This window comes from Citrobacter sp. wls615, from assembly GCF_005281355.1.
GTDB lineage: Bacteria > Pseudomonadota > Gammaproteobacteria > Enterobacterales > Enterobacteriaceae > Citrobacter > Citrobacter werkmanii.
Window position 1 is genome coordinate 57,672 of the sequence record NZ_SZXM01000026.1, and the last position, 56,774, is coordinate 114,445.

Annotated in this window: 65 protein-coding genes and 1 pseudogene (2 of these 66 cut by a window edge); 49 read left to right on the plus strand and 17 right to left on the minus strand. The window is 42.4% G+C overall.

The window, feature by feature from the left end; translation table 11 throughout:
* The 8 genes from FDX04_RS08510 to FDX04_RS08545 all read left to right on the plus strand — a co-directional run.
* Positions 1–255 carry the 3' portion of an ABC transporter permease gene (locus tag FDX04_RS08510; RefSeq protein ID WP_137359966.1) on the plus strand. Its footprint begins 558 nt before the window's first position, so 255 of the gene's 813 nt are visible here — the last part of the coding sequence; its start codon lies off the left edge, out of view; it ends in the stop codon at positions 253–255.
* Entirely contained in the window at positions 249–1,043 is a 795-nt protein-coding gene (locus FDX04_RS08515; RefSeq protein ID WP_079224531.1) for an ATP-binding cassette domain-containing protein, read from the plus strand. The genes FDX04_RS08510 and FDX04_RS08515 overlap by 7 nt, the downstream gene beginning before the upstream one ends.
* Positions 1,027–1,617, plus strand: a complete 591-nt coding sequence (locus tag FDX04_RS08520) for an ATP-binding cassette domain-containing protein (protein WP_137359967.1) — start codon at positions 1,027–1,029, stop codon at positions 1,615–1,617. Before FDX04_RS08515 ends, FDX04_RS08520 begins: the two co-directional genes overlap by 17 nt.
* Positions 1,618–1,705: 88 nt before the next feature.
* Positions 1,706–2,356: a metal-binding protein ZinT gene (zinT, locus tag FDX04_RS08525; RefSeq protein WP_137359968.1), complete on the plus strand. Its 651-nt coding sequence runs from the start codon at positions 1,706–1,708 to the stop codon at positions 2,354–2,356.
* A gap of 139 nt (positions 2,357–2,495) precedes the next feature.
* Positions 2,496–3,134, plus strand: a complete 639-nt coding sequence (leuE, locus tag FDX04_RS08530; protein WP_032940118.1) for a leucine efflux protein LeuE — start codon at positions 2,496–2,498, stop codon at positions 3,132–3,134.
* Between the two features lie 173 nt (positions 3,135–3,307).
* Positions 3,308–3,670 (plus strand): DUF1971 domain-containing protein YeaR, encoded by a 363-nt coding sequence (yeaR, locus tag FDX04_RS08535; RefSeq protein WP_137370773.1) that lies wholly within the window; start codon positions 3,308–3,310, stop codon positions 3,668–3,670.
* 3 nt (positions 3,671–3,673) lie between these two features.
* A complete protein-coding gene (locus FDX04_RS08540) occupies positions 3,674–3,856 on the plus strand; it encodes a DUF1869 domain-containing protein (protein ID WP_003832433.1) in 183 nt (60 codons plus the stop codon).
* A 219-nt stretch (positions 3,857–4,075) separates the two neighbouring features.
* A complete protein-coding gene (locus FDX04_RS08545) occupies positions 4,076–4,720 on the plus strand; it encodes a hypothetical protein (protein ID WP_042308932.1) in 645 nt (214 codons plus the stop codon).
* A gap of 52 nt (positions 4,721–4,772) precedes the next feature.
* Here the strand turns inward: FDX04_RS08545 and fdhF are convergent, their stop codons facing one another.
* Positions 4,773–6,920, minus strand: a complete 2,148-nt coding sequence (gene fdhF, locus FDX04_RS08550) for a formate dehydrogenase subunit alpha (protein ID WP_061381492.1) — start codon at positions 6,918–6,920, stop codon at positions 4,773–4,775.
* 361 nt (positions 6,921–7,281) lie between these two features.
* Here fdhF and FDX04_RS08555 point away from each other — a divergent pair, with 361 nt between their 5' ends.
* On the plus strand, positions 7,282–7,530 hold the full coding sequence (locus FDX04_RS08555) for a GlsB/YeaQ/YmgE family stress response membrane protein (protein WP_042308928.1): 249 nt from the start codon (positions 7,282–7,284) through the stop codon (positions 7,528–7,530).
* 48 nt (positions 7,531–7,578) lie between these two features.
* Here the strand turns inward: FDX04_RS08555 and yoaJ are convergent, their stop codons facing one another.
* Genes yoaJ through FDX04_RS08570 form a run of 3 tightly spaced genes read right to left on the minus strand, consistent with a single transcriptional unit; the run spans position 7,579 to position 8,827 of the window.
* A complete protein-coding gene (yoaJ, locus tag FDX04_RS08560; RefSeq protein ID WP_137349652.1) occupies positions 7,579–7,653 on the minus strand; it encodes a protein YoaJ in 75 nt (24 codons plus the stop codon).
* Between the two features lie 2 nt (positions 7,654–7,655).
* On the minus strand, positions 7,656–7,754 hold the full coding sequence (locus FDX04_RS08565; protein ID WP_038640017.1) for a YoaK family small membrane protein: 99 nt from the start codon (positions 7,752–7,754) through the stop codon (positions 7,656–7,658).
* Between the two features lie 47 nt (positions 7,755–7,801).
* On the minus strand, positions 7,802–8,827 hold the full coding sequence (locus FDX04_RS08570; protein ID WP_137359970.1) for a sensor domain-containing diguanylate cyclase: 1,026 nt from the start codon (positions 8,825–8,827) through the stop codon (positions 7,802–7,804).
* Between the two features lie 186 nt (positions 8,828–9,013).
* Here FDX04_RS08570 and FDX04_RS08575 point away from each other — a divergent pair, with 186 nt between their 5' ends.
* The gene (locus FDX04_RS08575) at positions 9,014–9,265 is read left to right on the plus strand and encodes a DUF333 domain-containing protein (protein WP_137359971.1); all 252 of its coding nucleotides are present in this window, start codon (positions 9,014–9,016) and stop codon (positions 9,263–9,265) included.
* A 7-nt stretch (positions 9,266–9,272) separates the two neighbouring features.
* Here FDX04_RS08575 and FDX04_RS08580 read toward each other — a convergent pair whose 3' ends face one another.
* The gene (locus FDX04_RS08580) at positions 9,273–9,620 is read right to left on the minus strand and encodes a DUF488 domain-containing protein (protein ID WP_042308923.1); all 348 of its coding nucleotides are present in this window, start codon (positions 9,618–9,620) and stop codon (positions 9,273–9,275) included.
* Positions 9,621–9,818: 198 nt separating this feature from the next.
* Here FDX04_RS08580 and FDX04_RS08585 point away from each other — a divergent pair, with 198 nt between their 5' ends.
* Entirely contained in the window at positions 9,819–10,526 is a 708-nt protein-coding gene (locus FDX04_RS08585; RefSeq protein ID WP_042308921.1) for a CTP synthase, read from the plus strand.
* 37 nt (positions 10,527–10,563) lie between these two features.
* Here the strand turns inward: FDX04_RS08585 and FDX04_RS08590 are convergent, their stop codons facing one another.
* Positions 10,564–11,751 carry a CynX/NimT family MFS transporter gene (locus FDX04_RS08590; RefSeq protein ID WP_137359972.1) on the minus strand — a complete coding sequence of 396 codons (1,188 nt, stop codon included), beginning with the start codon at positions 11,749–11,751 and terminating at the stop codon, positions 10,564–10,566.
* 99 nt (positions 11,752–11,850) lie between these two features.
* Between FDX04_RS08590 and FDX04_RS08595 the strand changes: the two are divergent.
* Positions 11,851–12,649: pseudogene (locus FDX04_RS08595) on the plus strand (helix-turn-helix transcriptional regulator).
* Here FDX04_RS08595 and FDX04_RS08600 read toward each other — a convergent pair.
* The 5 genes from FDX04_RS08600 to yeaG form a co-directional block, all read right to left on the minus strand.
* Positions 12,626–13,072 (minus strand): DUF441 domain-containing protein, encoded by a 447-nt coding sequence (locus tag FDX04_RS08600; protein WP_085049524.1) that lies wholly within the window; start codon positions 13,070–13,072, stop codon positions 12,626–12,628. The pseudogene FDX04_RS08595 and the gene FDX04_RS08600 overlap by 24 nt on opposite strands.
* Positions 13,073–13,208: 136 nt before the next feature.
* On the minus strand, positions 13,209–13,712 hold the full coding sequence (locus FDX04_RS08605) for a YbaK/prolyl-tRNA synthetase associated domain-containing protein (RefSeq protein ID WP_038640035.1): 504 nt from the start codon (positions 13,710–13,712) through the stop codon (positions 13,209–13,211).
* A 44-nt stretch (positions 13,713–13,756) separates the two neighbouring features.
* A complete protein-coding gene (dgcJ, locus tag FDX04_RS08610; protein WP_137370774.1) occupies positions 13,757–15,247 on the minus strand; it encodes a diguanylate cyclase DgcJ in 1,491 nt (496 codons plus the stop codon).
* Between the two features lie 154 nt (positions 15,248–15,401).
* Positions 15,402–16,685, minus strand: a complete 1,284-nt coding sequence (locus FDX04_RS08615; RefSeq protein ID WP_137370775.1) for a YeaH/YhbH family protein — start codon at positions 16,683–16,685, stop codon at positions 15,402–15,404.
* Positions 16,686–16,807: 122 nt separating this feature from the next.
* Entirely contained in the window at positions 16,808–18,742 is a 1,935-nt protein-coding gene (gene yeaG / locus FDX04_RS08620) for a protein kinase YeaG (protein WP_042308906.1), read from the minus strand.
* Positions 18,743–18,820: 78 nt separating this feature from the next.
* Between yeaG and FDX04_RS08625 the strand changes: the two genes are divergently transcribed.
* The 5 genes from FDX04_RS08625 (at position 18,821) to FDX04_RS08640 (ending at position 23,514) form a co-directional block, all read left to right on the plus strand.
* On the plus strand, positions 18,821–20,767 hold the full coding sequence (locus FDX04_RS08625; RefSeq protein ID WP_137370776.1) for a recombinase family protein: 1,947 nt from the start codon (positions 18,821–18,823) through the stop codon (positions 20,765–20,767).
* Positions 20,768–21,183: 416 nt separating this feature from the next.
* Positions 21,184–21,336, plus strand: coding sequence for a hypothetical protein (locus FDX04_RS24155; protein WP_170975151.1), 153 nt, complete (start codon positions 21,184–21,186; stop codon positions 21,334–21,336).
* 84 nt (positions 21,337–21,420) lie between these two features.
* Positions 21,421–21,966 (plus strand): hypothetical protein, encoded by a 546-nt coding sequence (locus FDX04_RS08630; RefSeq protein ID WP_137370777.1) that lies wholly within the window; start codon positions 21,421–21,423, stop codon positions 21,964–21,966.
* A 70-nt stretch (positions 21,967–22,036) separates the two neighbouring features.
* On the plus strand, positions 22,037–22,516 hold the full coding sequence (locus FDX04_RS08635; protein WP_137370778.1) for a hypothetical protein: 480 nt from the start codon (positions 22,037–22,039) through the stop codon (positions 22,514–22,516).
* 506 nt (positions 22,517–23,022) lie between these two features.
* The gene (locus FDX04_RS08640; RefSeq protein WP_137370779.1) at positions 23,023–23,514 is read left to right on the plus strand and encodes a hypothetical protein; all 492 of its coding nucleotides are present in this window, start codon (positions 23,023–23,025) and stop codon (positions 23,512–23,514) included.
* 152 nt (positions 23,515–23,666) lie between these two features.
* On the opposite strand, the gene FDX04_RS08645 is transcribed toward FDX04_RS08640, so the two are convergent.
* Together FDX04_RS08645 and FDX04_RS08650 are read right to left on the minus strand one after the other, a co-directional pair.
* The gene (locus tag FDX04_RS08645) at positions 23,667–24,404 is read right to left on the minus strand and encodes a hypothetical protein (protein ID WP_137370780.1); all 738 of its coding nucleotides are present in this window, start codon (positions 24,402–24,404) and stop codon (positions 23,667–23,669) included.
* A 157-nt stretch (positions 24,405–24,561) separates the two neighbouring features.
* Positions 24,562–25,476 carry a hypothetical protein gene (locus tag FDX04_RS08650; RefSeq protein WP_137370781.1) on the minus strand — a complete coding sequence of 305 codons (915 nt, stop codon included), beginning with the start codon at positions 25,474–25,476 and terminating at the stop codon, positions 24,562–24,564.
* 344 nt (positions 25,477–25,820) lie between these two features.
* Between FDX04_RS08650 and FDX04_RS08655 the strand changes: the two genes are divergently transcribed.
* The 21 genes from FDX04_RS08655 (at position 25,821) to FDX04_RS08755 (ending at position 46,663) form a co-directional block, all read left to right on the plus strand.
* A complete protein-coding gene (locus FDX04_RS08655) occupies positions 25,821–26,546 on the plus strand; it encodes an HNH endonuclease (RefSeq protein ID WP_137370782.1) in 726 nt (241 codons plus the stop codon).
* Positions 26,547–26,580: 34 nt separating this feature from the next.
* Positions 26,581–26,970, plus strand: coding sequence for a hypothetical protein (locus FDX04_RS08660; protein ID WP_137370852.1), 390 nt, complete (start codon positions 26,581–26,583; stop codon positions 26,968–26,970).
* A 235-nt stretch (positions 26,971–27,205) separates the two neighbouring features.
* Complete coding sequence (locus FDX04_RS08665; RefSeq protein WP_137370783.1) at positions 27,206–27,499, plus strand: hypothetical protein; 294 nt, start codon at positions 27,206–27,208, stop codon at positions 27,497–27,499.
* Between the two features lie 12 nt (positions 27,500–27,511).
* Entirely contained in the window at positions 27,512–27,781 is a 270-nt protein-coding gene (locus FDX04_RS08670; RefSeq protein ID WP_137370784.1) for a hypothetical protein, read from the plus strand.
* 635 nt (positions 27,782–28,416) lie between these two features.
* Complete coding sequence (locus FDX04_RS08675) at positions 28,417–28,992, plus strand: terminase small subunit (RefSeq protein ID WP_249935520.1); 576 nt, start codon at positions 28,417–28,419, stop codon at positions 28,990–28,992.
* A complete protein-coding gene (locus tag FDX04_RS08680; RefSeq protein ID WP_170975152.1) occupies positions 28,937–30,775 on the plus strand; it encodes a terminase gpA endonuclease subunit in 1,839 nt (612 codons plus the stop codon). Before FDX04_RS08675 ends, FDX04_RS08680 begins: the two co-directional genes overlap by 56 nt.
* Positions 30,776–30,786: 11 nt before the next feature.
* A complete protein-coding gene (locus FDX04_RS08685; protein WP_137370786.1) occupies positions 30,787–31,272 on the plus strand; it encodes a hypothetical protein in 486 nt (161 codons plus the stop codon).
* 2 nt (positions 31,273–31,274) lie between these two features.
* Entirely contained in the window at positions 31,275–32,771 is a 1,497-nt protein-coding gene (locus tag FDX04_RS08690; RefSeq protein ID WP_137370787.1) for a phage portal protein, read from the plus strand.
* Complete coding sequence (locus tag FDX04_RS08695; RefSeq protein WP_137370788.1) at positions 32,716–34,548, plus strand: phage major capsid protein; 1,833 nt, start codon at positions 32,716–32,718, stop codon at positions 34,546–34,548. The genes FDX04_RS08690 and FDX04_RS08695 overlap by 56 nt, the downstream gene beginning before the upstream one ends.
* 10 nt (positions 34,549–34,558) lie before the next feature.
* Positions 34,559–34,885 carry a hypothetical protein gene (locus tag FDX04_RS08700; RefSeq protein WP_137370789.1) on the plus strand — a complete coding sequence of 109 codons (327 nt, stop codon included), beginning with the start codon at positions 34,559–34,561 and terminating at the stop codon, positions 34,883–34,885.
* Positions 34,885–35,280, plus strand: coding sequence for a hypothetical protein (locus FDX04_RS08705; protein ID WP_137370790.1), 396 nt, complete (start codon positions 34,885–34,887; stop codon positions 35,278–35,280). Before FDX04_RS08700 ends, FDX04_RS08705 begins: the two co-directional genes overlap by 1 nt.
* A 10-nt stretch (positions 35,281–35,290) precedes the next feature.
* Complete coding sequence (locus FDX04_RS08710; protein ID WP_137370791.1) at positions 35,291–38,335, plus strand: hypothetical protein; 3,045 nt, start codon at positions 35,291–35,293, stop codon at positions 38,333–38,335.
* A gap of 56 nt (positions 38,336–38,391) precedes the next feature.
* Positions 38,392–38,856 (plus strand): hypothetical protein, encoded by a 465-nt coding sequence (locus FDX04_RS08715; protein ID WP_137370792.1) that lies wholly within the window; start codon positions 38,392–38,394, stop codon positions 38,854–38,856.
* 50 nt (positions 38,857–38,906) lie between these two features.
* On the plus strand, positions 38,907–39,206 hold the full coding sequence (locus FDX04_RS08720) for a hypothetical protein (protein WP_137370793.1): 300 nt from the start codon (positions 38,907–38,909) through the stop codon (positions 39,204–39,206).
* Between the two features lie 32 nt (positions 39,207–39,238).
* Positions 39,239–39,598: a hypothetical protein gene (locus FDX04_RS08725; protein WP_137370794.1), complete on the plus strand. Its 360-nt coding sequence runs from the start codon at positions 39,239–39,241 to the stop codon at positions 39,596–39,598.
* The gene (locus FDX04_RS08730; RefSeq protein WP_137370795.1) at positions 39,585–40,355 is read left to right on the plus strand and encodes a hypothetical protein; all 771 of its coding nucleotides are present in this window, start codon (positions 39,585–39,587) and stop codon (positions 40,353–40,355) included. Before FDX04_RS08725 ends, FDX04_RS08730 begins: the two co-directional genes overlap by 14 nt.
* Positions 40,356–40,409: 54 nt before the next feature.
* On the plus strand, positions 40,410–41,783 hold the full coding sequence (locus tag FDX04_RS08735) for a hypothetical protein (protein ID WP_137370796.1): 1,374 nt from the start codon (positions 40,410–40,412) through the stop codon (positions 41,781–41,783).
* A gap of 60 nt (positions 41,784–41,843) precedes the next feature.
* Positions 41,844–42,404: a hypothetical protein gene (locus FDX04_RS08740; protein ID WP_249935521.1), complete on the plus strand. Its 561-nt coding sequence runs from the start codon at positions 41,844–41,846 to the stop codon at positions 42,402–42,404.
* Positions 42,397–43,023, plus strand: a complete 627-nt coding sequence (locus FDX04_RS08745) for a DUF2163 domain-containing protein (protein ID WP_137370797.1) — start codon at positions 42,397–42,399, stop codon at positions 43,021–43,023. The genes FDX04_RS08740 and FDX04_RS08745 overlap by 8 nt, the downstream gene beginning before the upstream one ends.
* Positions 43,008–43,403, plus strand: a complete 396-nt coding sequence (locus FDX04_RS08750) for an ornithine carbamoyltransferase (protein ID WP_137370798.1) — start codon at positions 43,008–43,010, stop codon at positions 43,401–43,403. The genes FDX04_RS08745 and FDX04_RS08750 overlap by 16 nt, the downstream gene beginning before the upstream one ends.
* Positions 43,404–43,405: 2 nt before the next feature.
* The gene (locus tag FDX04_RS08755; RefSeq protein WP_137370799.1) at positions 43,406–46,663 is read left to right on the plus strand and encodes a fibronectin type III domain-containing protein; all 3,258 of its coding nucleotides are present in this window, start codon (positions 43,406–43,408) and stop codon (positions 46,661–46,663) included.
* Positions 46,664–46,690: 27 nt separating this feature from the next.
* Here FDX04_RS08755 and FDX04_RS08760 read toward each other — a convergent pair whose 3' ends face one another.
* On the minus strand, positions 46,691–47,143 hold the full coding sequence (locus tag FDX04_RS08760) for a glycoside hydrolase family protein (RefSeq protein WP_137370800.1): 453 nt from the start codon (positions 47,141–47,143) through the stop codon (positions 46,691–46,693).
* A 41-nt stretch (positions 47,144–47,184) separates the two neighbouring features.
* On the opposite strand from FDX04_RS08760, the gene FDX04_RS08765 reads away from it, so the two are divergent.
* The 6 genes from FDX04_RS08765 (at position 47,185) to FDX04_RS08790 (ending at position 49,977) form a co-directional block, all read left to right on the plus strand.
* Positions 47,185–47,616, plus strand: coding sequence for a hypothetical protein (locus FDX04_RS08765; RefSeq protein WP_137370801.1), 432 nt, complete (start codon positions 47,185–47,187; stop codon positions 47,614–47,616).
* Positions 47,613–48,185 (plus strand): hypothetical protein, encoded by a 573-nt coding sequence (locus FDX04_RS08770; protein WP_249935522.1) that lies wholly within the window; start codon positions 47,613–47,615, stop codon positions 48,183–48,185. Before FDX04_RS08765 ends, FDX04_RS08770 begins: the two co-directional genes overlap by 4 nt.
* Before the next feature lie 3 nt (positions 48,186–48,188).
* A complete protein-coding gene (locus tag FDX04_RS08775; protein ID WP_137370803.1) occupies positions 48,189–48,500 on the plus strand; it encodes a hypothetical protein in 312 nt (103 codons plus the stop codon).
* Entirely contained in the window at positions 48,497–48,787 is a 291-nt protein-coding gene (locus FDX04_RS08780) for a hypothetical protein (RefSeq protein ID WP_137370804.1), read from the plus strand. Before FDX04_RS08775 ends, FDX04_RS08780 begins: the two co-directional genes overlap by 4 nt.
* Positions 48,788–49,049: 262 nt before the next feature.
* Positions 49,050–49,709 carry a hypothetical protein gene (locus FDX04_RS08785; protein WP_137370805.1) on the plus strand — a complete coding sequence of 220 codons (660 nt, stop codon included), beginning with the start codon at positions 49,050–49,052 and terminating at the stop codon, positions 49,707–49,709.
* A gap of 16 nt (positions 49,710–49,725) precedes the next feature.
* A complete protein-coding gene (locus FDX04_RS08790; protein WP_137370806.1) occupies positions 49,726–49,977 on the plus strand; it encodes a DUF2746 domain-containing protein in 252 nt (83 codons plus the stop codon).
* 6 nt (positions 49,978–49,983) lie between these two features.
* On the opposite strand, the gene FDX04_RS08795 is transcribed toward FDX04_RS08790, so the two are convergent.
* Both FDX04_RS08795 and FDX04_RS08800 read right to left on the minus strand, forming a co-directional pair.
* Positions 49,984–50,436 (minus strand): hypothetical protein, encoded by a 453-nt coding sequence (locus FDX04_RS08795; RefSeq protein ID WP_137370807.1) that lies wholly within the window; start codon positions 50,434–50,436, stop codon positions 49,984–49,986.
* 308 nt (positions 50,437–50,744) lie between these two features.
* Positions 50,745–51,596 (minus strand): DUF2806 domain-containing protein, encoded by an 852-nt coding sequence (locus FDX04_RS08800; RefSeq protein ID WP_137370808.1) that lies wholly within the window; start codon positions 51,594–51,596, stop codon positions 50,745–50,747.
* Between the two features lie 45 nt (positions 51,597–51,641).
* Here FDX04_RS08800 and FDX04_RS08805 point away from each other — a divergent pair, with 45 nt between their 5' ends.
* From FDX04_RS08805 to FDX04_RS08825, 5 genes are all read left to right on the plus strand, one after another.
* The gene (locus FDX04_RS08805; protein ID WP_137370809.1) at positions 51,642–52,370 is read left to right on the plus strand and encodes a methyltransferase; all 729 of its coding nucleotides are present in this window, start codon (positions 51,642–51,644) and stop codon (positions 52,368–52,370) included.
* A gap of 602 nt (positions 52,371–52,972) precedes the next feature.
* The gene (locus FDX04_RS08810) at positions 52,973–53,719 is read left to right on the plus strand and encodes a MipA/OmpV family protein (protein WP_042308904.1); all 747 of its coding nucleotides are present in this window, start codon (positions 52,973–52,975) and stop codon (positions 53,717–53,719) included.
* Positions 53,720–54,290: 571 nt separating this feature from the next.
* Complete coding sequence (locus FDX04_RS08815; protein WP_137359976.1) at positions 54,291–54,533, plus strand: hypothetical protein; 243 nt, start codon at positions 54,291–54,293, stop codon at positions 54,531–54,533.
* A 10-nt stretch (positions 54,534–54,543) separates the two neighbouring features.
* Complete coding sequence (locus tag FDX04_RS08820) at positions 54,544–54,894, plus strand: hypothetical protein (RefSeq protein ID WP_137359977.1); 351 nt, start codon at positions 54,544–54,546, stop codon at positions 54,892–54,894.
* Positions 54,895–55,073: 179 nt separating this feature from the next.
* Entirely contained in the window at positions 55,074–55,928 is an 855-nt protein-coding gene (locus tag FDX04_RS08825) for an aldo/keto reductase (RefSeq protein WP_137359978.1), read from the plus strand.
* Positions 55,929–55,990: 62 nt separating this feature from the next.
* Here the strand turns inward: FDX04_RS08825 and FDX04_RS08830 are convergent, their stop codons facing one another.
* Positions 55,991–56,774, minus strand: the 3' portion of a protein-coding gene (locus FDX04_RS08830) for a D-hexose-6-phosphate mutarotase (RefSeq protein WP_137370810.1). 101 nt of this gene lie beyond the right edge of the window; 784 of the gene's 885 nt are visible here — the last part of the coding sequence; the start codon falls outside the window, past its right edge; it ends in the stop codon at positions 55,991–55,993.

Sequence of the window (56,774 nt, forward strand, 5' to 3'; positions counted from 1 at the left end):
CAGTGGCTCACGGGAACATTGCTGATGTTCCCCCATGCGGTGCTGCACAGCGCGGCGTTGAGTTTCCTTGGCTTTGGACTGGCGCCGCATGAACCCTCGTTGGGTCTACTGCTGGCGGATGCTCTGCGGTTCATCAGTCATGGCGACTGGTGGTTAGTGTTGTTTCCGGGGCTGATGTTATTCAGCCTGGTGATGTTATTCGATCAGCTCGCGAGGGCAGTGCATCGTTTGTGGTTGCGAGGTGACATATGTTGAGTTTGAAACAAGTCTCGCTGGACGTGGCGCGTTATCGTTGGTTCGGCGCGAGAAAATGGTCTCCGCTGTTGCAGGATATCTCTTTCGACGTTGCGCCCGGTCAGATGGTGGCATTAGTTGGGGGAAGTGGTGAAGGGAAAAGTTTGCTCCTGCAATGTCTGCTCGATCTTTTACCGGAAAATTTGCGCCTGCACGGTGCAATAACCCTTGATGGCAAAATGCTGAACAGTCAAGACATCCGCGAATGTCGGGGCAATACCTTCAGCTATGTCCCGCAAGGCGTTCAGGCGCTGAATCCGCTGCTCTCAATTGAAAAGCATTTACGTAGAGCAAGTCAGCTCTCCGGCCAAACCTGGAATGCCGGAAAAATAGAAAAATTGCTCCAGCGTAGTCAACTGGAAACCAGCGTATTAGATGCTTTCCCGCGTCAGCTTTCGGGCGGTATGGCGAAACGTGTTCTGGCCTGTCACGCGTCGCTGAGTCAGGCCCGCTATATTCTGGCTGACGAAATTACCGCCTGGCTTGATGCGCCATTGGCTAATCAACTGCTTGAGCAGTTGCGTGGTTTATGTGAACAGGGGGCTGGTGTTTTATGGGTGACGCACGATCTCACGCTGGCGGCCCGCCATGCGGATCGCATCGTCGCGCTGCACCAGGGAAGCGTGTCGGATAACGTTAGTCGTGAACAGCTGTTGCGCGGGGAAATTAGCGAGCATCTGCAACGTCAATGGCAGGCTCTGCCTGAGAGAAATCAATTGTTTGGAGTGCGGGATGCTGTGCTGTCGTGATGTCGTGATTCGTCAGGGAGGGAAGGTGCTGTGGCAAAACCTTTCTTTCTCCTTGCACCCCGGTGAACGTATTGGGATTTGTGCGCCCAGCGGAACCGGCAAAACGACGTTGGGACGTGTGCTGGCGGGCTGGCAAAAGCCGACCTCGGGCGACATTCTTATCGATGACCAGCCGCTACCGACGCATCAATATTGCCCGGTGCAACTGGTACCACAGCATCCGGAATTAACCTTTAACCCACGACGTAGCACCGGCGATGCGGTTCATGACGCCTGGCGGCCTGGCGCGGAAATCCTTACCCGCCTGCATATCAAACCGGAATGGTTAACCCGTCGCCCTGGACAGCTTTCTGGTGGTGAACTGGCGCGAATCGCCATACTTCGTGCGCTGGACCCGCGTACCCGTTTTCTTATTGCCGATGAGATTACCGCCCAGCTCGATCCTTCCATTCAAAGAGATATCTGGGTACTGCTTCTCGAAGAATGCCAGCGTCGATCATTAGGCATGCTGATTATCAGCCATCAGCAGGCGCTGCTTGATCAGATCTGCACGCGGACGCTGCTTACGCCGTAATTTTACCCGTTCTGGTCAGTAACGATATTGATTAAATTGTGATGTTATATTATAACACTTCACTCGCAAATGATTTGAGGGTGAAATTTTGGCTATTCATTTTAAAAAACTGGCAATCGCTCTGGGGATGCTTTTAGCCAGTGGTCAGGTTTTGGCTCACGGTCACCATTCCCATGGTGTTCCAATGAGTGAAACAGAAAAAAAGGCATCAGAAGGTGTGTTTGATGATAATCAGGTACAGAACAGAGCGCTAACCGACTGGGATGGCATGTGGCAATCTGTCTATCCGTACCTGGTCAGTGGCGAGCTTGATCCGGTATTCAAAAAGAAAGCGGAGAAAGATAAAAGCAAAACGGCAGAACAGATTAAAGATTATTACCGTCAAGGCTATGCAACTAACGTAGACACCATCGGTATTGAAAACGGTGTGATGGAATTTCATACCGGTAATCAGGTTGCATCATGCAAATACGACTACGCCGGATATAAAATCTTGCACTATAAGTCAGGCAAGAAAGGTGTACGTTATTTGTTTGAGTGTAAAGCTGCTGATAGCAAAGCGCCTAAATACGTCCAGTTCAGCGATCATATAATTGCTCCGCGCAAGTCAAGCCACTTCCATATTTTTATGGGAAATACCTCGCAGGCAGCCTTGCTCGAAGAGATGGAGAACTGGCCTACCTACTATCCTTATCAGTTGAAAGGTGAAGAGGTGGTGGATGAGATGCTGCACCATTAATCCGGACTAAGTTTATCTTTACATACCCGCCGTCCGTGGCGGGTATTTTAATTAACAACCTTCTCTTTCCATCCCCCTGCGCATTCGTTAGCATATTGTCTTGCAGCAAGTGCATGTGTTTTTTCAGGAAGAGGTTAACGTGTTTGCAGAGTATGGAGTTCTGAATTACTGGACATATCTGGTGGGAGCTATTTTTATCGTGCTGGTTCCGGGGCCAAATACGATATTTGTGTTGAAGAATAGCGTTGGTCGGGGAGTGAAGGGCGGTTATCTCGCCGCAAGCGGTGTGTTTATCGGTGATGCTGTGTTGATGTTTTTGGCCTATGCCGGTGTTGCCGCCTTGATCAAAACCACGCCTGTTTTGTTTAATATCGTTCGTTATCTCGGCGCTTTTTATCTGCTGTATCTCGGTGCGAAGATCCTGTACGCAACACTGAAATCGAAGGCGAGCGACGCCGCGGCTGAGGAAGTCCCGTTTGGCGCCATTTTTAAGCGCGCCTTAATTCTGAGCCTGACTAATCCGAAAGCAATCCTGTTTTATGTTTCGTTCTTCGTGCAGTTCATTGATGTCAATGCGCCGCACTCAGGGCTGTCATTCTTTATTCTGGCTATAACGCTTGAGATAGTAAGCTTTTTCTACCTGAGTTTCCTTATTTTTTCCGGCGCGTTTGTGACCCAGTACATTCGTACCAAGAAGAAGTTGGCTAAGGTGGGTAACTCTCTTATCGGTCTGATTTTCGTTGGTTTTGCTGCCCGTCTGGCGACGCTTCAGTCGTAATCATTGGCCCGCTGAATATGGCGGGCTTCAATTTTTAGCTTTTCTTCCCCACGCATATCAGCTGCTGGTTATAACCAATAAATGGTATTTTAAATGTATATTTTGAAGCGTACTCTGTGCACAGCAGCGGTTGAATAAGACTCGCTGGTTGTCGACTGGAAAAGGGAAGAAAAATGCTTCAAATTCCACAGAATCATATCCATACACGCTCAACTCCGTTCTGGAACAAAGAAACTGCACCTGCCGGAATTTTCGAACGCCACCTTGATAAAGGCACCCGTGCCGGGGTTTATCCTCGACTGTCAGTTATGCAGGGGGCGGTTAAATATCTCGGCTACGCAGATGAACACAGCCTGGAGCCTGTAGAGGTGATGGTTATTGAAGCCGGTCAGTTTGGCGTTTTCCCGCCGGAAAAATGGCATAACATCGAAGTGATGACCGACGACACTTACTTTAATATCGATTTTTTCGTTTCCCCGGAAGTGTTGATGGAGAGTGCAAATCAACGAAAAGTCGTGCGCACTGGCAAGGAGTAAATCATGGGCAAAGCAACCTACACCGTCACAGTAACCAATAACAGCAATGGTGTGTCTGTCGATTACGAGACCGAAGCGCCGATGACATTATTGGTTCCGGATGTCGCGGCAGAAGTGGTCAAAGACCTGGTCAACACCGTCCGTTCATATGATACCGAAAATGAGCATGAAGTCTGCGGGTGGTAGGGCTTTAACTTCTGCTACCGTTTGAACTGATTGATTTTTAAATTGAAAACCGCACGGCGTTTTGATAGCGCAGGGCGGTTTTTTTATTTGAGTCGAATAGTTCGCGGTCCGGAAAAAGATTTCTTAAGAATACCTTAAGAAATTCGCATCGTTTGCTAATAGTTGATCATTCATAGGGGTTATGATCGTGAAATAGTCACAATACAGAACTTTGCGCTTATGAAATTGAATACCCGACTTACATTATCCGCATTCATTCTTGGACTTGTCCTCGTAGCAATCCCGTTCACTGCGAACTGGCATCTTCCTCTGCTCAATGGCGCGGTCGTCACATGGATTGAAAATGGCCAGGCGCTATGGTTATTGTTTGGTGCAGTATTTACTCTCTGCTACATCCGGCCTTTATCGCGTCCTGCAGGCGAGAAGCAATTTTGGCTTTGGGCGGCAGTATGGTGGTTGGTATTGCTGGGCCGAAGCACTAGTTGGGGCCGTGACTACTTCCCGGAACATCCTAAACTGCTGTTCAGAGCTATCTCAGTCGTGTTAATTGCGATGATTATTCTGCCGGTCCTGCTGTCGAAGAACTTACGCCAGGATATTGCCCGGCGCTTACGCAATGAACCGCTACCGCTGTGGCTACTTGCGATCACCGTCTGCGCATTTTTGATATCCGATACAGTGGAGCATCATCGCCTGCTGGCGCCTGTCTTTTTGCATAATGCCAGTTACGGCGATTTGATTGAAGAATTGTACGAACTGCCGTTTATGGCGGGATTGTTTCTGATGAACCTCGGTTTTATGCAACGGGATAAACAGCACGAGTCTGCCGCTATTCGTTTCAGTGAACCGCAACTGGCGAAGTAGTTGGATAAAGCCTGAGTCTGGATGGCCAGACTCAGGCGGTCAGGGCGATACTTTACGCAATGGCCTCACATAAGCGTGATTTCATTTCGCTGTACGTTTGTGCGGCATACTTCTCCGCCCATCCTTGATCGGTAATGTGCTCAATTTTGACAGCACAATATTTGGTTTCCGGCGTTTTCGAGATCGGATCAAGGTTATCCTGTGTTAACTCGTTACACGCGCCAATCCACCATTGATAGGTCATATACACTGTTCCGGCATTAATACGCTCGGAGACATCCGCACGGCTGATGACCTTGCCTCGGCGCGAGCTTACCCACACCAGGTCACGATGACGGATGCCCAGTTTTTCTGCATCATCGGTGTTAATTTGAACATATCCTGGCTCATCTGCCAGCGCCTGTAATGCCGCGCAGTTGCCGGTCATCGAGCGGCAGGAGTAGTGCCCAACTTCGCGCACGGTACACAACACCAGCGGATAGGTCTCGTCAGGGACTTCAGCAGGAGCGCGCCACGGCGCGGCAAACAGTTTGCCTTTGCCATTCGCGGTATCAAACTGGCTGTGTGCATAAAGATACGGTGTTCCTGGGTGATCGAGATCCGGACAAGGCCACTGAACATGGCCCATTTCACCCATTTTCTCATAGGTTACGCCATAGAACAGCGGGCACAGTTCGCGCATTTCATCCCAGATTTGTTGGTTATTTTGATACTGCATCGGGTAGCCCATTTCGCTGGCCAACAGACTGATAATTTCCCAGTCACGTTTTACATCCCCGCTGGGTTCAATCGCTTTCTCGAAACGCTGGAAGCCACGATCGGCGCAGGTAAAGACGCCACCGTGTTCGCCCCATGATGTTGCCGGCAACAGGACGTCGGCCATCTCTGCCGTTTTGGTCATGAAGATATCCTGCACGACGATAAAATCGAGCGCGTTAAATCCTTCCCGGACCAGCCCCAAATCAGCCTCGGTTTGCAGCGGATCCTCTCCCATGATGTAGTAGGCTTTGATTTTGCCCTCAATCGCCAGATGCGGTACTTCGGTGATGCGCGTTCCGACCTTGTCATCCATCTGATTAACGTCAATCCCCCAGGCGGTGGCGAATTTCTCCCTGACGGCAAAATCGGTCACGTCCTGATACCCCGGAAACTGGTTAGGCAGCACGCCCATATCACATGCGCCCTGCACGTTATTTTGCCCGCGTACCGGGCCAACACCGACGTTTGGACGTCCCAGATTCCCGGTCAGTAAGGCCAGGCTCGACAGCCCACGGACAACATCAACGGCCTGGCCAAACTGCGTGACGCCCATCCCCCACATCACGGTTGCCGATGGTGCTGCCGCAAATGTACGCATCGCCTGACGAACCTGTTGTGCAGGGACGCCGGTTAAATGTTCTACGGCTTCGGGGGCGTAGTCCTTAACGGTTTCCCAGTATGTTTCCAGACCTTCGGCATGCTTATGCACGTACTCGCGATCGTAAAGCTGCTCTTCAATAAGCACATGACCAAAGGCGTTGACCAACGCCATGTTGCAACCATTTTTTAACTGCAAATGCTGATCGGCGATACGGGCGGTTTCAATACGGCGAGGGTCGCAAACAATGATTTTCGCGCCGTTCTGGCGAGCTTTAATCACCCGACGGGCCACAATGGGGTGTGAGTCCGCGCAGTTATAACCAAAGATAAGCAGGCATTTTGAGTTTTCAATCTCGCTGATGGAGTTGCTCATTGCGCCATTGCCCAGCGTTTCCTGTAAACCGGCAACGGAAGGACCGTGACAGACACGGGCACAGCAGTCGACATTATTGGTATTGAGCACCCCACGGGCGAATTTTTGCATCACGTAGTTGGTTTCATTCCCTGTTCCCCGGGAGGAGCCTGTCGTCATGATGGCGCGAGGACCATAGGTATTTTTTATTTCAGATAAGCGTTTAGCGGTGTAACGAATGGCTTCATCCCAACTAACGGGAGTGAATTTTCCCCCTTTTTCATAACGGATCATCGGGCGAGTCAGACGGGGAGTCAGAAGGCGGGTGTCGTTCAGAAAGTCCCAACCATAATAGCCTTTCAGGCATAACTGATTTTGGTTCGTTACACCCTCAGCGGCTTCGGCGCGGATGATTTTGTTATTTTCAACAACAAGCTTGAGCTTGCACCCGGCCCCACAGTATGGGCATACACTGGTGATTTTTTTCATCAATAACAGACCTGTTAAATGCTGAAATAGCGCGAATTGTAGACGAAGCCACGTGAATAGATATCACGGGCTACGATGTGTCGTAGTGACGGGCTGTTAAAGCATAAAGCATGCCAAAGATGAAAACCCAGCATTGGCAGGGGTGTTGCCCAAGGAGCAGAGAGGAATGACTGTCGATTCGTCACTATTGACGAGAAGCGTCAAAAATATCACCGTTTTGACGCTGGGCTAACTCCATGAAACATCGGAAAAAGATGAAAAATATAGGTGATACCGATCACAAATTTTAATTTTTCAGCGCTATGCTATGCTTTTATACAACGAGTCAATCGTTAACCTAAAAGCATAAGTGAGGAAAATAATGGGCATTCTTTCATGGGTAATTTTCGGTCTTATCGCGGGGATTTTGGCAAAATGGATTATGCCGGGTAAAGATGGCGGCGGATTCTTTATGACCATTATCTTAGGGGTTGTTGGTGCGGTGGTTGGCGGCTGGATCAGCACCTTCTTTGGCTTTGGTAAAGTTGATGGCTTCAACTTCGGTAGTTTCGTCGTAGCGGTTATCGGCGCGATCGTGGTGTTGTTTATCTACAGAAAGATCAAAAGCTAACTATATATACAGAGATGAAAGGCCACTGAAGTGTGGCCTTTTTATTGGTTACCACCAGCCTAGTTCCGTACCCAGAACCACGATGATAGCCACGCAAATCATAATGAGCGTTGTTTTTTTCATCGTTATGCACCCGGCGCAGCGTAACCGCCAACAAAAAACCAGGATAAGAAAACGACAGCGGAAATAAAAATGATGACGGGAAAAATAATACCGAGTCGCATAGGATTATCTGCCAGAGTTATTTAAAGACGAGCCAGCATAGCAGGGCTTAATGTACGACAAAAGTGGTTTTATCCTGCCGCTTTTTATCTTTGTACATTGCGCTGTCTGCCATGTGAAGCGCACAGTTTACATCGGTCTCATGCGGATCAATTTCCACCACGCCCAGACTGGCTCCAGGATAAAACAGATGGACGCTGCCCAAGTGATAGTCGCCACAAATTCGCTGTTGCAGCTGATTTTTCACCTTTTGCAGGCGCTCGCATCGATCGCTTTCACTTTCCGGCGACAGGCTAACGACTAAAAATTCGTCACCGCCCAGTCGACCGAGGATATCATTGTCGCCGCATTCGTGGAGCAGACGCTGTCCGATCTGGATCAGGAACTGGTCGCCAACCTCATGACCAAAGCGGTCATTAATCAGTTTAAAATCATCCAAATCAATATAGGCAACGACGACCTTCTGCCGGAGATGTCGGGCAAGCGAAAATAGGGTTTCAACATTTTCAAAAATCGAGCGCCGGTTCGGTAACCCGGTCAGCGCATCGGTGTAGGAATGAGCAATCAGCGCGGCGTTGGCTTCGCGTAACTGAGCGACCAGCGACTCTTTTTGAATAGACTGGGCGATCAGTCCTGCAAACAGATGCAGCACCTGTTCACCTCTCTCGCTCAATGCCTGCTGGCGGCGACTGGTGGCGCAGAGCGTACCGTAAAACGTTCCATCCGGAAGATGAACAGGTGTGCTCAGAAACGTGGTGATTTCCAGCGCGCGAGCTGCGCTGCATTCCGGCCAGCGTGCGGGCACGTTGTCGCTGTACAGGCAGTTATCCTCGATGGCGCGTTTGCATAGCGTCTCATCCCACGGGACGGATAGCCCTTCCGGGATCTGCATTTGTTTGCTATTGCGCGCGTACAAAATATGCTGCAGGCGAGCATCTAAATCGACTTTGGTTAAATAGGTTGATTCCATCTCTGTCACCACCTCCAGCATCTCCAGAAGTTGCCGAACCAGACTCTCAACAGACTGCTCCGTGGCTAAGGATTGTGAGACTCTGGCGAGGATCATGTCCGACATGAGGTGTAAATACTCCTGAGTAATGACAAGGCTGGCGTTGTCCGCATGATAGAACATCAAGGTGTAAGATGAAACAAGCTATCCAGCTCAGAATGTAAACATAAAATGGATAGTTAGCAGGAAAACATGGAGATAGATGGAAAGTCGGGGTAACCTGCCAGAATAAGATTTTTAACAGGAGTAGATATGAAACTGGCGTTTGTTGTTTTGCCCGGCATTCTGGTGCTGGCAGGGTGTAGTACCCCGCAACCAGAAGCGCCAATGCCACCGAAAATTGGCATGGCGAATCCGGCATCGGTGTATTGCGAACAAAAGGGCGGCTCGCTGATTGCGATACAGACTCCGCAAGGGGTAAGGTCTGACTGCAAACTCCCCGGAGGGGAAACGATCGATGAATGGGAACTCTGGCGTAGAGACCATCCGGCAGCGGGGAAGTGATCCGCTGTTAGTATTGACGTAGCCATTCAGCCAGTACCAGCGCGTGGTTTTGCTGAGTATTCTTCGCCGCATACAGTAGCGTTAAGGTTTGCTGCCGGGCAATCTCTGCGAGACGCTTTCCTTCCTGCTGCTGTTGGGCCAGTTCGGTACGGTACTGCTGAGAGAAGTGCGCAAAATCAATCAGTTCTGCGTGAAATGCTTTACGTAAATCTGATGACGGCGTCAGCGCTTTATTCCATTCATTGAAAGCAAGATCAGTCTTTTTTATCCCACGTGGCCACAACCGGTCGACCAGGACGCGATAACCATCGCTTGCTTCTGCCGGGTCATACACGCGTTTACACTGAATATTCATCTCTTCATCCGCTCTGTTAAGCTGCCGCTTTGCTATTTAGCATCATTTTTATTACGGTTAAATAAGATCCTAAAACGTGACCATTATAGCATTTTGCCAGCCTGGACTCCCAATTTAAGGGATTGTGATACCGATGAAAAGTCGGTAGGCTGAGGCTCCTTATGTTGTCCCTCATTGTCTGGACATAAGGAAACCTTAATGGACATTTCCCCGATCAAAGATACGCTTCGCATTGCGCTGGTGGGCGATTACAACCCCGATATTGTGGCGCACCAGGCTATTCCCCTTGCTATTGATGATGCTGCTGCCGTGCTGGAGTTGGTGGCTGATTATGACTGGCTAACCACTTCTGATATCAATAGCAGCGAAGATCTGATTGGCTACGATGCCATCTGGGTCGTGCCAGGCAGCCCCTATCGACACCCAGAAGGTGCGCTGATTGCGATACGCTACGCACGCGAAAACAGCATTCCATTTTTAGGCACCTGCGGTGGTTTCCAACACGCCATACTGGAGTATGCCCGTAACGTGCTGGGCTGGAGCGATGCCGCGCATGCCGAAACGGATACCACTGGGCGAATGGTGATCGCGCCGTTGACCTGCTCGTTGGTAGAAAAAACGGATGATATTGAGCTCCGGGCCAATACGCTGATTGCGAAAGCCTATGGACGCGATGCTATCTCTGAGGGGTATCACTGCAACTATGGTGTGTCGGACGCTTTTGCCGCCGAGCTTGAGAGCGGCGATCTCCGGGTGACCGGTTGGGATGATGCCGGAGATATTCGCGCCATTGAACTGGTAACACATCCTTTTTTTGTTGGCACACTCTTTCAGCATGAACGTGGCGCGCTGGCGGGTAAACCCGTGCCGTTAGTCCAGGCGATGCTCCGCGCCGCGCGGGGATAAAATGTAGGGCAGGAGGTTAGCTAACCTGCCCGCTACATTATGCGTTCGCGATCTCCCGATCGCGCCCTGCGCACAGACCAAACACGGCCATCAGCACCGCTAACCCGGCGACACCCGCTAATGGAATCAGCCAGCTACCGTTGAGGTCGTGAATTTTACCCATCAACGGTGGCCCGCAGGCGGCCAGTAAATACCCGACAGACTGCGCCATTCCGGACAACGCCGCGGCCTGATGTGCAGAGCTTGCGCGCAGGCCAATGAAGGTCAAGCCGAGGATCATGGTCGCACCTGAGCCAAAGCCAAACAGAATGGTCCACAGCAAAGCCTGGTCGGGCATTATGGCGAATCCCGCCGCGCCAACGGCACACATTACCGAAACCAGGGCGGCGATGGCTCGCTGATCCTTGAATCTGTTCAGGACGAGGGGAATCAATAACCCTGGCGCGGCGGTCGCCAGTTGCAGTAAACCGTGCAATGAACCGGCCTGCGCCTCGCTGTAACCGTGGCTGATTAAAATGGCGGGCAACCAGCCGATGATCACGTAATAGATAAGTGAGTTGATTCCCAGAAACAGGGTCACCTGCCAGGCGAGGCTGGATCGCCAGATTGCACGGGAATGTAATGCGCGTGAGTTACTCAGTCTGGCATTGGTCGTCTGACGGCATTGGGGTAACCAGATAACCAGCGCCAGCAGCGGAAAAACCATCAACACCATCAGTGCGCCGCGCCAGCCAAATCCATTTAACGCCAGCGGAACAACCATGGCTGAACCCAGCGCCGCCGCTGCGCCCATGGTCAGCGAGTATGCGCCAGTCAGTTTTGCCACATGCTGGGCATAATCACGCTTAATTAGCCCCGGCAACAGGACATTACCCAAGGCGATTCCGCACCCGATGATGGCGGTGCCGCTAAACAGCAATCCCGGTGAGGGCAGCGAGCGTATTGTAATACCGGCGCAAATCAGCAGCATAGCAGCAAACAGGCTGCGTTCGATGCCCCAGCGGCGCGCAACGGCTGCGGCCAGAGGTGATACCAGCGCGAAGGCCAGCAGAGGAAGGGTAGTCAACAGTCCCGTTTGGGCGGTACTCAGACCGTAGTCGGCACGAATGGCATCTAATAGCGGGGCGGCACCGGTAAAGGTAACGCGCAGCGTGGTGGCAATCATCAGGATACCCGCGATCAGCAAAGCAGCGTTTTTACCGCGGGAAGAAGGCGTATTTATCATTTTTTCCTCATCTTGTCAGGCGAGGCGATACCTTAGCGTTTTTACGCCATGAGTGAATCAAGCTAAAATGACAGTTTATCGCTAAAATCGGACATTCTTATGTTGGGACTAAGATTGGATGGGTATGAACCTGACCTTCACCATGATGCCGCGGTGGCGTTCTGCATTCAGGCCCGGGAAGATGAACTCTTTAGTCCGCTGCATCAGCATCGTAAGGGGCAGTTGATTCTGGCTTTGCATGGCGCGATTACCTGCGAGGTCGAAAATGCCATGTGGATGGTGCCCCCCCAATATGCGGTGTGGATCCCTGGTGAAATTCCACACAGTAACCATGTAACCGTAGGCGCACAATTGTGCTTCTTGTTTATTGAACCTCATGCCGTCGTGATGCCTGAGCGCTGTTGTACGCTAAAGATATCTCCCTTGTGTCGGGAGCTTATTCTGGCGCTGGCGTCGAAAACGGACGACCAGCGGCTGGAGCCGTCAACTCAGCGACTGACGCAGGTGTTGTTTGATGAACTCCCGCAGCAGCCGCAGGAGCAACTGCAGTTACCGGTTTCCGATCATCCGAAAATCCGCAGAATGGTCGCGACAATGGCGCGAGAGCCTGCCCAATGGCAGACGCTGGGGCAGTGGGCCAGCGTATTTGCGATGAGCGAGCGCAACCTTGCCCGGCTGGTCGTCAAAGAAACGGGATTGAGCTTTCGCCGCTGGCGTCATCAGCTGCAGTTGATTCTGGCGCTGCAGGCGCTGATCGATGGTCATAACGTGCAGCAGGTCGCGCAAATGCTCGGTTATGATTCAACCACCGCATTTATCACGATGTTCAAAAAAGGCCTGGGTCAGACTCCAGGCCGCTATCTGAGCTGACTTGCTACTGCTTCCCAACAATCAATGAGACCAGACCTGCTGCAATAAGCGGCCCCACCGGTACGCCGCGAAACAGCGCCACGCCCAGCACCGTACCGACCAGTAAACCGGCCACAAGCTGGGGCTGGCTGCCCATCAGCGTGACGCCGCGCCCGCCAAGCCAGGAGACAACCACGCCGACGGCAATTGCGACCAGTGATTTCCAGTTTACAAAGGAGTGAATGAGCGTGGAGGGCGGTAGCGTTCCGCTGGCGATCGGGGCCATTACGCCGATAGTCAGAATAATAATCCCGATGGTCAGTCCCTGTTTTTCAATCCACGGAAAGAACGTATTCAGAGGGGTTACACGGACGATGATCAGCACCAGAATTGAAACAGCGACAGTGGTGTTGTGGCTGACAAAGCCCAGAGCTGCCAGTCCGAGGAGGATCAGCAGAGTGACATCAAACATCGTAGTTTCCTTGCCAAAAGAAAAAATAAGCCTGCTTACTGTACGCGTAAACGCGTGACGGAACAGGCTTTATTTAATAATTATGATTTTTTTGAGCTAATGCACGATGCGGCGTTATTTACTGCTAACTCGGCTGTTATTGAACGCGGCGGAACGAAATTAATTCCGGTTGTGCAATTCGCAGGTAATCAGCAGTATCCATGATCACGGATTTTTCCAGCATTCCGGCATTGAACGCAATTTCAGTAAAACGTTCAAACAACAGCGGATCGGCGACCAGTTTGAGATTCGGATGGAAACTAAATGGTGGGATGGCGCCAAATACGCAACCCGTCAGTTCATCGACTTCCGCCGGGCTGGCGAGCGACGCTCTCAACCCGCCGATATGGCCGGCCAACAGGCTCAGGTCGGCCTGCTGGTCGGCAGAGAGAATCGCCAGAACATGCTGATTAACGCCGTTACCCTTTACTTTACAGACCAGCGCTTTTGCGCCCTGGCCCAGTGCAGTACCGCGAATTTCAGAGACCGCTTCACATTTGCCGACGGCTTCATGGCTAACCACGCGATACGTCGCGCCTTGTTCTGATAATAACGAAATTAAACGCTGATGCGTTGCGTTACCTTTGTTCACTTCCGTCATGACTTGCTCCTGGTACAACAATGAAAATCCTGGCTGAAAAATGATTACGCATCGGTGCGCTTTTTCTGTTTGTTCAGATAGAGTTGGGCATCCGATGCTTTGTAAGCATCATCAATGGTGTCGTTTGGCTGCATATTATAAATCCCGGCAGAGAAGCTGATTGATATATCTTGCGCAATAATTTGTAAGTTGTAGCGAATCCGTTCCAACACGCGGTGCGTTAATTCACTGGGATGATCGATGAGGATAATGCAAAATTCATCCCCGCCGAGTCGGATAGCATAGTCGCTTTTGCGAATCGAGGTTTGAATGGCTTTAGCCAGAAGGGTGATAATGCGATCGCCTTCCTTATGCCCCAATGTGTCATTAATCACTTTAAGCTTATCGCAATCAATGGCGATAAAGGTCACGAGGGTTCCCGTGTTGACCAACTGCTGCAAACGCTGTTCGAGCATCGGCGTCAAAATTTTACGGTTATAGAGTCCGGTCATCGCATCGCTGATATTTTCCCGCGTGACGTTGTGATACAAGCGAAAATGTGTTCTGACCATATTCAGCAGCAGTATCGTTGCCAGAAGATAGAAGACGAATATTTTCCACGATGAGACGATAAAGTACATAAAATCAAGAGATAAGGTGACGCGTATGCCACCAGGGATGTCCTTCTCGTAGTGAACGTAGCGGAATAGATTGGTCTCACTTTGGTGAACGTGGATCTCTTTACCTGAGCTGATATCAGAGAGCGTCACGTTAAGATAGCGCCAGACCAGAGGACGATCGCTGGTATAGAAAATATTCTTTAAATTCTCTTTGTTGATATCCACCATCACCACGCCTTTTAGCTTACCGGCATAGTAGACCGGGGTTAAAAAGCTCATCACCTTTTTCTCGGTCAGGTTATCCTCATAAATGCTGGAAATCACCGTGCGACCCGTGAAAATACCGTCAATATCATTCTGATCGATGCCCAGCGAGCCTTTTTGCAAAAACGTCCAGTTGTGTATCGCAAATTTCCGTGAGTCGATCAGATTATAAAAATAGACGTAGTTATTCTTGAGATCGACGTAGTAGCGAAATTTATACTCCAGCGTTCCTAATCCCTGACCGTAATCTTTTTGCAGGCGATTGACGTTCACCGCCCGGTCAAAAGAGGGTAACAGGAATACGTCTTCGAGTTGCCCGCTACATTTGGTTGAGGTGGTCTGCAGCGTACCGTGTAATGGCAGGTAATTATGCGTTGTGAGATTGAGCCCATGTGTACCGTTAACGCTATCGAAAGCATCGCAGAACGCTTTTTGTTGTTCGACCGATGCGGGTTCCTTAGGGGATGAAAAGGTGCGCATCAGATGGGCTGCAATACTCTGATTGGTGTACTTGTCATAGAGAAAGGAGGAGTCGGCTTTCTCATTGATATAGCGCATATAGGCATTCATTGCCTTATCGCTGGCAATGAGTTCATAAACCAAAAAAGAAGATGTCAAAACAATAACGCTGACTGAGATAAAGAGCCTGAGCGCTTTATGATGCAACTTCATAATGAATTACAGCCCATAGGTTAGAGATGCGATATTACCACATGCTCCACATTCACTCTAACGAAGCGGCGGGATAAACCATTGCAAAATGTCACGATCATGATACAGGGTAATGTAATCAGCCGAAGCCGAAGCCTCGGCCGAAAGTGGTCGCTTAATTATTGCTGGTGGTACTTTGCTTATGAAACAGTTCGCGGAATACCGGATAAATGTCATCCTGATCGCGGATATGCTGCATCGCAAAGTTTTCAAACGTTGATTGCAGATGTTCGTATTCACGCCACAAGGTCTGGTGCGCGCGGCGGGTAATTTCGATATAGCTGTAATATCGCACTACCGGCAGCAGTTTTTTCGCCAGAATTTCATGACACAACGGTGAGTCATCCGCCCAGTTATCACCATCCGACGCCTGTGCGGCATAGATATTCCACTGGGCAGGGTCGTAGCGCTCTTTCACCACTTCATCCATTAACTTCAGCGCGCTGGAGACAATGGTTCCCCCGGTTTCCTGAGAGTAGAAGAACTCATGCTCATCTACCTCTTTCGCCTGGGTGTGGTGGCGAATATAAACCACTTCCACGTTCTTATAGGTGCGGCTTAAGAACAGATACAGCAGAATATAAAAACGCTTTGCCATATCTTTGGTCGACTGATCCATCGAACCGGAGACGTCCATCAGACAGAACATCACCGCCTGACTGGAAGGATCGGGCCGTTTTTCATAATTCTTGTAGCGTAAGTCAAAGGTGTCGATAAATGGCACACGTTCGATTTTTGCCCGTAGTTCGGCAATTTCTTTGCGTAACCGTTCTTCTTCCAACAACTGAGCGGGTTCACTTTTTGTGATGGTCTCCAGATCCGCTTCGAGCGCATGCAGTTCGCGACGCTTACCTGCCGTCATTGCCGTGCGGCGCGCCAGTGAATTTTGCAGGGAGCGCACCACGCTGATGTTGGCTGGCACACCGTTAGAGGTAAAACCAGCCCGGTGCGTTTTGTACTCCGTTAGCTGACGCTGCTGATTCTGTTTAAGATTTGGCAGAGCTAAATCTTCGAAAAGCAGATCGAGATATTCATCTTTAGAAATCTGGAAGACGAATTCATCCTGACCCTCGCCATCCTGACTCGCCTGGCCTTGTCCGCTTCCCGAACCGCTGCCTCCGCCCTGTGGACGTTCAATACGGTCATTCTGTACAAAATGGTCGTTACCCGGATGCACGCGATGGCGCAGACCACCGCGCCCCTGATGGAACATCGGTTCGCTAATATCATCGGTAGGAATAGAGACAGATTCGCCGCTATCCACATCAGTCACCGAACGCTTGTTAATGGCCTCGGAGATCGACTGTTTAATTTGCGATTTATAACGGCGTAAGAAGCGCTGGCGGTTTACCGTGCTCTTGTTTTTGCCGTTAAGACGCCGGTCAATAAACCAGGTCATAAGCCCCCCGTACTGCATTTGCCAACTTTATGCTACATCAGTATCCTGGATGCGCAGAGCATATCTGGCCTACTGATGAGTATTGTAGGCCCGGTAAGCGCATGCGCTACCGGGCACTTATGTTAAGACGATTTACGTACGCGCAAATACCATTCGCACAGTAAACGTACCTGCTTACGCGTGTAGCCTTTTTCCATCATACGGTCGACAAAATCGTCGTGCTTTTTCTGCTCGTCAGTCGAGGTTTTGGCGTTGAACGAAATAACCGGCAGCAGCTCCTCGGTATTAGAGAACATTTTCTTCTCAATCACCGTGCGCAGTTTTTCGTAACTGGTCCAATTTGGATTGCGACCGCTGTTATTCGCTCTGGCGCGCAGAACAAAGTTGACGATCTCGTTACGGAAGTCTTTCGGGTTACTGATACCCGCTGGCTTCTCAATTTTCTCCAGCTCTGCGTTCAGCGACTCGCGATCGAACAGTTGACCGGTATCCGGGTCACGATACTCCTGATCCTGAATCCAGAAATCCGCGTAGGTGACATAACGGTCGAATATGTTCTGTCCGTATTCGGAATAGGATTCGAGATAAGCCGTCTGAATCTCTTTGCCAATAAATTCAGCATATTTAGGGATCAGATAGCCTTTCAGGAACTCAAGATAACGTTCTGCCATTTCCTGCGGGAACTGCTCACGCTCGATTTGTTGTTCCAGGACGTAGAACAGATGCACCGGGTTTGCCGCGACTTCGGCATGATCAAAGTTAAAGACGCGAGAGAGGATCTTAAACGCGAAACGCGTGGACAGACCGTTCATACCCTCATCGACCCCGGCGTAATCCCGATACTCCTGATAGGATTTCGCTTTTGGATCGGTATCTTTCAGACTTTCGCCATCGTAAACGCGCATCTTCGAGTAAATGCTCGAGTTCTCAGGTTCTTTCAGGCGAGAAAGAATGGTGAAGCGAGAGAGCGTCTCCAGCGTGCCTGGTGCGCAAGGCGCATGGGTCAGCTCACTGTGGTTAAGCAATTTCTCGTAGATTTTGATCTCTTCGGAGATCCGCAAGCAATAAGGCACTTTGACAATGTAAACACGGTCAAGGAACGCCTCATTGTTTTTGTTATTGCGGAACGTCACCCATTCGGACTCGTTCGAGTGGGCAAGAATAATTCCGTTAAACGGCAGGGCAGAGATACCTTCTGTCCCGTTGTAGTTTCCTTCCTGGGTGGCGGTCAGCAGAGGATGCAGCACTTTAATCGGTGCTTTAAACATCTCTACGAACTCCATAATCCCCTGGTTAGCGCGGCACAACGCGCCCGAGTAACCGTAGGCATCAGGATCGTTCTGCGCATGGTGTTCGAGTTTACGAATATCCACTTTCCCGACCAGCGCAGAGATATCCTGGTTGTTTTCATCACCAGGTTCCGTTTTGGCGATAGCGATCTGCTCCAGAATAGACGGCCAGACTTTGACGACGCGGAATTTCGTGATGTCCCCGCCAAACTCGTGCAGACGTTTCGCCGCCCATGGCGACATGATCGTTCCGAGATAGCGACGCGGGATCCCATACTCTTTTTCCAGGATCTGCGCGTCTTCCTGTGGATTAAACAAGCACAACGGATGATCGTTAACCGGGCTACGTTCGCCATTGGCGCTCAGGACATAAATCGGAACTCTCTGCATCAGCGACTTGAGTCGTTCAGCGAGAGATGATTTCCCCCCTCCCACAGGCCCCAACAGATACAGAATCTGTTTCTTCTCTTCCAGACCTTGAGCTGCATGTTTCAAATAAGAAACAATCTGCTCAATGGCGTCTTCCATGCCGTAAAACTCTTCGAAAGCGGGATAGCGTGCAATTACCCGATTCGAAAAGAGTCGAGAAAGACGAGGTTCGTGGGCAGTGTCAACCATGACAGGTTCACCAATAGCCATTAATAGCCGCTCTGCCGCGTTGGCATAAGCACTGCGATCTTGCCGACAAGTGGTAAGAAACTCCTGCAGCGTGAACTCTTCGTCCTTGGCAGCTTCATAACGCTGGCGATAGTGATCGAATATATTCATGGTATGCCGTCCTTTCGTATACTATGGGAACATTTTGATTTAATACTTTTAGCGTAGTTCTTCAACGGGATAAAAATTATGCTCCGTCCTATATGTTATGAGCGAGTATCGTCCATTCAGCAAATCGAAGGGGGGGGTGGTCTGGATGACCAACGATCAGCACTTGAAGGTTATTTAGAAAGTAATTCTGATATTTTTACAAAAGATAGACTTTTTATTCAAGATCGTGGTGTTTCTGCATTTAAAAATTCTAATATCTCATCCGAATCACAATTGGGAATATTTTTACAGGATGTGCAGAACCGCAAGTACGGCGAAGGCGACGCACTCATTGTTATGTCGCTGGACCGAATCAGTCGCAGGTCCAGTTGGGCAGAGGACACTATCAGATTCATTGTGAACAGCGGAATCGAGGTTCACGATATTTCTGCCAGTACAGTGTTACGAAAAGATGATCCGCATTCAAAACTGATAATGGAATTGATACAGATGCGTTCTCACAATGAGTCGCTTATGAAGTCAGTACGTGCTAAAGCTGCATGGGACAGAAAAATCATGGAAGCGGTCAAGAATGGTACGGTGATTTCTAACAAGATGCCAATGTGGTTGAAGAACGTTGATAACAAGTATCAACGCATTGAAGAAAAAGTAAATCTGATAAGAAACTGTTTTGAATGGTACAAACATGGTCTTAGTACAGGTGAAATAATCAAAAAAATTGGAGATCCAACGCTTCAAATGGTCACGGTTTCTCGATGGATACGGGATCGTCGCTTGTTGGGGGAACATGTACGGTACAACGGTGAGGTTGTTCACAATGCATACCCAAAAGTCATTGATGAAGATTTATTCATTACAGCCAATAGGATGATGGACCGCGTTATGCTGGAAAAAAGAAAACCAGCAGATGATCTGTTGCTTGAACCAGCAGTAGTACAAGAGATTTTTAGACTCTATGAAAGTGGTATTGGAACTGGTGCCATCGTTAAACACCTATCAAAAGGATGGAGCACTGTTAATGTATTGAGAGTATTAAGAGATAAAGGAGTAGTTAAACAAAAAATTATCGATAATCTAACATTTGAGCGAGTAAATCAGAAACTTTCACAAAATGGTGTTGCTAACCGTATTCGAAAAGATATAACTATTGCTCAAGATGATTATATTACTAACTTATTTCCTAAGATCCTCAAGTGTGGCTGTTGTGGGGGGAATATCGCAATACACTATAACCATATAAGGGTAAAGTATATAATTTGTAGAAACAGGGAAGAAAAAAAGATCTGTGATGCAAAATCAATTCAATACTTAAGAGTAGAAAAGAACATACTCCAGCTAGTAAAAAATATAGATTTTAACAAGCTAATGTCTGAAGGGGTTTTAGAAAGTGGATCAATAATTGATGGTATCAGGGAAGAACTGGCAACTTTACGGAAGGAAGAACAGAAGTATATTGATAAAATAAAGAAGCGTAAATCTGAGGGTAAACTGACTGGGATTCATTTGAATGAAGGTTTAACAGAGATACAGGATAGGATTGAAGAATTAGACAAAGAGATTATTAAATCCCAAGATATAAAAGAAATACCAAAACTCGATTTCAACATTGAGGAGGTACTAGACCCATTGAATGTAGAATTGCGTGCTAAGGTACGTAAAGAGCTTAGGTTAGTATTAAAATCAGTTAAGTATAGGGTAGTTTCTAAGTCAATTTTTGTTAGTCTTGAATACTACACTGATGTTCTTGCACATGTAATTGTAATTAATAATCAACGTGGCGGTGGTGAAGTACAAACTGAATTCGCTATTGAAGAACATGATGGATGTAGAGTTTACCGAACTGATTCATTTGTATTAAGTTATAAAAAAGGGAATGAAGTACCACAGTTTCACACATATGAAGGTGTTCCGATAAATAACTTTGAGTATCTAAAGTTACGGGACCTTATCGAAGAGGTTGAGGGTAATGGGATTGTATCTAGTTGGATGTACAAAAACTATGATTTTGTTTTCATGAATCACTAAAATTATTAGTGATAGTACAAAAACGACTATTACTACATTTTTCTCCTTTTCTAATAAATAAAAGTATGAAAAGGAGAACTACATGAAAACACTAATACTATTCACAATCGGCTTCCTAGTTATGGTTACAGGTCTAATAGAATACCTATTTGTTGGGTGTTTAATCTGGCTTGGGCTGTGTACCGTTGTAGAGATTATAAATCTCTTTATAAAATAGCATGTTACAAAAAAATCAAGTCTAATTTTGGGACGTTTGGGCGTCCATGTGATATAATATAGATAAATTAACGCATTTAACTGCGTTCCTATCAGTACACAATAAATAAGTATGTAATTTTATAATATTCTCCTTAGATCAAGACTGCCCCATTCGTGGGGTATCTTTATGTATTGAGAATCTAACAAAAGGTAAACAAATGAATTCAACCAAATCAATCATAATAGCGGCAAAAGTAAGCCAAGATCAAAGCGAAGCACTTGATAAACTAATATCAGATGGTATAGCTAAATCACGTTCGGCAGCGATTCAATATCTAATTTCACAACATATGATTTTAGCGAGTAAGTAAAAAGGTCGGTACTCACCTAGCAGTATAAAATAATAAACACATCTTACTAATGGATTAGTAAGCCCGTCCACAAGGAAGTAAAAAATGAAAAAAGGCGTAAAACAATATACAAACTTTGAAGTAAATGAATTCGGTACTATGGCACGTAACATTGATACGGGTGAAGTAGTACAAGTAACATTGAATGCTAGATATCCAACATTCAACTTCTCAAATACAACAGTAACCGCACATCAGCTAGTGGGGCATTCTTGGCTCGCTGAGAGCTACCGTGAGGGCTTAGAGATAGATCATTTGGGCGATGTAAAGGATAACCACTATACACGCTTAGAATGGGTTACACACTCGGAAAACTGTAAGAGGGCAGCAGCAAGACGTAAAGCAGCGGGTATCACCCGTTATAAAGGAGGCGTTATGAACTATGAAATATTCATCGATTTACTACATACTAAAGTTGACTATGATTACAGTCATTCAGAAATGAGGGATTACATAGGATACAAGTATAATCAATGGTTCAACGTTTCATACTTTCCCAACGTACTAAACAAAGTTAGTTCTTTACGGTTATGGGAATATCTAAAAACTGATACGCAAAATTCACACTTATATTTTGTATTCAAAAAATAATAAAAAAGGCTACATGGTATCACCCCAAGTAGCCAGTTTAATTCAATAATAATTCATAAAGGTATTTATCATGGCAGGAAAAAAACAGGAAAAGGATAACAGCAGATTCATTAAAATAGCGGGTAATAATAGAAAATATAGTGATCTTACAACAGATGGGAAATCAATCGTATTAGATGTTATTGATAGTAGTTCTGGTGCTAAAGGTTATGATCCTAAGAAGTTATACTTTGTGTTTTATAGTTGCACTAAGATCACACGTAAGGTGGTTATGTATCATCTACAACGATACTATGCAGAATTCGAAAAGGGAACCAATCCCCCATCGGACAGTACAGCAAGAAAGTTTACCACGATGTGTAACAAGTTAGCAGACCTGCTACCAGACGCACACGATAACGGTACTAATTTATACAAGAAACAACAGCAGGGGATGACTTATCTACATCCTAAACAGAAGTATGAAATCGATACGATGTATAATGACGGTAAATCTATTGAAGAGATTATGTCGAAATTACAGGGATTCATTGATGATGTTGCGAAGTAATACCTTCGCAAGATACCCGTTCTGGTCGCAAGATGACGCAAGATAAAGTCAGAAATCCACTGATTTTACTGGCTTTTCTGATGTTGCGTGGCATCTTGCGACCTATAATATAATTATCCATATCCAGATATTTTAAAATAGATATACGCCGTATTAATTATTGAGGGCTAACGCTCCTACGTCGCATTATCCCTAAAAAACAAATATAGGTATAACTTTGCGTTTTTCTCGCTATCGCTACGAAAACCCGCAAGCGTCTTTTCTTTCGCTTTGCTCAATCCAGTAGGTGTAGTTACTCAGAGATACTACTTAAGATACTTTTGTCGCCCTTACGGGCTAAAGTGTTCTGGAGTCCTACCGCGTCGTAAACTCCTTGCTTGGGTCGTTCGCTGTTAAAGCTCACTAAAGTGATTATCAAGTGAATAGACTTAATCCAATACAGAACTATTAACTACTGGAGATGAGATAAAAATACTACATACAATTCATAACATAAGGAAGTAACTATGAAACACGTACTAATAAATCACCACATACAGGGAATGTTATTTTACGATAAACAAAAGAAACGCCGCTATTTCGTAACTAAACAGAACGTCACAGTAAATACTGTACCAATAGAAGAACCAATAGAATACTTCTATGACTTATCCGAAGAAGCATACTTTCAGCAATCAATAATGCGTGATGATTTGGATGAACTTATATACATGGCGAAAACATACATAGATGGAATACAGATAATGGAAATTAGAGTAGTAAACAACAACCCAATGAACTTTAAAGCACTAATCAATGGTTCACTTGAACTATCAATTCACTATGAAGATGGTGTGCGTGCAATGCCGGGCTTACCAAACGTAGAACTACTGGATCAGTACTGGAAGGGTGGAGTACATCAGAGTGCATCAGCGAATGAAGCAAAGGTACGGGAGATTCTTATGGCAACCCCAAAAGTAAATGCTAAAAAAATAAAGCCCCATAATGGGGCTACTTAGATTTGATGCTTCATTAATCAAGCTCAATTTTAATAGACAATTTTTCATCAACAGAGTTCCGTATGTAAACAAAAGCATCAACTCTCCGAAGAAAATTAGCTAATTGCTGCAGACCATTACCTATTTGTGCAGTTACTTGCCATCCTTATTCATTAGATTTTTTTCTTATACTGTATGAAATGAGTTATGGGTTTGTTATCAGCATGGGTTTTAATAACAATATCATTTATTTTTTTATTTAAACCCAAAACTTTATTTTGAATACTTCTTAATTCTTGAGTTGTTATTTTTATTGCCACTTCTTCATCATCACGCAACATTCCTACTTTAGACTCCGACTCTAAAAGATCTTCAAAAACTTCATTAAACTCTTCTGATAATGAATTGAATTCTGATATCAATTTTAAAGAATGATCACTGAGAATATAATTATATCTACCAACTGAAAATAGACGAAGATTAATTGAATATGATAAGTTGAAAAAATCATGTAAATGTTCTTCAATTATATCTAAGTTTTCTTTAAAACGACTAGAATCACAGGTTTTATTAGTCAATACATGAATTAATTCATTTGTGAATTTAATCGTATCCCTTTTTATCTCAGAGCTATACGAACGAAGTTTAGGCAGATCACTATAAATAGCCTCTTCTACAATACGGTGAGTTATATCATAATCCTTTTGAGCCATCCATACTGGGGCTTGTCTATATGCAGCAAATGCAATAAAAAAAGTACCCATTGTTCCTAAGGCACTAAACCAATCACTAATACTGCCTGGTTCCCATTTAAAATTTACAGGCTGAAGATATTGTGTCGTCATAAATATAACTAATACAGCAAAAAAAAGTAATAGGAGTAACGTGATAAATGTTTTTTTCAAATTCATTTTTAATGTTCCTTACTATCATAAGAGAGTAGATTGTAAGTTCTTTAGTTCTAAGACCACAAGAGTAGAGCTAAAAATCTAAGTTCTGTACTTATAATAATTACCAATGCAATAAGTACATAGCCCACTAAATTGTGGGCTTACTTTTATAGATGTGTTAACAATTCCTTGCTATTTTATCATAGCGTTCTACGAATGTAATTATTTTTAGAGAGTCTTCATTATAAGTATCAACCCATTTTTTCATTGCATTTTCTATAATAAAAAGAAAGTCAACTAAATTGAAGTAAGTTGTATCGCCAATAGTAGTTGTTTTGAACGAATTAGGGCTTTGGATAGAGAAGCTGATCCTTCTGATGTCACCATTCTTTACCTTCTGACTATCTAAATTAGACATATGGATGAGTGAATTTCTTAGTTCCCAGAGTTCATCAGCCGTAACTTCTATTGAAGATAAGTCAGCATACTTAGTAATCCATTTTTTAAAGTTATGATGTTCTCCAATATCAACCCATGCAATTGTATCAATAAAAGAAAAAAGAAGTTTTACACAACTAAGATAATGCTTATTATTGAAAAGATAATGTATTGGCTTAAAATGGTCATCAATTAATAATTGAGCTATATCAAACTTTTCACTGACGAGATATTTTGAGAGATAATCATTACTATGTGAAAAATTGTAACCTGAGAACTTATCAATATGATGTTGCCTCAGCGGTTCGAAATCCAATCTATGTTGATTCATTATTTTACCATTCAGTATTGGAGTGATTAGATGCAAACATTCATCACCAATATTGTAGGGTGCTAAAACATCTGAGAAAATCATACTTAAATTATCAATACGCATCATCGCATTAATTTTTTCTAGTGACACTCCATTCTTTTTATCCTTAAGTATCTGCGGTATATCTCCATATTTTGCCTCAGTAAGATCTGTCCCAACTTTTGATAATAAAAAATTGATTTTTTCTTGTTCTGTACCTGAATGCTCATAAAGAACAAATGCAACATGTGTTATTACATCGTCGGATGCAAAAAAATACAAATTAACTAATTGTTCTTTCATCTATCCTCCATGGTATATGAATATATTAAATTGAAAAGGAAACTTAGCAGGGAGCAGATATAATAAACTTTTCTCGACAAATTTACAATTTCTAGACTAAGAATTTGTTCTATCAGGACTAAATAGGTATTGAAATAAATATTTAGTTGATTTAGTGAATTTTCATGCGTAATGATCTACGCAATGCAATATTAATACTTTACCATCAAAAGGAACACACATACACTATCGATTGTTGGAGGTTTCTATCTACTTTGGGTAGGTTTGTTAGCTGTACGAACGATAGGAACCTCCAACAATTGATAGTATCGAGTGATGTAGATCACATAATTTAAGGATGAAAAATGTCCCGTACAGAGTTCATGCGTTCTTTGGGTGCTACATGTAAAAATGACAACTGGAGTTGGTCATTTATTGATGAGATAAACAAAAAAATAATTTTTGGAGCTTGGGAAGATCTTAGATCAGATGATGGAAAGAAAGTTTTAATCTTGGCTAGCAGTTGGCGTGAGAATGTAAATGGACACAAAAAAGCTGGTTATACACAATCTATTGAACATATAGATAAGATTTTATATGAAGGGTATAGTCTTTTTACCTTTAGTCAGACTAGGCATGAGAAAACAACTGATAATGGTGCTGCTAGGATTAAACATTTTGAAAAGGAAATAGTACGAAAATATCTTACTAAAATTGGTGGGGATTGGTATGCAACCGATGAGAATTGCTATTCATTTACTCCTGAAATAGAAAATGAATACTATGAGGGTGAAAAGCGTCGAAGGATTGCAACGTACTATGAGAGAGATCCAAAGGCGAGAAAAGAATGTATCGATAAACATGGTTTGAGTTGTGCTGTCTGTGGCTTTAATTTTGAAAAAGTGTATGGTAATCACGGAAAAAATTATATTCATGTTCATCATATAGTGCCACTACATACTATTGGTAAACGCTATAAGATTAACCCAATTAAAGATCTCATTCCTTTATGTGCAAACTGCCATGCAATGATTCATATTGGAAAAGAAATGAAGACAGTTGATGAATTAAAAGAGTTGTTAAGGAAGTAAAGTGAAATCAATTTTTACTAAGAGACGATATGTGATGATAAAATTATTAGTAATTGTGCCATTATTGTTCAGTTCTTCACTCTACGCAGCGGAAGCTAACGTTGGTCAGATCTGCAAAGCGGCGGCTGCATCTATGTTTGGGCGAGATCATAAAATAATGAAGCTTGATAAGATTCAATCAGATGTAGCCTATGTCCATTACATACGTAAAGATGACAGCACAAGATGGGCTATCAAGTGCAAACTGATTGATGATCAAGTTATGTGGGCATCAAACAATCCAGATAGCTCAGGTCGTTGGAGAAATGATCCGGCTGATAGTGTAGTAAAATACAAAGTGGATGGAAACAAACTGACTATATCAGAGGTGTATAGCGATGGTTCAAGTACATCTAACTCATATTCATTAAAACAATTAAAATAAATTTAGATGGTCAGGCAGTCGATGGGGAGTATAAATCCGCTAACAATACTAAGCCAGCGGTTATGCTGGCTTTTTTTATACCTAAATTCCTCTATGCAAGAATAAATGCAGTGTATTACCCATAATGTTCTACGCCTAAAACAGTTAGCTCAAGTATTAATGTTCAATAAAAACTAAAGATAGTGGTTTGAATGCCGATACTAGTAATTTGATGCTGAATTGATGGTTATTAATAATGAAAAAGAGTACACAGGTTATAATTGCTATTGCAATTCTTGCAACCTATTTTAAATTTAAAGATGGTAAACCCACTGCAAGTGACACATCCCCTACCGTGACACTAACAGCGGAGGAAGAACAGGATGCAAGAGACTTTGCACAGGCACTAATCCAACGGGATTATAAATGCGATAAAGTTACAACTTTCAGTACAGCCAACTTCTCAGGCTATGCAACTGTATTCTGTGATGATCGATATGAATATAAAGTATCTAAACAATCAGGACGTTGGATAGTAGAACCACAATGAGGACTGTATAACATGGGCTTATTCGATAAGGGACGCAAGACACCAACACTAACCCAAATGGCAGCAGGTGCAGTATGTTATGCCGTTGCACCTACTGTTACATTAGGGGTACTAGGTATCGCCACTGTAATTCATTACGTTAGAGAATCACATAAGGAAACAAAAGAGATTGAAGCGGCAGCAGAATCTACCGTGAAGCATCCAGTAGTGAAGCATCCAGTAGTGAAATCCAAATACACACTACAGATGGAAGAAGAAACCAAGAAACTACTAAGACGTTAACCCACACAGCCCACTATCACAGTGGGCTTTTTTATTTCTAAATACTCTTATACAGCATAGGAGTACCCCCCATGATAACCATTCACATACACTACTCAGACGGCACACAATCCATCACAGGCGATTTATATACAGGTTATGAACCATCACGCAGGGACAGTATTATAACGGCTCATATCGCCACACAGGACGGATATAACCTATATATAGATCAACACTCATTAGGCCTCAAGTATAAGTACATCACCCTGGAACACTCCCGCTTTTCAATTGGTAAATATGTATATCCAATCACATCACTATGTTTATTCAAAGGAACAGAGAAGAACCATTTAAATAGACTACGAGATCTAAGGGATGAAGTAATGAACCACGGTACGGTAGATGGTGAGGCAATACCCTATCGACTAAGAATTTTAATTGCATCGATGGTGTGATGATTCAGTACGGATAGAATTAAGTATTTAGTATATTAAACACAACCAATGCATAAATGATAATGATTCTTAACAGCTCGACAAGATTCGAGTTTTCGCTGCGAAGTATATTAAAAATACGTGGGATTTTTAATCATAAACAAGCAAATGATTTCAAAGCAAATCAATTTGTTTAGTATAGAAAACAGGAAGGGCATAATGTCTAAAACAAAAATTAAAGATGATGGGACCCGCTATACATGGCAAGAAATTGCAGATCGTTTTGGCGTGGAACACTCAACCGTTAGCCGTATCTGGTCTGGTAAAGGCTTAGATATTAATTGGCCTAAGAAATTAGTAGATGATTGGTTATTACAGAACGTCATTGAACCTTTACGCAATGGCGACACTAAAGGCCAAATACAAAAGGCAACACTACGCAAATTAGAAGCAGAAGCAGATATAAAAGAGTTAGAACTACGTACTGCCAGTGGTGAACTAATCCCCGTTGCAGTAGTACAGCAAACCTTATCCCAATACTTCTATCAATTACGTCAGGTATTACGAAGTATTCCCGCATCCAGCTATGTAGAACTATTTGAATCAAACGATGCACAAGAATTAAAAATGAAACTACAAGATAAAATAGATCGCCAATTGGAAGAAATTGGTCAGTACGAATATGAAGGAACATATGAAGAACAATTACCAGAAGATGATGAAGATCCTAACCAGATCTATGAAGTCGATATTACCACCGAAGAAACAAAAACCAGCAGAATGGGTAGAGAATAATCTAGTATTTCCAGATGGTGAATTACAAGGGCAAAGAGTAAAATTATTCGAATTCCAAAAATCAGCCATTAACGATATCGTAAATCCTAGAGTACGTAAGATTGTATTAATGAGTAGTGCACAACTCCTAAAAACTACAGTATTGCAAAACTCAATGTACTACTTCATGGCTAACGATCCAAGTAACCAAATATTCGCAGGTGCAACAGCAGGAACCACAAGTAAATTCCGTAGTGGTAAATGGCAATCAGTAATTGAAGCATGTCCGGTACTAAAGAACCTTGTCAGTAATAAGAACGATAAGAATTTTACTAACAATGATAAAACACAACAGAACTTAGATGGAACATTCACATACTTCCTTACATTAGGTAGTAGTGCACAGCTACGTGGTTTAACAGCCCCTAGAGTATTCCTAGACGAAGTTAGTAACGTTGATGCAGAAGGGGATGAAGGTAATCCACTTAAACTAGCAGAGCAGCGTACAAAGGCATTTAGTACACCCCTGATTATGGTATGTAGTACACCACTAGATGAAAATGATCTAATCACTCAACAGTACGAACAAAGTAATAAACAAAAATTTCACGTTCCATGCCCACATTGTGATCATGAACATGAATTAGTTTTCGAAAACGTTAAATTCGAATGGAAAATAATAGATGGCGGTCGCCGTCGCATCCCAGACGCAGACACGGCAGAATTACAATGTCCCAAGTGCAACAATGTTATTTCAGAAGCACAACGTGTACGCATGATCAAAAAAGGTCATTGGGTAGTAACAGCACCAGAAGTTACCGATATCATGGGATATCACATATCACGTTTGTACTCCCCAATCAACTCTATTAAATCCATAGTACAAGATTTTGCCGAAGCACATTATACCTTCGATCTCGCGTCATTCACCAATAATGTTTTGGGCTTGCCTTGGGTAGATAAGGAAAATACCGATCACGATTTGGTACTACTTGAAAATTTACGTGATAGTTCAATAGACATTGATAATATCCCCGAAGATGTACTTGGAATTTTATTTGGCGTCGATCAGCAGCTTTCAAGGTTGGAGGTAACTACACTTGGAGTAAGTGAAAAGAACTTATACGTATTAGACCACCGCAGCATACATAGTATTGACTGTACGAAGATTGAAGCCCCCGCATGGAATAAACTTACAGCATTTGCACAAAGCGACTTTAAAACAGTATCGGGTAAACCCTTAAAAGTCCTAGCAGGTTTTATAGACTCCAGTAACGGTAACGCTACCAGTACAGTTTACCGCTATTGTGGATCATCTCAGATATTCAGACCTATCAAGGGTGCAGCCAGTGCAACTACCCCGCTATTCAAACAGAGTACCGCAGGTGGTCACACACTAATTAACCTTAACGTTAACTTAGGTAAAAGTAACATACGCCAATTACTAAACAGGGCAGTATCTGATAATGAAAATACTAAGGAACAACAACTACATTTCAGTCATTCACTACCCGATGACTATATGATTCAAGTTACATCAGAAAAGAGAATCATTAAAGCAGGTAGTTGGGTATGGGTTAAGAAAATTAGTTCAGTACGAAATGAAGCTCTAGACTGCCTTAACTACTCTTTGATTTGCTTCCAGTGGTATCTATCTAAATTAGGTTCACAGCCATATAGACAACTACGTGAATTCAACGCAAAACAAAAAGAGAAAACTATAAATAAACAAGTAAATAATGAATCACCAACACCACAGCGTAGAACAGTACGCCCACGTAGAGGGGGTGGATTCTTTAAATAAGGAAATAAAAAATGGCAGTTGTTCGCAAGGTAAATCTAAAAGGTGATATCTTCAAAGGTGAAACAATTACATTCGATTATCCATCCGGTACTGATATCGATATTATCAAACCTGATGGTACTAAAACTTCATACACATACCCATTCCCAGACATTGATACTAATGCCTGGGATGCGGGTATATACACTGCAATTATTAGCAGTCCTAAAGTATATGGTGTTCAGCAATTCGAATTAATTGATCCAAAAGCAAAGGTATCCGAATACCAAGACTTACTACAGATCATCAAAGATATTGATCAAATCACAATCGACCGTATCAAAGGTGGTGGTGTACTAAGTCAATCAATACAAAATAAAGCACTAACATTTGAAAGTGCAGAAGTATTAATGAAACTACGTTCAATCTATGTATCACGTGCTAACTCCTTAATCGCAGATATGAAAGGTCTAAATACTGGTAGCCCGATTAAATCAATAACTACATTCAGGAGATAAACATGTTTGGATGGGGAAAAAACAAAGGGGATATTATCCCACAAAAGAAAACAGTACATAAAAAACCACTAATGAAAAACAATCCAATGAAGCGATCTATTCAATCTTCATTGGCACAGGGTGCACAATCACCAGTTATCTCATTTGGTTTTAGTGCTGGCAATCAGGCAGGTAACATCAACGCAATTATCAACCGTACACTACCCGTAATGGTAGCAGTAAGCCGTGAATTAAGTATTAAGAATGGTATTGTTAAAAAGTATATTGCTACTAACTCTAGCGGTGTTACTGGTGCAGATGGTCTATATATTCGACCTACTACACATACTACTGATAATGATGATCAAAACATCGCAATTAACAAACTACTTGAAAATGCTTTCTATGATTGGGCCGAAGATCCTCGTGCCTTTTCACGTTGCGGCACTCTGGATATTAGTACATTCCAAAGGCTAGTAGAACGTACACGTAGTATTGATGGCAGTTGTTTTGTTCGCGTTCACCAAGTTAAGAATGGTTTACCACAAGTAGAAATTATCGACTCTATGCGTATTAGCACATATGAAAACCAACTTCTACCATCGGGTAACTATATTTCAAACGGTATTGAATTCGATCCTAGTAATCGACCTGTAGCGTACTGGATTACTAAATACAATCCTATTATGTACAACTACACAATCGGAGATCGTGAACGTGTTCCAGCCGAAGAAATTCTACATCTATTCCAGCAGGACTACCCAACACAACAACGTGGTATTCCCGATGTACACGCAGGAACTGATAAACTAAAAGAACTAGAAGAATTCATGTCAGCGGCTATTACTTCCCGTAAAGTAGCAGCGTCAGCAATGGCCTTTATTACTAATCCAGATTCAGATGATATTGATCTAATCTCTAGTGATGAAGTTTCATATTATGAGCAAGACTTTTTAAATCCCGCAGCCATTGTAGAACTACAAGCAGGGCAGGATATTAAGACAGTAAACCCAACACAGACTACCGATGGTATTAATGAATTCGTAGATAAGCAACTAATGCTAATTTCTATGGGCTTAGATATTACTACACAAGCACTAACTGGTGATACTAGTAATGCTTCATTCAGTGCTAGTAAGTTAATCGATAAGATTCAACAATCAACATTTAAAACCCGTACAAATGCGTTAATCGTTTCTGTACTAAAACCACTTTATAAAGAATGGCTAAAATCTGCAATGCTAAATAACAGTACATTAAGTGATTTAAGTTTCAGTGATTTTAATAAACTCACGGAAGCACAATATGTACCAACGCGTCAAATCTCCCTAGATCCATATAAAGATTTACAAACTGAAGTATTGGCAATTGAAAACGGATTAAAGAGTAAAGCAATGGTTATTGCAGCTATGGGTTATGACCCATCAGTAGTAATGGAAGAAATTGAAAAGGAAAAAAAGGAAAATGGAATTAACCCAGATTCAACAACAGAGGGCGATCAACCTAACACAGATCAGTAATGCTATTAATGAGCAAGCCCGTACTGTAGAACTTTCTTTCGCATCAGAAACCCCCGTAACACGTGAAATTAATGGATCTCTATACAATGAGATCCTTCTATGTAATTCAGATAACGTAGATCTATCTCGTTTAAATGACGGTGCACCTGTACTAGTAGAACATGATTCTATGCGTCAGGTAGGCATTGTAGAAAATGCACGTGTTGATATGGATAAAGTATGTCGTGCGACAGTACGTTTTAGTGCACTTGGAAGTGCATCAACAATCTTTGGAATGATCATTGAAGGTATCAGACCAAAAATTAGTGTCGGTTATAACATCCGAGATTACTACTTCGAAGGTAATAACTTAATTGTTACCCGTTGGGAACCTTACGAAATTAGTAGTGTGTCAACTCCAGCAGATAACGGTGTAGGTATTGGTCGATCACTAAATAGTAATGATGAAATCAAACTAGAGGATCAACCGATCATGGAAGAACAAAAACAAGAAGAACTAGTACAGGAAGAAGTACAAACCGAAGTTGAAGCAGAGGTAGTAGAAGAATCCGTAGTAGTTGGTGCAGTAGCCGAAGATATTCAAGAAGTAGAAGTACAACTAGAAGTTGAAGAAGATGCAGAACGTTCACTAGATATTAATTCTATCGTAGACGCTGTGAAAGAATCACTAAATAAAGATGTAGAAGATAAGCGTGTACGTGAACTTCAATCTATTTCGGATGTGTTAGGGATTAATACTGACGAAGCAATTAATAACGGTGTAAGCGTAGAAGATTTTAAACGCTCACTAAATAAAGAAAACCAATCAATTGATAAGGAAATCAAAATGGAAAATAAAAACATTATCACCGAAGGTCTACGTAGTCTAAAAGGTGAATCCAACGAACTAGAAAACTTCGAACGTGGTACACGTGGTTATTCTCTAGATATGAACGCTATGGTACGTTCTACCGCAGATACTACATCTACTGTTACCGCAGCAGGTCTAGTAAAAGAACAACTAGCCGATTCTTATATTCGTGATCTACTTGCCCGTACTGTACTAGGTCAACTACCAGTTCAGGTATTTGGTGGTCTAGCAGGTCTAGGTAATCTAAGTATTCCAGTAGCTAAAGGCATGTCTCCAGTTGCTAAATTCTACGCAGAAGATGAAAGCGTCGTTGATGGATTTGAAACATTCGACAAAATCACCCTAAAGCCAGCAATGTTTGCAGCAGGTATCAAAATTACTAAAGCAATGCTACTAAGCAACGCAGCAACCGAACGTTATGTTACTGATGAATTACTACGTCATTGTTCTAATGGTCTAGAAAAAGAAGTATTCACCAAACTACAAACCGAAGTTCCAGTAGTTACTACCGCAGCAGTAGGTGTAGTAGATGTAGGTGATATTCAATCTGCAATCGAGAAACTAGGTACTGCAAACGTTGATGTTAATCGTTGTGTCGCCGTGTTACACCCATCGATGTTAGCTAAGCTCCGTCAAACAGCAATTCTAAATAACACCGCAGGTTTAGCAGCCGTTGCAGGTCATCGTTATGACATGTGGCTAAATGACGAAGTACGAGTAATTGAATCTACTTTCGTAGCACCTGATGCAATTCTAATTGGTGACTTCTCCGCACTAGTATTCGCTAACTGGAATGACGGACAAGAATTGGATTTTGACGATACTACTTATCGTGCAGCACAAACTATTGCAATCCGTTCTTTCCAGTACCTAGCAACCGCTATTACTCATGAAGAAATGTTTGTACAAATCAAACTAAAAGCATAAGGAAAAACCTATGAGGCATTTTACAAGTAATCAAATTGATTCTACTTTCTTAAATGCCTTTGGTGAACCTATCTATATTAATGGGACGGAATTTACAGGAATAGTAGATTGCCGTCCCATTGTCATTGATAGCGGAACAGAAGGACTAATAGAAAGTGTAGAAACTTTTATTTCAGTTAAATCAGAAGATGTAATTACACATAGTATTGCCATTGATTCGGTACTAAGTATCAACGGAAAACTATATACAGTTTATAACATTTATAATGATCTAAGTGGTATCAGTGAAGTATATGTACGAGATTTAAAAGAAAACAACTTTGGGGAGTATTATTAATGCTTACGAAACTAACAGAGATTTTAACTAGAAGCCTTAATAGTATTCAACAGATTAAAAAGGCAATGAAGATTGGAACTGGTAAAAATTTATTTGCACTAGTATCAACTACCCAAACTTATGATCTAGTAAATTTCGGAACTAATCGGCAACGCGGTACATTCATTTTTGAATTCATTCTATCGGCAGATCCTGCTAATACAGTACAGCTATCTTCTAGTACATATGGTGAAATAATGGATCATTTCATTTCATCTACACTACTAGAGTTTTCACCAAATGGTATTACATTACTTTCCTATGAATTCGGAGATAGTGAACTAGTAACCGATCCAACTACAGGCCGTCAATCGTTATCGTTTTCTATAAATATTGTAGCGACGAAGAAACAATAAGGATTAAACGATGGCTAATATATACACAGGGAACGGACTACAGATTTTTTATAATGAAGATATTGCAAACCGTCTACCACAAAACGCAGGTAATGAAAAAATTAATGAAATTGCGGCAATGCCAACCTTGCGTATTGCCTCCGCAATTTCCCCAATTGAAACTTATAATAGTGAGTTCTCAGAAAAACTACCAAGTGAACAGGATGTAGCACCAATTGAAATTACGGTTAATTATATTCCAGATGATTACACCCATACATTTCTAGATAGTGCTACTGAATCACAAGAAGAATTTCAGTTGATTATGGTACGCCGTCATTCCGAAGGAACACTAGATTATTCCCTAATGAATGGGCGTATTGCCTCCGCTTCATTAAGTGGTGATAAAGATTCAGTAGTACAGAAAACGTATTCATTCGTTACTTCTGAAATGATTGTACGCGATGCTACAGCACTAGCCAGTGTAGAACTATATGAAGGTTCTTATGGTGTCGGTAGTAATGGTGTAGACGTACCACAATATGAACCAATTACACCAACTGGTAACAGTTTCATTAAGGTTCCAGCAACCCAAGATAGCAACCCATTGGGCGTAGATATGATGGGTGTAGGTCTAATTGATGGAAATACTTTTAGTTCCATCGCAATGACCAAAACCGGAAACCTAGCAATTTATGCAAAGAATGCCACTAACGCATGGCAACGCATACTAACTAGTAATCTAGGTGATTCAAAGTATGTAGCACTAACTGGTGATCAATCTATTGATGGTGTTAAAACCTTTATTAAGGGAATCTATGTAGACTCACTAACAGCCAATAATGGTATTAGTGGTAAATCACTAGCAGTAACCGAAGGGATCACGGCAGATAATATCACCGTCACTACTTCTACATTAGGTGTAGCAAGTGCAGATTCACTAACTCTAGGTCAACCATTGAGTGTTGCTAATGGCGGTACTGGTGCTAAGACTCCAGCAGATGCACGTACAGCACTAGGTGTAAACGCCGCAGGTACATTTGATGTTGTTCCCGTACTGAATGGCGGTACAGGAGCTACTACAGCAATTCAAGCCCGTATTAATCTAGGTATTGGATCTACGGCAGGTTTTGAAGTTCTCCCCGTTGAGAATGGCGGTACTGGTGCAGTAACAGCACTAGGTGCACGTACTAACTTAGATGTTTATTCAAAAGCAGAAAGTGATGGTAAGTATCTAGATAAATCTAAAAACTTGTCTGATTTAACTAATGCGTCAGCAGCACGTACTAACATAAATGTTTATTCTAAAGTTGAAACCGATGGTAAGTATCTAGATAAATCTAAAAACTTGTCTGATGTTGTGAATATTGGTACTGCAAAAATTAATCTACAGGTTGATCGTCTACAACAAATTAATAACTCAACATTACTAACATCCCAAGATACAAACCAACGTTTAATTCTACGTGATGATAAAGTATGGGGTTATTTCGACGCAACTGGTAATAGGTGGAATGCACTAGGAGTTACACAGGGCGGTACAGGTGCAAGCACACCAGCCGACGCTAGAACTAATCTACAGATTGATAGATTCATTCAGTTTGATAATACTGCAACACACATATATGCAGACGCAGCAAAAAACCTAAGACTTACTATTGCAGCTTTTAGTGATACTACCGGATCGTGGGGTGTGTATAACAATAAATCCGCTATTTGGATGCCATTGGGAATTGCACAGGGCGGTACTGGTGCAACCAGTGTTAACGGTGCAAGAATTAACCTACAATTAGATCGTTTAGCTCAAGCAAGCGATGCTACGTCTATCCGTTCGGCAGATCCTGCATTCTATTTCTATGTAAATGATACAAGGGAATGGGGTGCGTATGACAGCACAACCCGTAGATTCGTTGCATTGCCTGTAAACCGTGGCGGTACTGGTGCACTAGATGCAGCAGGTGCAAGAACTAATCTACAAGTAGATCGTTTAGTACAATCAGGTGGTAGTACAATATTATATACTCCATCACGTGATGTAGCATTAACACTACAGGATAGTTTATGGGGTGTATATAAAGCTGGAACCAATGACACTATTCCATTGGGTATATACAGTGGCGGTACTGGTGCTACTACAGCAGCAGGTGCAAGAACTAATCTAGGTTTAGATACCTATTCTTCTGGTGGAACACAAACTATTGTTCAATCACCAAATAAAGAAATGTATCTATATATTAATGATAATGGTTCGTGGGGTGGATATTCAAGCCGCTCAGGTGTAGGTGCGTTAACACTCGGTGTAGGTAATGGCGGTACTGGCGGTAAAAATCCAGCAGACGCAGCAAAAAACCTTAATACGCTATATATGGGAACAGAAGTCGGTGGTAGTGGTTTTAACTATAACGATTTAAATGGTAATGCAGGTGCAGCGGGTGTTATACGTGCCGTTAACAACGCGGGATTAGCAACGAACGCCCCTACAAGCTACCGCCGAAACGCACAGCTTTATGGCTATGGTGGTTTAACAACTACATCATATAATGCAATCGATGGTATTACATCACAAATGTATATTTCACACCGTGGTCAACTTGCCTATCGTATGAAATGGGGTGGTGGATACGTGGATTCGTGGAGTACATCACTAGATAACTCTAACACTACAATTGATGCTAATGGATTTATTAAAGCAGCAAGCCCAATTGTAAAAGTATTTGCAGATGGTACAAGTGAATTAAATAGTGAATCCGAAGGTGTAGTAACTAAGCGTGTTGAAATGGGTGTATATGAAGTATTCGGTACTAAAGGATTAAATCAAGATGGGTGGACTATTGAGATCCCACAGGATGTTAACGGTAATCGCCTATGTTTTGTTGAAACATCATATGATGAAGAAAACGAAGTATTAACCCTAAAAACCTTTACCCGTAAATTCGATATTAACACGGCAATGGTAATTGCAGGTGAACCGATGGAAATCCCATCCGGCAGATGGATTGATCTACGCGTAGAGATGCCAGAAGATTCAATCTATAATCTTCGCTTCCCAGAACCACAAGACGAACAAAATAAATAAATACAACGTGGGTAGAAGGACTACCCACAAACTAACTTATATAAGGATATAAAATAATGGCTATGGATATTTTCAGCGGCAGTAATTTGCGTGTTTCAGTAGGTTCTAGTGCAGGTAGCACTATCGCAACTGATTTCGTAGAAGTTCCAGAAGTGGCATCTTTCACTACTTCCGGTTTTGAATCAGTAGTAATTGACGTTGTAACTTTTAACAGTGCATACAACCGTAAGCTACTTGGTACTAAATCAATTCCAGATATTGAACTAATGGTTAACTATCTACCAGATTCAGCAGTACACCAGAAATTGGAACAACTAGCAGACGAACAAAAACGCTGCCAGATTAAACTAGAATACTTTACTGATGCTTCGATGAAAGAAGGCTTTTTTGTAATTTATACTTGTTTCGTTGCCAGCACTACTATCGATGGGGACAAGGACGCCGTACTAACGAAAGCATTCACCCTTGCCGTGGATGGTGCAGCAATTGATTCAGGTCTAGTAGAACTACCTCTACCATAATAAATAAAGGTGATGGCAAAATGTCGTCACCTTTTTTATTGGAGAAACACATGAATATTGAAAACCTAAAGAACAAATTAAAACCAAAACTAGTACCATTCGAGATTGAAGGGGAAACCGTATATATTCACCGTCCTACCGCACGTGACATTGCAAAGTGTGACACTGTAGAACGTACTATTATGTACTGTACTAAAGATGAAAATGGTGATCCTATCTTTGCTGATAGTGACATTGACGGACGTATTAATGTTACGGCTATTGACTTCATTTATCAAAAACAACTTTATGATGCAATTCTAGCTATGGCTACGGAAGCAGATAAAGTAGATGAAATGGAAAAAAAGTAATTGAGTCACCAGAACTACGCTACTACCTAAAAATGATCAACAAACGGGGGTTAAGCCCCCAAGAATTTGAAGATTTAGATCCTGATTTATTTGAAGCATTACTAATTTATGATCAATTCATTGAACCATCAGGGGCTAAAATGGATATGTTATTTTATACACATCTTTGCCATACCATGACAATGAATACACCAGGAATGACTAAAGAGATCGCAAGGAAAATCAAATCAAAAGATTTCGACTTTTTAGGGATACTGGATGACCGAGAAACAAGAAAAGAGCGTATAGAACGCATTACTAAAGACCGTCAAACAGCGGAGTTAAATAAAATTGGTGATGCTATAAAGGCACAAGTTGCCCAAATGAAAGGAAAAGGAAATGGCAAAAAATGAAAAAATAAAAGTAGAGATAGTTGGTGATAGTACAGGACTAGAAAAGAGTTTAAATTCCGCAGAAAAGAAACTAACTACATTCGGTAAAAATGTGGGCGGTGGTTTAGGTGGAATGTCTCAAAACTTGGGCGGTGCTTTCGGTACTATCTCTACTGGTCTTACGGGTATTGCAACTGGTGCAGGTATTGCAGTTAGTGCTATTGGTGGACTCGCATTAAAGACTAATGCACTAGTAAAAGAACTAAATCAGTTGTCCTCCCAATCAGGTTTATCCGTATCATACTTACAGAAACTAGATAAAACATTCCGTGATACTGGTCTAGGCATGGAAAAACTAGTAGATATCAATACTGATGTAATGGATAAAATGGGCGATGCCGTAGTATCCGGTGGTGGTGAATTCGCTAGTGTAATTAAAGATATGGGCTTTAATATTCAGGAGTATTCACAATTCCTTAATCAACCTGATGGGGGTATTAAAGCTACACTACACCTAATGGACGCTATGAAACGTGCGGGTGTATCGGCAGCAGAGCAGAAATTCGCACTAGAGGCTATTGCTAGTGACGCATCACGCTTAGGATCTGTATATAACGATCTAGGAAGTAAACAGGAAGTATTGAATGCAATCTCTAATCAGTCAGTAGCAGTTACTGATGAACTAGCTAGAGAATATAAAAAGTTTGATAATAACCTAGCCGACCTAAACAATACAGGACAGGAATTTTTATATGAATTCATGCACCCCGTAATTTGAGAATTTAATGATCTATGGGATTGGTTTAATAAAGGATGGGGTGATAGTGATTTTATGAAGGCAGTCGAAGAACTGAATTTTAAAGGTGTATCCCCTTCCGGTATGAGTACAGGCCAGTTAAATTCACTAGGTAAAAATAGTAATGTATCGGCAGCAGCTAAAGCTAATGATCAATCGGTAATTGATGAAACTACTAAACGTTTTTTAGAATCAAATAAAGAACAGGGCGATGCCGCATTTAAACGTATGACCGATCAAATGCAAAAGTTCGAAAAGGTAGAAAAGGATTCACGCGATAAACTACAGAAGGAACGGGACGCAGCAGCAGCACGTCAGCGTATAGCAGATAAGAAAGCAGCACAGGAACGTATTAACGCACAGAAAACTTTAGATGCAGCCATTACAGAAATGGTAGTCGGTACTAATGAACGTCAATTAGCAATCTTTGACCGTCAACAAAAAGAACTAGTACAGAAGATTAAAGACAGTGCCAAAACACTAGGATTATCTCAGGGTGATCTAAACAGTTTACTACTACAGCAACAATTATCATCAGCAGCTACCCGTACTGATATGATTAATCAAATGATTGGTTATCAAGATCCCAACCAACAGATGAAAAACAATATCGGACTTCTACAGTCTGGTGCTTTGAACCAGGATCAAAAGGGATATCTAGCAGATCAACAGGCTAGTAGTATCGGTAGTGTTCCAAATACTGATAGAGCATTAGCCCGTAATGACGAAGAACTAAATCTAGCACTACAGCAGAATGATCTACTACTCAAAGGGCATGAAGAATACGAGAAACGTAAAAGTGAAATTACGGCGTACTATGCAGAACGTGCCGTACAGATCCAGAATCAAGAATCTATGCAGCTATTACAGGGCATGGAAAATTCATTCGGTCAAATAGGTCAAGGTATGGCGGCGGCATTCGGTGAATCATCCGGGGCGGCAGAAGCAGCATTTGCTATTCAGAAAGGTCTAAGTATTTCTATGACTATTATGAAAATACAGGAAGCATTAGCAGGTGCACTTGCTACACCGTGGCCTATGAACATAGCAAACTATGCACAGATTGCAGCTATGGGTATGAGTATTATCGGTACTGCTAGGGGGGCTTCATCTGGTCAATTCCACGGTGGTGTAGATGAATTACCATCTGCCTATGATAATAAATCATTCCTACTAAAAGCGGGTGAACGTGTAGTACAACCAGAAGCTAATAAACAGTTAACTGCATTCTTGGAAGAACAAAAGAATTCATCTGGTAATTATTCCGGTACTGGTGAAGGGATTACAATCTATTCCCCACTAATCGTTAAAGGTAACGTAGATGATCCAGAAACTTGGAATAAGATGTTGCAGAAAAACCAGAATAACGTAGCTCAGGCAGTACGAAGCAGTCAGAAACGTAATACATAATGAAGGGGCTTAATGCCCCTTTCTTTATAAATACAGGAGAATTATTAGAAGGAATCTAAAATGAATTTTTCAAAAAATATTAAAGTGAATGGTGTAGCACTATCAAGTACAGTACCGCAATACTCACAAAGATCATGGACGGGTGAAGAACTACGCCGTAGTGTCGGCATTCAATACTACACAATGAAATTTACACTAACCTTTGAAATGAAGGATCGCCACGAAGTGCAATCCTTTATTGCACAATATCAACAGGGTAAAGCATTTACCTTTTCACTAGGTAGATTAGGTGAATATCAGGGAACAGAGCAGGGGGCTATTACAGTACGTGCAAAGGCATCAAAAGGTTCAATGCTTGTAACGGCATCCACTAATGCACTACGTGTAGGTGATATGGTTCAATTTACCAACCATAAAAAGCTATATCAAATCGTAGAAAAGAATGGCAATACTCTTACTATCTTCCCACAACTACGTGCAGATGTTAACGTAGACGAACCATTAAAATATAACAATCTAGAAATTGAACTATCACTAGATGTAGATCAATCATTTGATATGCCTATTCAGAGTGTCAGTACAGTACAGTTCAACGCAACGGAGGTATTACGTAATGGATGATTCTATTCTAACTAATCCCCAACTTATTAATTATTTGGAACTACTACGCGGTGAGAAGGTTACACGCCTTTCTGTAGCCGATGTAATGTCTATGGGCGTACATGTAACTATATTCGAAGTGTACCCACGTAAAAGTGATGCCATATACTGGAATGATGGATTCACCCAATTAGAATTAAATGGTGTTGTATACCAATCATTTCCCGATCTAGTACAGGACTCTTTACCTTCATTTAGTGAAGAAAAGGGTATTAGTAATGATTCAATTGATTTTACTATTTCCAACGTAGATAACGCCACACGTATCATGGCAATGTCCGGGCAATTGGATAAAGCACAATTGAATATTGGATTAATTATTTTAAACCCATATGACAGTACACCAATCTATCAACAAAGAATGTTTACCGGATTTATCGAAAACTTTCAATGTACTGTAAACCCCTTTAGTGAGATTAACGAAATGAAAGTAACAGTAAACTCAGTATATAAGCGTTTAGACCTAAGCCCGAAAACTCTAGCAGCTAATTCAGTATATCAAAGTTATTACCCCAATGACGCTATTATGTCTCTATTGGGACAGGTGAACAAGGAAGATCAAGTATGGCGTTACAAATAAATGAAATAGTACAGATATGCCAAGACGCACTATATACACCCTACGTTTACGGTACTAATGATTGTAACATTGTAGCAATTCGCATACTTGATAGTATTGCGGGTACAGATTGGGAATCTAAAGCCGATTATAACAGCCTACGTAGTGGTATTAAGAACCTAAATGATCTAGGTTTTGAGAGTACAGCAGATATTATCAAACAACATGCCGATGAAGTGAAATATACAATCGATGGTGATATTTGGTTAGATCCAACTAATCCCCATACCGTAGCTATTGTCATTTCTGGACGTTTATTAGGGGTAAATACAGAACATACAGAATTTAAATTAGTTCCAAAAAGAAAGGATGGGACTTATTACAGAATAAGGAATAATTAATTATGGGCGGCGGTGGCGGCATTGGTAAGTTTTTTGGGGCGATTTTAACAGCCGTTGTAGTTGCAGCGGCAGTATATTTTTCCGGTGGTACGGCAATGGCCGCTATCGGGTGGGGTGCGGCAGCGGGTGCAGTATCACTAGTAGCGACTAGTATGCTTTCACAGATTGGTGCACAGGGCTATGGGGATGTAACGGAAACATTGAACCGTTCTACATCCCCTGCTACTGGTCTACCTGTAATCTATGGTGGACAATACCCCCATAAAGACGACGCAAAACTAAACGGATCTTTCGTATTAACGGGTACTATTAATAACTGGTACGGTGTTAAAGATAACGATTCACAATATTTCTTTTCATCCCAAGTTGTAGCAATGGCGGGTGTACAGAAGAATATTGAACAAATATTTTTTGATAACGTGCCTGTACTGGCAGGACCGATCACTACTGATGGTATTGTAGCTAATGGTTTAATTGATGAAAGATTCAGACCTTACCTACAATTAGAAGTTAGATTTGGTGGAGACTATACAACCACTTCTACACTTGCTAAATCATATGCTGGTGATAAGTGGAAAGATAACTTTTACGGTAAAGGTGTAGTATCCATTTATGCAGTAATTAAAAAGACACAAACCAGTTTAGAAGAAAACATTTTAACTAATGACAACTTTACAATGAATGTGGAAATGAAAGGTCAGGAAATCTATGATTTTACATCTGGTACTACATTCGCTACTTCATGCCCCGTAAGCCAGATATATGACTATATGACCAATACCATTTACGGTATGGGGTTAGAACCTGCATTGTTTAATATTGAATCATTCCATGAAGTGGCGGCATATACTCAAAGTGTTGGGTACTATTCAAATGGTGCAATTTCATATCAAGATACTTTCAAAAAGAATATTGAAAACATACTACAAACATTCGGCGGGATTACTTATGTACATGGTGGGCAGATCTGCCTAACGGTAGATAGAAAAACTCTATCAGTACAATCATTCGATGAAAGTAATATGGTCGGTGATTTGAAGGTAATCACTTCCGGTAATCAGGACTACTACAACGTTCTAGATTGTCAGTTTACTAGTGTTAAGAACCAGTACAGTACAGATATAATCCGTATACCAAGTGATATTTCCACTGATGAAGTAATTCGGGGTGATGGTCAGGTAATCCCACTAAGCAGGGATTTTTCATGGATCTACTCAGAAAAGACAGTAACTACACTTGCAAACAGTGAACTACGCAAGGCACGTTTTGCACTTAAAACGGTACAATTCGCTACATCCGAAGCGTGGGATCTTAAAGTATGGGATTCAATTACAATCAAAAATACCGAATTAGGTATTAATGGTAAGTTTAAGGTATTAACTAAATCAATCGCAACGGATCAGGAAAATGTAGGTTATTGTCAAGTATCGGCAATTGAATACCCAGATGCAATATTCGATGGTGATGATTCAATGGTATTCCCTCCGGCGGGATCGATTAGTGGCGGTACTGGTAATATAACTACCGTAATTCCCCCATCTAACCTAGAGGTCACTAGAAAGGGTACAGTAACGACAGGCAACGTTGTTAACGTATCATGGACTGCATCACCAGATCCTAACCTACGCGGCTACTACGTGTACTACAAGCTCAGTACGGCTACACAGTGGACGTACGCGGGATCGGTATCATCACTTGCTACAGATTTTGATATCTATAGTCTAAGTGAAGATACAGAATATGACTTTGCGGTAGAGGCGTATAACATCCTAAACCGCCGCAGTGCAAAACTAACCCTAACAGGTATTAAGCCAGCATATAACTTTACGCTACCATCAGTAACTGGTGTTATTCTTTCAAACAGTACAGAATCAACATTCGTCACAGATTCGGGTGATTTTAATATTCGATGGGATAACCAAAAGAACCTACCCGTAAATGGTGGTGCATTTATTGACTATTTCCGGTACTACGTAATTAACGTATATAATGGTAATTCACTAGTGAAAACCTTCTATACACAAGAGAACTTCTTTAATTACACTCTAGCACTGAATGAAGCAAAGGTACGTAAACCTACCATTGGGATCATTGCACAGGGTTACAGTACGGGAACCTATTCACAGGAAGTTAAGATCACTGTAGAGAACAAACAGGCCAAACTAGCGACAGGTTTAACTATTGGTGGTGGATTCGGTAATCTATTTTGCTCATGGACTCCATCAACAGAACGGGATTATGCAGGATGTATCATTTCATTAACGTCAGCACTAACTACGCGTATATTCGTAAGTAACAAGCCAGAATTTGATAGCGTACCAAACATCACAGATGGTGATTATAAGGTTAAGATTGGATTCTTTGATATTTTCGGACAGGACAACGTACAGTACACCGCAGAGCAATCTATAAGTATTAACTCTAGATATCAATTCACAGAGCAGGACGCTGGCGAAATAAACAGTATTCTAGATTTGAATAATCGACTAGATGAAACACTAAAGAATGCAGTTAATGAAAGTAACGCATATACCAATACACAGGTTACAGTAATTCAGAATACGATTGATAATGAAATCAATGCTGCCATTACTGAAATGAATCAAACTATAGTAGATAACAATACGGCAACAACACAGCAAATTACACAATTGAAAAGTGAAGTAGATGGTAATATAGCCAGTGTTAACCAACAGATGGTTACTAAGGCCGATAAATCTACAGTAGATGCACAATATACACTTTCAGTTAATGCAGGTGGTACAGTAGCTGGCATGCGTTTAGTTGCCAGTGAAGGTACAAGTAATAACTCAGCAATTTACTTTGCAGCAGATAAATTCGTAATTTCCGGTTCTACAGTAGCAACGGTAGGAGGTACAGCCCCGTTCTCTATTGTTAATGGACGTACATATATAAAGACGGCATTAATCCAGGAAGGCTCTATAGGTTCAGCCCTAATTGGCGATGCAGCAATCACCAATGCCAAAATAGCAAACCTTTCAGTTAATACAGCTAAAATTGTAGATGGAAGTATTACTACTGCTAAAATTGGTAATGCTCAAATTGGTTCAGCACAGATTGCAAATACTATTCAATCTACTAACTACGTAGCTAATAGCACAGGCTGGCAAATTAACAAAAGCGGTACTATATATATTAACGGAAATACAGCGGGTCAAGGGCGTATGTCTATCGAACCAGATAGAATATCAGTATTTGACGCAAACGGCGTATTACGTGTACGTATGGGACGTTTATAATAATAAAGGGGGCTTAATGCCCCCTTTTTATTTGTGTTCTAAATTCTTTACCATATCATTCAAACGGTTAGGTGTTTGCCTATACCATAGTGAATCTTTGGCCTGATTAATTGCTTCCTTCCAATCTTGTTTTTGTAGTGCTGCAATCATCTTTTTGAATTTCTTAGTACCGGATAATCCCAACTGAAAAACCATAATGATCATAAAATCTTCCCAATCTTTAGGAAGGGTAAGACCTAGTGTCTGTACATCTTTTTTGGTTCGGTCAATGTCCCATGCCAATAGTAAATCGGCATCAATTGGGGTAATACCATCTTTGAACTTTTCACGCTCAGAATTGAGCACTAAATGACCGTATCCAATAGTGTCGTATCCTTCACTATCTTTATACATCCAAAACTTGCCTTGTTTATAGTATCCGCGTGTTTGCTGATATTCTTTAGTACCTTCATAATTAATTAAACGTTGTTTTAAATCCATCGGTAAATACTCCTATATAATAATAATTAATAAGGGTATTTATGGAAGAATGGCAGTATTCACCAGATTGGACGGAAAACGATTTATTAGATGGTAGTAGTGTTGGATTTGTATATGTATTTTACTTTCCAGAAACAGAACAAAAATACATCGGTGTAAAACAGATCTGGAAAGGGGTAAAGGATTCAACAAAACTAACTGGTATTGAAAAAGAAAACGGGTGGCGTGAATATAAAACTTCATCTAAGAAAGTACAAAAGATGATCGACTCAGGAATGGAATATACCCGTACTATTCTATGGGGATTTGAAACTATGACCGAAGCCAACTATGCAGAATCAATGTTAATAATGTTGCATTCACTGGATGATAACATTCTAAACATGGCAATGATGACTAAATGTAGAATTCCAACGGGTGATAGGAAAAGAAAAATGAAAGGTATCATACAAACTATAGAGGAATGGTTATGAAATTAAAAGTTACGGGGTTATCCAGTGCGAAGGGTTATCTCAATAAAGAGGGTAAACGGTTCGGTACTGAATTTCAGAATGAAGTAATTAGACGTTCTAGAGAATTATCACGTAAGATTCAGGCCGATATGTCAGCGGCAATTGATAAAGGTCCAGTACCTTTTACCAATAATGCAATCTTATTCTTCTATAAGAAAAATACTACTAGCGTTACCTGTACTATTATGGTTAAGGACGTACAGGCAGAATACCTATATGATATTATTGTTAAGCCAACTTTCATTAAGAAATTCATCCCCACTAGCCAAGCCCGTTTAACCAAACAGGGTAATATATCCCAATTAAAAAGCGGTTTGGCAAAAGGTAAATATAATACGGTAGTACAAAACGGTAAGAAATATCTCATAGATACTACTAAACGAGATACAAAAGAAAAGACTAAGAGAATAATCGGTGTACGCGAGAATAAGCGGCGTAAGTTAGTATACGACTTCTATAATGAAGCCGAAAAAGGAACTATTGCAATTATAAGCGGCATCAGAGGACACTTTAAAATTAAAAAAGGATGAGTAATGGACTTTGAAGATCATTTCAACACTGATACACCGTACATAACATTGGATGGACTTACACCAATGGCAAATAGTAAACCGATCCCCAATTATTTTGTTAATAAGAAAATAAGTAAGGTACTGAAAAAGAGCAACTACGATACATCACAGCATATGAATGTAATCTATGAGCGTAAACAGCCAATTAAAACGGGTACTGTACTACGTTGGGAACTACACGGCGTAGGCTTTGATGTATACGTAGCTGGCTATAGTGAACTATTTGTTAAGGGTATGAGAGTACATGCTTACTGCGTAGGTATTATAGAATGATTACGGTAATTGTAGAACTAATCAAATCTGGATTATCTTTTTTCCAGAATAAAAACGAAAAAGAAAAAACTAAAGAGACACTACAGATTGAAGAAACCAACGAAACCAACCGCGAAGAAATCAAGAAAGGTTTTAATGGTCGTAACTTTATGTTTTATGTGTTGGGATCAATCATCGCATGGAACTACATTCTAGTACCTCTATTAGATGCCTTTGGTATTGTGCTTTTTTCCCTCCCATTGGGTGAGATCTTTGCACTACTACAGTTAATGTTAGGGGGGATGTAATGGCATACGGTTTTCAAGTACAACGTAATGGTATTATGATGAATGCCGTTACCAACCCAACTAACGTACTAGCAGTTATTACCAATGGTAGCGGTACAGTGTCATATCCGGCGATGGCTGGATGGGTCTTAGAAGCATGGCCTACGGAGATCCTAATCAATGGTGATCGTGGACTCAGTACAGCAACAGTAAACGGATGGACGGTTACATACTCTAATGTGTCAGCCCTACGCCCACTAATTATAACAATCAGGGGTGTATAATGGCATATGGTGGACTGATATCAGATAGTAATGGTAGGAACTGGATAACACCAGAAGCGGCTCCATTAAATCTAGTAAACCGTTTTCAATGGACTTTACCCGCATCAGGACAATTAAACGCATTTATTAATACTGGTATCAATCAGAATCAAACGTGTGTAATTTTCACAAAACAGATCAATGGTAATCAAACGTTCAACGGTAGAATGATTAAACAGGGTGGTACATGGCAGTATGATGTACTAAGTGCGGGGACGGGTGGATTTGCCAACCCTACCGCATCAACTTTCATGGTATATGTATTCGCTAACATTGTACCCACTCCCGAATATTGGGGAATGGCAGTATACAATGCACAGGGTCAATTAACATGGAATGGTACAATGATACCGCTAGAAATGAAACGCTATAATATCCCTCTAACAGAACGCCCAATAACTATATCACATGGATGTGCTGTAATGCCTGGTGCTAGCCAGTGGGCATTAATTTTAGAGGAAGAAGGTAGCTATTACTACTCAAGTAGTTTTAATGCACGTGGTAATTTAATCGAACGTGCATCAACCCAAGTGGAAGATGGCGTATATGGAAACGAGAATGAAGGGGTTATAAACCGTACATGTTATTACATAAACACAGACGTGTACGATACATTTTAATATAAGGATAAAAATAATGGACTATATAGCGATAGGGGGTCTAATTATTGCTGGCCTTACAATAGTGATTCGATTATTCACTTCTCATCGAAAAGGAATTGTAGATGCAGAACGTAGAATAGGAGAAATTGAAAGTAAACTTGCGGTATTAGAAACACGTACTACAAATACCGAACGGGACGTAGACGATCTATATGAAGTTGTAAGGGAACTTTCAGAAATAAAAAGTGATATTTCCGAAATCAAAGGAATGTTAAAATCTAAATGAAGCCCCTTATGGGGCTTTATCTATTCTTGTGGTTATGACTATTTGGCTATTTGTCTCTCTAAACGTAGAGGTGCTTTTTATATTTGACATGTGCCGAGTTGTTTTATTTTTAAAAGTTTTATAATCCCAAATGATGAATGCAATCCCTAGAACAATTACTATGGAATATACTAAGGTATCTGGGAATTTAAACTTATCATTTACATAAAATGATGTTATGGATGCACTTATACCAACAGCCACACTAAACACACCAATAAGATCAATTTCCCTTTCTAGGAACTGGTTTATCTTAGTTTTTACACAATAAGTAGCCGCAATGAATGTCAAGATCAAAGATTGTGCACTAACCCAAAGTGAATAATCAGTATCTGGGCATAGATAAATCAACGCAATATTAGTGGCTATAGATAATAATGTAATGACTATAACTACTGCTAATAGTTTGAAGGTTTTCATTAATAGTTCCCTAACTACCTGAGCATAAATTGTATAAGGGTATTTTATGGCAAAAGTAGCAAAAAAGAAATCTACTAATCATAATAGGTCTAAGAAGTTAGTGCATGCTGGTGAATAGATAACATATGCTGATAAAGAGGTTATAGGGTGGATTAATGTTACAGGAATTTTACCATTAGCGTGATTGCTGGATTATTGTATCAGCACTGATGCATTTTAGATTAGTGGCAATACAGGCCAATTAGAGCATTTCTTGCAGGTGTTTTTAATTATGGTTAGTGGAACTTAGGCCGGTAATCCGGCCTTTTTTACATAGTAAGCATTGATAGCTTTACTTGGCTTCCTTCAACGTTTGTTTTGTTGAGGAATTTATGTACATACGTAATATCTGGAGTGGAGCCGCAAATTCTGATCAATTCTTGACCGATAGGCGTAAGTAAAGCCGTTCCTATTTGTAGATTCCAAGTTGATGAATCATCGCTCTGAAATTCAACTAAAAATGCCATTCCGTAATAGCCAATACGTCCTTTTTTACTACCGAAGGTTAAATGGTAGCCAATGCCTTGTTGAATAACTCCTAAAGAGTCTAAAACAGAAAGTTCATTGAAGGTTATACCTTCAGTGTTCCCATTATCATCGGTCAATAAAATTGGAGTAAGGTTACTCGCCTGCCAAACAAACTTGCCAAAATAAGTAATAAGATTCGCTTCTTCTTTGCTTAAGGTTGACAATAGTTTTAAGGTTCTACGACTAAAAGAACCTTTTGACTTTGCTTCTTCGGATAAAATTCTTCCCCAAAGCGTTTGCATTTGTTCGTCATTAATATCCTCACACTCTCTGAAGAAAGCCTCTATCCAATCTTCGTCAATATCAGAAACATTATCAGCCTCAGATAGGCTTTGTGCTGCTTGCATTGTAATATTTTCAATGTTTTCTTGTCGTTTAGTTTCACGTTTGAGAAAACGCTCAACTGCCCGTTTTTCTATTCCCTCAAGCTCTAACCTCGAAATTAGCTCTGTACGTTTAGCTTCAGCTTCAGCCTTCGCTTTTTTCCGGATTCTTGTAGGTTCATAAAGCACGCCAATTGCATCACTGACTTTTTCAATAAGTTTTGTTCCAGGTTTTGATAATCCTGACAAACTTAAATCGATAAGGCTCATCGAGTTCCCCTAAATACCCGTACAACAACTGTACAAGGGTATTTTATGGCAAGAGTAACTAAAAAGGAATCACAACTACATTTAAAAGTGATGGAGTTAGTACATTCAGATAGAGCACTAACAGAAGATGATAAAGAGTTTATCTTCAATAACTATAGGGGTGATGGTATTGGTGCTACTGGTGCTTTCTTTACACCCGAGATGTTAGCATGGGATTTTGTACTAGATGCTGGCTGTAGTGATGACTGTATAGAATTATGTGCGGGTATCGGGCGACTTAGCTACTACCAATTCATACGTAATAAACCATCGCACATAACATGTGTAGAACTGAATCCAGAGTACGTAATGATTGGAAAGAGGGTATTGCCACAAGCCGAATGGGTCACAGGTGACGCACTCCAATACACACCAGAACGTTTCTACCGTGTAGCGTATGGCAATCCCCCATTTGGGAAGATTAAAACGTCAGGGACGTATACAGGCCGTTATACGGGTAGTGAATTTGAATACAAGATAATTGATAGGGCAAGGGAGTATTCCAGCTATGGGGCATGGATTGTTCCACAGGGTAGTGCGGGATTTAAGTATTCAGGCCACACGTACTATGACCGTTCAGTACAGACAACCAAGTACCTGAAATTTGAAAAGGATACGGGGCTAATCTTACATCCTGGTGTGGGCATCGATACATCAATTTACCGTGACCAATGGAACGGTACGAAGGTAACGTGTGAATCGGTGTTAGTGGACTATGACGGTACTAATCTTTAGTTAACTATGAATCCAATATTAGTTCTCTTTTGGGCTGAGGAAGGCATCGCCCCGGTGTCTGCTAGATGATGATAGAAGCAGTTTTGAACTTAGGGATCAAAAATTTTTATAATGATAAAACAATCATATAGAATTTTATTTTGATTTTTTTTAATGTTCCCATTGATGATTTTATGCGTCCTTTCGTTTTTTAGCACATGTTAAGAGCCGTTCATATGAATAGTAGAGGCCCCTGAAGAGGTAAACTGAACGACGTCGCTGCTGAAGAAATAAGCAACTCTCATGCCATTTTGATGGTCAGGAGATCAACGTATTCGGTGATACACCTTCTAAAATTAAGCGTAGATGGCATTTGCAAAACTTGCATGGATGCGCAAATGAATTTCAACGGCATATCAATAACTCATCAGCAAAAAAAGCACACCTTATGTAAAGAAATGGGGCAGATTTCATGCGGTGTTCACTGTCCTGCAAGCAAAATGTCATCACTCGTTGAGAAATTAGGGGGTTACATTCCTGGACTAATACGTAAAATAGTTGGGCTGAAGCGTATTGGCGATTACACTTTGACCGCTACACATTTGAATAAGGAATTATGGATTGTGACCAAACTCAAACTTCTGGCACTTGGCGTCCTTGCCGCAACCGCAGTTAGCACCGCACAGGCGGAAAGCCAGTGGACTGTTGGTGCAGGTGTCGGCGTGATTAACAGCCCGTACAAACAGTATGACCGCGATGTTTATCCCGTTCCGGTTGTCACCTATGAAGGCGATAACGTCTGGTTCCACGGTCTGGGTGGCGGCTACTATCTGTGGAATGACGCGGCAGATAAGCTCTCCATCATGGCATACTATGATCCGACCCACTTCAAGCCGGGTGACAGCGACAGCCATGCTTTGCGCCAACTCGACAAGCGTAAAAGCAGCCTGATGGCTGGCCTCTCGTATGTACATAACACCCAGTATGGTTTCCTGCGTACCGCTCTGGCGGGTGATACCCTGGATAACAGCAACGGCTTTATCTGGGATCTGGCATGGCTCTACCGTTACACTAACGGTGCGCTGACTTTGACGCCGGGTATCGGTGTGCAGTACAGCAGCGAAAACTACAACGACTATTATTATGGCGTGTCCAATCACGAGTCTCGCCGCAGTGGTCTGAAAAGCTACAGCGCTGACGATGGGTGGGATCCATACCTGGAGTTGACCGCGAGCTATAACTTCCTTGGCAACTGGAACGTATACGGCACTGGCCGTTATGTGCGTTTGAGTGATGAAGTGAAGGATAGCCCGATGGTCGATAAGTCCTGGTCTGGCATCTTCTCGGTAGGTGTGACCTACAAGTTCTGATGCTACTGCGTGTCAAACACAAGCCTGCAGACATGCAGGCTTTTTTTATGTTTTGCGGGGATGAATATTGATCTAAAACATGAGATTGCATTTTTATAGTGGTTTTATGTTTCGCCTGGCCGCAACGATTATTTAACCTGGTATTTCTTTTGCCGTTACTAAAAATAAACCTCTCATTTGATTAGCCTGATAGCTATTGTTTTTTGCATGAGGTAATATCGCCATGCCTTAATGATTTATTGTTCTGGGCTGTCGTTTTCTGGCTTCATAATTTATTGATAATACAGGGTTTGTTGTATCGCGATGCGCGGGGTATTTATTCTCAAGTGGTATAAAGACAACTGGTAACTATTTTGGCTTGTTTTGAATGTTAACTTTCAGGTGAAAAAAATAAAAATTAATCATTTGTTTTTATTTTACATCCTTTAGGTATTTGTCTGAAAAAATTAAAATTGACATTAAATATCCTATTGCCGATATTCATTAAACTTTAAAAGTAGTGATAGCAACTCTCGTGGTAAGGCCTTAAATATGCCACGAGGATATCTTGAGTAAAAACCTGGTATAAATAATGAAAAAGTTAATCATGATAGCTGTGATGGGCGGGATCCTGGCTGGATGTACCAGCGAGGCTTCACGCATGAGTGCATGCGAAAGCAAAGGGATCAGCCGCGATGCCTGCTACATCGCCGAACAAAACCGTCAGGCGACAACCAATGCCGCGGCTGAAAAACAGGCCCTGGAAAATGCGCAAAATCTGTATAGCTCTGATGGCACCCATTCCGACCATCACCACAAACACGAAAAATACTAAGGTTTAACTCATGAAGAAATTGATTATTATCGCTGCGCTGGTGGCTTCATTTGCTGCGCCTGCTTATGCTATTAGCGAAGCATACCGTCAGCAATTACAGCATGAACACAAAACTCAGGTCAGCGATGCTAATGCCCCGGTGCACGCCAGCAAAACCACACCCGTGCATGTGAATAAACTGGGCGTGGACTTTAAACGTGGTGCTGATGGTATTGCATATATTAATGGCAGCCCTGCGGCAAACGATGAAAACAATGCGGATGCACAATCCTACAGTGCGGGTTTGATTTCCGTCATCGTCTATAAAAATGGAAAAATTAACGCCATGAAAGAAGGTAAATATTTAGGTCGGTTGAAATAAGCGCTGTACAGCTATAATTATTCGTTATTTCGGCCCGGGACAGCATCAGAGCCTGGGCCTTTTACTTTAATCGCATTAACGGGCGACACGCCAAACTATGATGGTGCAATTTGTGCACCATAACAGGACACATGTCTGTTGTTTTGCTTTACTGTGGGGCATTAACACAGGAGGGTGCGATGACAGCAAAACAGGTGATGTTTACGGAGCAGGTATCGCTGCCTGCTATTGGGCAGGGGACATGGTATATGGGCGAAGATCCTGGTCGACGCAAGGATGAAGTTGCCGCTTTACGAGCTGGGCTGGATCTGGGCCTGAGATTGATTGATACAGCCGAAATGTACGCAGATGGTGCAGCGGAAGAGGTTGTTGGCGAGGCGCTGGCCGGTCGGCGTGATAGCGCTTTTTTAGTCTCGAAGGTTTACCCATGGAATGCCGCGGGTCAGAAAGCGATCGCCGCCTGCGAAGCCAGTCTGCGTCGTCTGAAAACCGATTATCTGGACCTCTATTTGTTGCACTGGACGGGAGACTTTTCATTTGCTGACACCGTCGACGCTATGGAAATACTCATCGCGCAGGGGAAAATCCGCCGCTGGGGCGTCTCTAATCTCGATTACGATGATATGCAGGCATTATGGCAGGTTGCGAGTGGACGGCAGTGTGCAACTAATCAGGTGCTCTATCATTTAGCATCGCGCGGCATTGAATATGATTTACTGCCATGGTGCCAGCAACAGCAGATGCCGGTTATGGCCTACAGTCCGCTGGCTCAGGCAGGGCGGCTCCGGGGGAACTTGCTTTCTAACCCAGTGGTCAATGGCATTGCGCGCGCCCACAATGCCAGCGCTGCGCAGATTTTGCTGGCATGGGTTATTCGTCTTCCGGGGGTGATGGCCATTCCAAAAGCCGCAAACGTGGCGCATGTCGAACAGAACGCCGCGGCACTGGAGATAAGGCTCTCTGCCGATGAGCTGAAGCAGTTAGATAAGGCATATCCGGCGCCAAAAGGTAAAACGGCGCTGGATATGGCCTGATTTGCCGCATGGCGTGCTGAGTTGCCTGACGGCGCAAACACTATCAGGCTACTAACATGATCTTAGCGTTTAGCAACACGAATCGTTTGTGCCAGACGAGACGGTTTTTCTTCGGTGGTTTTCTGCGGTGCCGTGGCGTAAGCCGTTTCTACGCAAACAAACGTTTTGTAGCCGTCATCCGGCATGTCGCCCATGCTGACAGACAGCGCCGGGCCTGGGTTCCAGCCCACGACATTCAGATGGTGGTGGTGGATTACGTCAATATTGCGATTCAGCGCATCATCATGAATGACGCTGCATGCTTCCGGATTCAGATAGACACGATCGGTACGGTCCGGGAAGGTCTGGATACCATCAGCCAGTACGTCTTCTTTGGCATCATTCACTTTATCGATCAGACGATCGCCAAGACCGCTGACTTTCACTGCCGCAATATCACCCACATTGAAATAGGTATGCAGCGCGGAGGTGGTTTCAAACTCACCGTGCGCTTCCAGCTCCATCTCGCAGGTGGCGCCCACTTTGAAACGGGCCAGCAGACAGAACTCGTGCGGCCAAAGCTGACGCGTTTCAGCGCTACTTTGCAGTTCGAACGTCAGAACTACACCATTCTCGTCTTCGTTATGCGCTTTCAGCGTCCATGGCAGGTTACGGGCAAAACCATGAGACGGTAGGCCAGGCTGAGCGGCAGGGCCAAACCACGGCCAGCAAATCGGTACGCCGCCACGCAGCGCAACACCGGTTTTAAACGGCGTATTGTTACTTAACCACAGGACTTCTTTTTCACCGTTTGGTTTCCAGGAAAGAAGATGTGCGCCCTGCAGCGCAAAAGAGGCTTTAACCTGC

Coding starts and splice junctions, on each gene's coding strand:
- FDX04_RS08755 (WP_137370799.1), top strand. CDS start 43,406: ATGGGCGGCGGTGGCGGCATTGGTAAGTTTTTTGGGGCGATTTTAACA.
- FDX04_RS08625 (WP_137370776.1), top strand. CDS start 18,821: ATGCTCCGTCCTATATGTTATGAGCGAGTATCGTCCATTCAGCAAATC.
- FDX04_RS08690 (WP_137370787.1), top strand. CDS start 31,275: ATGTTTGGATGGGGAAAAAACAAAGGGGATATTATCCCACAAAAGAAA.
- FDX04_RS08750 (WP_137370798.1), top strand. CDS start 43,008: ATGGCGTTACAAATAAATGAAATAGTACAGATATGCCAAGACGCACTA.
- FDX04_RS08675 (WP_249935520.1), top strand. CDS start 28,417: ATGTCTAAAACAAAAATTAAAGATGATGGGACCCGCTATACATGGCAA.
- FDX04_RS08805 (WP_137370809.1), top strand. CDS start 51,642: ATGGCAAGAGTAACTAAAAAGGAATCACAACTACATTTAAAAGTGATG.
- FDX04_RS08680 (WP_170975152.1), top strand. CDS start 28,937: ATGAAGTCGATATTACCACCGAAGAAACAAAAACCAGCAGAATGGGTA.
- FDX04_RS08605 (WP_038640035.1), bottom strand. CDS start 13,712: ATGACGGAAGTGAACAAAGGTAACGCAACGCATCAGCGTTTAATTTCG.
- FDX04_RS08765 (WP_137370801.1), top strand. CDS start 47,185: ATGGAAGAATGGCAGTATTCACCAGATTGGACGGAAAACGATTTATTA.
- FDX04_RS08695 (WP_137370788.1), top strand. CDS start 32,716: ATGGAATTAACCCAGATTCAACAACAGAGGGCGATCAACCTAACACAG.
- FDX04_RS08720 (WP_137370793.1), top strand. CDS start 38,907: ATGAATATTGAAAACCTAAAGAACAAATTAAAACCAAAACTAGTACCA.
- FDX04_RS08800 (WP_137370808.1), bottom strand. CDS start 51,596: ATGAGCCTTATCGATTTAAGTTTGTCAGGATTATCAAAACCTGGAACA.
- FDX04_RS08770 (WP_249935522.1), top strand. CDS start 47,613: ATGAAATTAAAAGTTACGGGGTTATCCAGTGCGAAGGGTTATCTCAAT.
- FDX04_RS24155 (WP_170975151.1), top strand. CDS start 21,184: ATGAATTCAACCAAATCAATCATAATAGCGGCAAAAGTAAGCCAAGAT.
- FDX04_RS08760 (WP_137370800.1), bottom strand. CDS start 47,143: ATGGATTTAAAACAACGTTTAATTAATTATGAAGGTACTAAAGAATAT.
- FDX04_RS08650 (WP_137370781.1), bottom strand. CDS start 25,476: ATGAAAGAACAATTAGTTAATTTGTATTTTTTTGCATCCGACGATGTA.
- dgcJ (WP_137370774.1), bottom strand. CDS start 15,247: ATGAAGTTGCATCATAAAGCGCTCAGGCTCTTTATCTCAGTCAGCGTT.
- FDX04_RS08665 (WP_137370783.1), top strand. CDS start 27,206: ATGAAAAAGAGTACACAGGTTATAATTGCTATTGCAATTCTTGCAACC.
- FDX04_RS08715 (WP_137370792.1), top strand. CDS start 38,392: ATGGCTATGGATATTTTCAGCGGCAGTAATTTGCGTGTTTCAGTAGGT.
- FDX04_RS08795 (WP_137370807.1), bottom strand. CDS start 50,436: ATGAAAACCTTCAAACTATTAGCAGTAGTTATAGTCATTACATTATTA.
- FDX04_RS08590 (WP_137359972.1), bottom strand. CDS start 11,751: ATGATAAATACGCCTTCTTCCCGCGGTAAAAACGCTGCTTTGCTGATC.
- FDX04_RS08570 (WP_137359970.1), bottom strand. CDS start 8,827: ATGTCGGACATGATCCTCGCCAGAGTCTCACAATCCTTAGCCACGGAG.
- FDX04_RS08825 (WP_137359978.1), top strand. CDS start 55,074: ATGACAGCAAAACAGGTGATGTTTACGGAGCAGGTATCGCTGCCTGCT.
- FDX04_RS08565 (WP_038640017.1), bottom strand. CDS start 7,754: ATGCGACTCGGTATTATTTTTCCCGTCATCATTTTTATTTCCGCTGTC.
- FDX04_RS08790 (WP_137370806.1), top strand. CDS start 49,726: ATGGACTATATAGCGATAGGGGGTCTAATTATTGCTGGCCTTACAATA.
- FDX04_RS08730 (WP_137370795.1), top strand. CDS start 39,585: ATGGCAAAAAATGAAAAAATAAAAGTAGAGATAGTTGGTGATAGTACA.
- FDX04_RS08775 (WP_137370803.1), top strand. CDS start 48,189: ATGGACTTTGAAGATCATTTCAACACTGATACACCGTACATAACATTG.
- FDX04_RS08555 (WP_042308928.1), top strand. CDS start 7,282: ATGGGCATTCTTTCATGGGTAATTTTCGGTCTTATCGCGGGGATTTTG.
- FDX04_RS08820 (WP_137359977.1), top strand. CDS start 54,544: ATGAAGAAATTGATTATTATCGCTGCGCTGGTGGCTTCATTTGCTGCG.
- FDX04_RS08545 (WP_042308932.1), top strand. CDS start 4,076: ATGAAATTGAATACCCGACTTACATTATCCGCATTCATTCTTGGACTT.
- FDX04_RS08660 (WP_137370852.1), top strand. CDS start 26,581: ATGATAAAATTATTAGTAATTGTGCCATTATTGTTCAGTTCTTCACTC.
- FDX04_RS08580 (WP_042308923.1), bottom strand. CDS start 9,620: ATGAATATTCAGTGTAAACGCGTGTATGACCCGGCAGAAGCAAGCGAT.
- FDX04_RS08575 (WP_137359971.1), top strand. CDS start 9,014: ATGAAACTGGCGTTTGTTGTTTTGCCCGGCATTCTGGTGCTGGCAGGG.
- FDX04_RS08655 (WP_137370782.1), top strand. CDS start 25,821: ATGTCCCGTACAGAGTTCATGCGTTCTTTGGGTGCTACATGTAAAAAT.
- FDX04_RS08540 (WP_003832433.1), top strand. CDS start 3,674: ATGGGCAAAGCAACCTACACCGTCACAGTAACCAATAACAGCAATGGT.
- FDX04_RS08780 (WP_137370804.1), top strand. CDS start 48,497: ATGATTACGGTAATTGTAGAACTAATCAAATCTGGATTATCTTTTTTC.
- FDX04_RS08725 (WP_137370794.1), top strand. CDS start 39,239: ATGATCAACAAACGGGGGTTAAGCCCCCAAGAATTTGAAGATTTAGAT.
- FDX04_RS08585 (WP_042308921.1), top strand. CDS start 9,819: ATGGACATTTCCCCGATCAAAGATACGCTTCGCATTGCGCTGGTGGGC.
- FDX04_RS08685 (WP_137370786.1), top strand. CDS start 30,787: ATGGCAGTTGTTCGCAAGGTAAATCTAAAAGGTGATATCTTCAAAGGT.
- FDX04_RS08670 (WP_137370784.1), top strand. CDS start 27,512: ATGGGCTTATTCGATAAGGGACGCAAGACACCAACACTAACCCAAATG.
- FDX04_RS08645 (WP_137370780.1), bottom strand. CDS start 24,404: ATGAATTTGAAAAAAACATTTATCACGTTACTCCTATTACTTTTTTTT.
- FDX04_RS08705 (WP_137370790.1), top strand. CDS start 34,885: ATGCTTACGAAACTAACAGAGATTTTAACTAGAAGCCTTAATAGTATT.
- FDX04_RS08630 (WP_137370777.1), top strand. CDS start 21,421: ATGAAAAAAGGCGTAAAACAATATACAAACTTTGAAGTAAATGAATTC.
- FDX04_RS08600 (WP_085049524.1), bottom strand. CDS start 13,072: ATGTTTGATGTCACTCTGCTGATCCTCCTCGGACTGGCAGCTCTGGGC.
- fdhF (WP_061381492.1), bottom strand. CDS start 6,920: ATGAAAAAAATCACCAGTGTATGCCCATACTGTGGGGCCGGGTGCAAG.
- yeaG (WP_042308906.1), bottom strand. CDS start 18,742: ATGAATATATTCGATCACTATCGCCAGCGTTATGAAGCTGCCAAGGAC.
- FDX04_RS08700 (WP_137370789.1), top strand. CDS start 34,559: ATGAGGCATTTTACAAGTAATCAAATTGATTCTACTTTCTTAAATGCC.
- FDX04_RS08815 (WP_137359976.1), top strand. CDS start 54,291: ATGAAAAAGTTAATCATGATAGCTGTGATGGGCGGGATCCTGGCTGGA.
- yeaR (WP_137370773.1), top strand. CDS start 3,308: ATGCTTCAAATTCCACAGAATCATATCCATACACGCTCAACTCCGTTC.
- FDX04_RS08740 (WP_249935521.1), top strand. CDS start 41,844: ATGAATTTTTCAAAAAATATTAAAGTGAATGGTGTAGCACTATCAAGT.
- FDX04_RS08735 (WP_137370796.1), top strand. CDS start 40,410: ATGAAGGCAGTCGAAGAACTGAATTTTAAAGGTGTATCCCCTTCCGGT.
- FDX04_RS08640 (WP_137370779.1), top strand. CDS start 23,023: ATGAAACACGTACTAATAAATCACCACATACAGGGAATGTTATTTTAC.
- FDX04_RS08615 (WP_137370775.1), bottom strand. CDS start 16,685: ATGACCTGGTTTATTGACCGGCGTCTTAACGGCAAAAACAAGAGCACG.
- FDX04_RS08710 (WP_137370791.1), top strand. CDS start 35,291: ATGGCTAATATATACACAGGGAACGGACTACAGATTTTTTATAATGAA.
- FDX04_RS08515 (WP_079224531.1), top strand. CDS start 249: ATGTTGAGTTTGAAACAAGTCTCGCTGGACGTGGCGCGTTATCGTTGG.
- FDX04_RS08635 (WP_137370778.1), top strand. CDS start 22,037: ATGGCAGGAAAAAAACAGGAAAAGGATAACAGCAGATTCATTAAAATA.
- FDX04_RS08745 (WP_137370797.1), top strand. CDS start 42,397: ATGGATGATTCTATTCTAACTAATCCCCAACTTATTAATTATTTGGAA.
- FDX04_RS08520 (WP_137359967.1), top strand. CDS start 1,027: ATGCTGTGCTGTCGTGATGTCGTGATTCGTCAGGGAGGGAAGGTGCTG.
- FDX04_RS08785 (WP_137370805.1), top strand. CDS start 49,050: ATGGCATATGGTGGACTGATATCAGATAGTAATGGTAGGAACTGGATA.